Source organism: Bradyrhizobium sp. Ce-3 (assembly GCF_022835695.1).
In the GTDB taxonomy this organism is placed as follows: Bacteria; Pseudomonadota; Alphaproteobacteria; order Rhizobiales; family Xanthobacteraceae; genus Bradyrhizobium.
Map to the genome: position 1 here is coordinate 1 of NZ_BQUV01000003.1, position 55,250 is coordinate 55,250.

The 55,250-nt window shown below is 65.3% G+C and carries 54 protein-coding genes and 1 pseudogene (1 of these 55 running past the window's edge); 31 read left to right on the forward strand and 24 right to left on the reverse strand.

What is annotated here, in order from left to right; translation table 11 throughout:
• Positions 1 to 342: 342 nt before the first annotated feature.
• On the reverse strand, positions 343 to 1,056 hold the full coding sequence (locus BRSPCE3_RS11055; RefSeq protein WP_244065850.1) for a hypothetical protein: 714 nt from the start codon (positions 1,054 to 1,056) through the stop codon (positions 343 to 345).
• Between the two features lie 319 nt (positions 1,057 to 1,375).
• Between BRSPCE3_RS11055 and BRSPCE3_RS11060 the strand changes: the two genes are divergently transcribed.
• Entirely contained in the window at positions 1,376 to 2,923 is a 1,548-nt protein-coding gene (locus tag BRSPCE3_RS11060; RefSeq protein ID WP_244065851.1) for an aspartate ammonia-lyase, read from the forward strand.
• 57 nt (positions 2,924 to 2,980) lie between these two features.
• Here BRSPCE3_RS11060 and BRSPCE3_RS11065 read toward each other — a convergent pair whose 3' ends face one another.
• Entirely contained in the window at positions 2,981 to 4,816 is a 1,836-nt protein-coding gene (locus tag BRSPCE3_RS11065; protein ID WP_244065852.1) for a di-heme-cytochrome C peroxidase, read from the reverse strand.
• Between the two features lie 289 nt (positions 4,817 to 5,105).
• Here BRSPCE3_RS11065 and BRSPCE3_RS11070 point away from each other — a divergent pair, with 289 nt between their 5' ends.
• Both BRSPCE3_RS11070 and BRSPCE3_RS11075 read left to right on the forward strand, forming a co-directional pair.
• A complete protein-coding gene (locus BRSPCE3_RS11070; RefSeq protein ID WP_244065853.1) occupies positions 5,106 to 5,786 on the forward strand; it encodes an alpha/beta family hydrolase in 681 nt (226 codons plus the stop codon).
• A gap of 103 nt (positions 5,787 to 5,889) precedes the next feature.
• The gene (locus BRSPCE3_RS11075) at positions 5,890 to 6,621 is read left to right on the forward strand and encodes an aspartate/glutamate racemase family protein (protein ID WP_244065854.1); all 732 of its coding nucleotides are present in this window, start codon (positions 5,890 to 5,892) and stop codon (positions 6,619 to 6,621) included.
• A gap of 99 nt (positions 6,622 to 6,720) precedes the next feature.
• Here BRSPCE3_RS11075 and BRSPCE3_RS11080 read toward each other — a convergent pair whose 3' ends face one another.
• Both BRSPCE3_RS11080 and BRSPCE3_RS11085 read right to left on the reverse strand, forming a co-directional pair.
• On the reverse strand, positions 6,721 to 7,503 hold the full coding sequence (locus BRSPCE3_RS11080) for an SDR family oxidoreductase (protein WP_244065855.1): 783 nt from the start codon (positions 7,501 to 7,503) through the stop codon (positions 6,721 to 6,723).
• A gap of 39 nt (positions 7,504 to 7,542) precedes the next feature.
• On the reverse strand, positions 7,543 to 8,517 hold the full coding sequence (locus BRSPCE3_RS11085; protein WP_244065856.1) for a ketopantoate reductase family protein: 975 nt from the start codon (positions 8,515 to 8,517) through the stop codon (positions 7,543 to 7,545).
• A 166-nt stretch (positions 8,518 to 8,683) separates the two neighbouring features.
• Between BRSPCE3_RS11085 and BRSPCE3_RS11090 the strand changes: the two genes are divergently transcribed.
• On the forward strand, positions 8,684 to 9,484 hold the full coding sequence (locus BRSPCE3_RS11090; protein ID WP_244065857.1) for an enoyl-CoA hydratase-related protein: 801 nt from the start codon (positions 8,684 to 8,686) through the stop codon (positions 9,482 to 9,484).
• Positions 9,485 to 9,486: 2 nt separating this feature from the next.
• Here BRSPCE3_RS11090 and BRSPCE3_RS11095 read toward each other — a convergent pair whose 3' ends face one another.
• Positions 9,487 to 9,738: a hypothetical protein gene (locus BRSPCE3_RS11095; RefSeq protein WP_244065858.1), complete on the reverse strand. Its 252-nt coding sequence runs from the start codon at positions 9,736 to 9,738 to the stop codon at positions 9,487 to 9,489.
• Between the two features lie 74 nt (positions 9,739 to 9,812).
• On the reverse strand, positions 9,813 to 10,697 hold the full coding sequence (locus BRSPCE3_RS11100) for a LysR family transcriptional regulator (RefSeq protein WP_244065859.1): 885 nt from the start codon (positions 10,695 to 10,697) through the stop codon (positions 9,813 to 9,815).
• 117 nt (positions 10,698 to 10,814) lie between these two features.
• Here BRSPCE3_RS11100 and BRSPCE3_RS11105 point away from each other — a divergent pair, with 117 nt between their 5' ends.
• The 4 genes from BRSPCE3_RS11105 (at position 10,815) to BRSPCE3_RS11120 (ending at position 15,079) form a co-directional block, all read left to right on the forward strand.
• Positions 10,815 to 12,176 carry an FAD-dependent oxidoreductase gene (locus BRSPCE3_RS11105; RefSeq protein ID WP_244065860.1) on the forward strand — a complete coding sequence of 454 codons (1,362 nt, stop codon included), beginning with the start codon at positions 10,815 to 10,817 and terminating at the stop codon, positions 12,174 to 12,176.
• Positions 12,177 to 12,291: 115 nt separating this feature from the next.
• Positions 12,292 to 13,296, forward strand: coding sequence for an ABC transporter substrate-binding protein (locus BRSPCE3_RS11110; RefSeq protein ID WP_244065861.1), 1,005 nt, complete (start codon positions 12,292 to 12,294; stop codon positions 13,294 to 13,296).
• Between the two features lie 189 nt (positions 13,297 to 13,485).
• Entirely contained in the window at positions 13,486 to 14,259 is a 774-nt protein-coding gene (locus BRSPCE3_RS11115; RefSeq protein ID WP_244065862.1) for an ABC transporter ATP-binding protein, read from the forward strand.
• The gene (locus BRSPCE3_RS11120) at positions 14,252 to 15,079 is read left to right on the forward strand and encodes an ABC transporter permease (protein WP_244065863.1); all 828 of its coding nucleotides are present in this window, start codon (positions 14,252 to 14,254) and stop codon (positions 15,077 to 15,079) included. The genes BRSPCE3_RS11115 and BRSPCE3_RS11120 overlap by 8 nt, the downstream gene beginning before the upstream one ends.
• Before the next feature lie 187 nt (positions 15,080 to 15,266).
• Here the strand turns inward: BRSPCE3_RS11120 and gtdA are convergent, their stop codons facing one another.
• A complete protein-coding gene (gene gtdA, locus BRSPCE3_RS11125; RefSeq protein WP_244065864.1) occupies positions 15,267 to 16,307 on the reverse strand; it encodes a gentisate 1,2-dioxygenase in 1,041 nt (346 codons plus the stop codon).
• 106 nt (positions 16,308 to 16,413) lie between these two features.
• On the opposite strand from gtdA, the gene maiA reads away from it, so the two are divergent.
• Genes maiA through BRSPCE3_RS11140 form a run of 3 tightly spaced genes read left to right on the forward strand, consistent with a single transcriptional unit; the run spans position 16,414 to position 18,732 of the window.
• Entirely contained in the window at positions 16,414 to 17,046 is a 633-nt protein-coding gene (gene maiA, locus BRSPCE3_RS11130; RefSeq protein ID WP_244065865.1) for a maleylacetoacetate isomerase, read from the forward strand.
• Positions 17,036 to 17,548, forward strand: a complete 513-nt coding sequence (locus BRSPCE3_RS11135) for a MarR family winged helix-turn-helix transcriptional regulator (protein ID WP_244065866.1) — start codon at positions 17,036 to 17,038, stop codon at positions 17,546 to 17,548. Before maiA ends, BRSPCE3_RS11135 begins: the two co-directional genes overlap by 11 nt.
• Positions 17,548 to 18,732 (forward strand): 3-hydroxybenzoate 6-monooxygenase, encoded by a 1,185-nt coding sequence (locus BRSPCE3_RS11140; protein WP_244065867.1) that lies wholly within the window; start codon positions 17,548 to 17,550, stop codon positions 18,730 to 18,732. The genes BRSPCE3_RS11135 and BRSPCE3_RS11140 overlap by 1 nt, the downstream gene beginning before the upstream one ends.
• 339 nt (positions 18,733 to 19,071) lie before the next feature.
• On the opposite strand, the gene BRSPCE3_RS11145 is transcribed toward BRSPCE3_RS11140, so the two are convergent.
• From BRSPCE3_RS11145 to BRSPCE3_RS11165, 5 genes are all read right to left on the reverse strand, one after another.
• Positions 19,072 to 20,682: a benzoate-CoA ligase family protein gene (locus tag BRSPCE3_RS11145; RefSeq protein WP_244065868.1), complete on the reverse strand. Its 1,611-nt coding sequence runs from the start codon at positions 20,680 to 20,682 to the stop codon at positions 19,072 to 19,074.
• Positions 20,679 to 21,809 (reverse strand): FAD-dependent monooxygenase, encoded by a 1,131-nt coding sequence (locus BRSPCE3_RS11150; protein ID WP_244065869.1) that lies wholly within the window; start codon positions 21,807 to 21,809, stop codon positions 20,679 to 20,681. The genes BRSPCE3_RS11145 and BRSPCE3_RS11150 overlap by 4 nt, the downstream gene beginning before the upstream one ends.
• A gap of 115 nt (positions 21,810 to 21,924) precedes the next feature.
• Positions 21,925 to 22,137, reverse strand: coding sequence for a hypothetical protein (locus BRSPCE3_RS11155; RefSeq protein ID WP_244065870.1), 213 nt, complete (start codon positions 22,135 to 22,137; stop codon positions 21,925 to 21,927).
• A gap of 111 nt (positions 22,138 to 22,248) precedes the next feature.
• A complete protein-coding gene (locus BRSPCE3_RS11160) occupies positions 22,249 to 22,470 on the reverse strand; it encodes a cysteine rich repeat-containing protein (protein WP_244065871.1) in 222 nt (73 codons plus the stop codon).
• A 38-nt stretch (positions 22,471 to 22,508) separates the two neighbouring features.
• Positions 22,509 to 23,282: a hypothetical protein gene (locus tag BRSPCE3_RS11165; protein WP_375709895.1), complete on the reverse strand. Its 774-nt coding sequence runs from the start codon at positions 23,280 to 23,282 to the stop codon at positions 22,509 to 22,511.
• Between the two features lie 249 nt (positions 23,283 to 23,531).
• Between BRSPCE3_RS11165 and BRSPCE3_RS11170 the strand changes: the two genes are divergently transcribed.
• On the forward strand, positions 23,532 to 24,689 hold the full coding sequence (locus BRSPCE3_RS11170; RefSeq protein WP_244065873.1) for an efflux RND transporter periplasmic adaptor subunit: 1,158 nt from the start codon (positions 23,532 to 23,534) through the stop codon (positions 24,687 to 24,689).
• 12 nt (positions 24,690 to 24,701) lie between these two features.
• Positions 24,702 to 27,869 carry an efflux RND transporter permease subunit gene (locus tag BRSPCE3_RS11175; protein WP_244065874.1) on the forward strand — a complete coding sequence of 1,056 codons (3,168 nt, stop codon included), beginning with the start codon at positions 24,702 to 24,704 and terminating at the stop codon, positions 27,867 to 27,869.
• Positions 27,870 to 28,022: 153 nt separating this feature from the next.
• On the opposite strand, the gene BRSPCE3_RS11180 is transcribed toward BRSPCE3_RS11175, so the two are convergent.
• On the reverse strand, positions 28,023 to 29,024 hold the full coding sequence (locus BRSPCE3_RS11180) for an NADP-dependent oxidoreductase (protein WP_244065875.1): 1,002 nt from the start codon (positions 29,022 to 29,024) through the stop codon (positions 28,023 to 28,025).
• A 217-nt stretch (positions 29,025 to 29,241) separates the two neighbouring features.
• Here BRSPCE3_RS11180 and BRSPCE3_RS11185 point away from each other — a divergent pair, with 217 nt between their 5' ends.
• A complete protein-coding gene (locus tag BRSPCE3_RS11185) occupies positions 29,242 to 30,531 on the forward strand; it encodes a dicarboxylate/amino acid:cation symporter (RefSeq protein WP_244065876.1) in 1,290 nt (429 codons plus the stop codon).
• 12 nt (positions 30,532 to 30,543) lie between these two features.
• Positions 30,544 to 31,500: an amino acid ABC transporter substrate-binding protein gene (locus BRSPCE3_RS11190; RefSeq protein WP_244065877.1), complete on the forward strand. Its 957-nt coding sequence runs from the start codon at positions 30,544 to 30,546 to the stop codon at positions 31,498 to 31,500.
• A gap of 122 nt (positions 31,501 to 31,622) precedes the next feature.
• On the opposite strand, the gene BRSPCE3_RS11195 is transcribed toward BRSPCE3_RS11190, so the two are convergent.
• Together BRSPCE3_RS11195 and BRSPCE3_RS11200 are read right to left on the reverse strand one after the other, a co-directional pair.
• On the reverse strand, positions 31,623 to 31,850 hold the full coding sequence (locus BRSPCE3_RS11195) for a hypothetical protein (RefSeq protein ID WP_244065878.1): 228 nt from the start codon (positions 31,848 to 31,850) through the stop codon (positions 31,623 to 31,625).
• A 335-nt stretch (positions 31,851 to 32,185) separates the two neighbouring features.
• Positions 32,186 to 32,446 (reverse strand): hypothetical protein, encoded by a 261-nt coding sequence (locus BRSPCE3_RS11200; protein WP_244065879.1) that lies wholly within the window; start codon positions 32,444 to 32,446, stop codon positions 32,186 to 32,188.
• A gap of 198 nt (positions 32,447 to 32,644) precedes the next feature.
• Here BRSPCE3_RS11200 and BRSPCE3_RS11205 point away from each other — a divergent pair, with 198 nt between their 5' ends.
• On the forward strand, positions 32,645 to 33,013 hold the full coding sequence (locus tag BRSPCE3_RS11205; RefSeq protein ID WP_244065880.1) for a response regulator: 369 nt from the start codon (positions 32,645 to 32,647) through the stop codon (positions 33,011 to 33,013).
• Positions 33,014 to 33,038: 25 nt separating this feature from the next.
• On the forward strand, positions 33,039 to 33,239 hold the full coding sequence (locus BRSPCE3_RS11210) for a hypothetical protein (protein WP_244065881.1): 201 nt from the start codon (positions 33,039 to 33,041) through the stop codon (positions 33,237 to 33,239).
• Between the two features lie 7 nt (positions 33,240 to 33,246).
• On the opposite strand, the gene BRSPCE3_RS11215 is transcribed toward BRSPCE3_RS11210, so the two are convergent.
• Positions 33,247 to 34,206: a RimK family alpha-L-glutamate ligase gene (locus BRSPCE3_RS11215; protein WP_244065882.1), complete on the reverse strand. Its 960-nt coding sequence runs from the start codon at positions 34,204 to 34,206 to the stop codon at positions 33,247 to 33,249.
• Positions 34,207 to 34,505: 299 nt separating this feature from the next.
• On the opposite strand from BRSPCE3_RS11215, the gene BRSPCE3_RS11220 reads away from it, so the two are divergent.
• Positions 34,506 to 35,279: a ferredoxin--NADP reductase gene (locus tag BRSPCE3_RS11220; protein WP_092119813.1), complete on the forward strand. Its 774-nt coding sequence runs from the start codon at positions 34,506 to 34,508 to the stop codon at positions 35,277 to 35,279.
• An 18-nt stretch (positions 35,280 to 35,297) separates the two neighbouring features.
• On the opposite strand, the gene BRSPCE3_RS11225 is transcribed toward BRSPCE3_RS11220, so the two are convergent.
• Positions 35,298 to 35,468 (reverse strand): hypothetical protein, encoded by a 171-nt coding sequence (locus BRSPCE3_RS11225; protein WP_244065883.1) that lies wholly within the window; start codon positions 35,466 to 35,468, stop codon positions 35,298 to 35,300.
• A 69-nt stretch (positions 35,469 to 35,537) separates the two neighbouring features.
• Between BRSPCE3_RS11225 and BRSPCE3_RS11230 the strand changes: the two genes are divergently transcribed.
• Together BRSPCE3_RS11230 and BRSPCE3_RS11235 are read left to right on the forward strand one after the other, a co-directional pair.
• Complete coding sequence (locus BRSPCE3_RS11230) at positions 35,538 to 36,362, forward strand: patatin-like phospholipase family protein (RefSeq protein ID WP_244065884.1); 825 nt, start codon at positions 35,538 to 35,540, stop codon at positions 36,360 to 36,362.
• Positions 36,363 to 36,905: 543 nt separating this feature from the next.
• Positions 36,906 to 38,531, forward strand: a complete 1,626-nt coding sequence (locus BRSPCE3_RS11235; protein ID WP_244065885.1) for an FMN-binding glutamate synthase family protein — start codon at positions 36,906 to 36,908, stop codon at positions 38,529 to 38,531.
• A gap of 17 nt (positions 38,532 to 38,548) precedes the next feature.
• Here the strand turns inward: BRSPCE3_RS11235 and BRSPCE3_RS11240 are convergent, their stop codons facing one another.
• From BRSPCE3_RS11240 to BRSPCE3_RS11260, 5 genes are all read right to left on the reverse strand, one after another.
• Positions 38,549 to 40,009: an FAD-dependent monooxygenase gene (locus tag BRSPCE3_RS11240; protein ID WP_244066519.1), complete on the reverse strand. Its 1,461-nt coding sequence runs from the start codon at positions 40,007 to 40,009 to the stop codon at positions 38,549 to 38,551.
• A gap of 327 nt (positions 40,010 to 40,336) precedes the next feature.
• Positions 40,337 to 42,331, reverse strand: a complete 1,995-nt coding sequence (locus tag BRSPCE3_RS11245; RefSeq protein WP_244065886.1) for a carbohydrate porin — start codon at positions 42,329 to 42,331, stop codon at positions 40,337 to 40,339.
• A 307-nt stretch (positions 42,332 to 42,638) separates the two neighbouring features.
• Positions 42,639 to 42,839 (reverse strand): hypothetical protein, encoded by a 201-nt coding sequence (locus BRSPCE3_RS11250; RefSeq protein ID WP_244065887.1) that lies wholly within the window; start codon positions 42,837 to 42,839, stop codon positions 42,639 to 42,641.
• Positions 42,840 to 42,874: 35 nt separating this feature from the next.
• Positions 42,875 to 44,518, reverse strand: a complete 1,644-nt coding sequence (locus BRSPCE3_RS11255) for an NRAMP family divalent metal transporter (RefSeq protein WP_244065888.1) — start codon at positions 44,516 to 44,518, stop codon at positions 42,875 to 42,877.
• Positions 44,519 to 44,669: 151 nt separating this feature from the next.
• Positions 44,670 to 44,966, reverse strand: coding sequence for a hypothetical protein (locus BRSPCE3_RS11260; protein WP_244065889.1), 297 nt, complete (start codon positions 44,964 to 44,966; stop codon positions 44,670 to 44,672).
• A gap of 336 nt (positions 44,967 to 45,302) precedes the next feature.
• Here BRSPCE3_RS11260 and BRSPCE3_RS11265 point away from each other — a divergent pair, with 336 nt between their 5' ends.
• Positions 45,303 to 45,572 carry a metal-sensing transcriptional repressor gene (locus BRSPCE3_RS11265; protein ID WP_106328070.1) on the forward strand — a complete coding sequence of 90 codons (270 nt, stop codon included), beginning with the start codon at positions 45,303 to 45,305 and terminating at the stop codon, positions 45,570 to 45,572.
• 118 nt (positions 45,573 to 45,690) lie between these two features.
• On the opposite strand, the gene BRSPCE3_RS11270 is transcribed toward BRSPCE3_RS11265, so the two are convergent.
• A complete protein-coding gene (locus tag BRSPCE3_RS11270) occupies positions 45,691 to 45,954 on the reverse strand; it encodes a hypothetical protein (RefSeq protein WP_244065890.1) in 264 nt (87 codons plus the stop codon).
• Positions 45,955 to 46,101: 147 nt separating this feature from the next.
• Entirely contained in the window at positions 46,102 to 46,908 is an 807-nt protein-coding gene (locus tag BRSPCE3_RS11275) for a creatininase family protein (protein ID WP_244065891.1), read from the reverse strand.
• Between the two features lie 145 nt (positions 46,909 to 47,053).
• On the opposite strand from BRSPCE3_RS11275, the gene BRSPCE3_RS11280 reads away from it, so the two are divergent.
• The 10 genes and pseudogenes from BRSPCE3_RS11280 to BRSPCE3_RS11325 form a co-directional block, all read left to right on the forward strand.
• Entirely contained in the window at positions 47,054 to 48,085 is a 1,032-nt protein-coding gene (locus BRSPCE3_RS11280; protein ID WP_244065892.1) for an ABC transporter substrate-binding protein, read from the forward strand.
• A 16-nt stretch (positions 48,086 to 48,101) separates the two neighbouring features.
• On the forward strand, positions 48,102 to 48,905 hold the full coding sequence (locus BRSPCE3_RS11285) for an ABC transporter ATP-binding protein (RefSeq protein ID WP_244065893.1): 804 nt from the start codon (positions 48,102 to 48,104) through the stop codon (positions 48,903 to 48,905).
• Complete coding sequence (locus BRSPCE3_RS11290) at positions 48,902 to 49,690, forward strand: ABC transporter permease (RefSeq protein ID WP_244065894.1); 789 nt, start codon at positions 48,902 to 48,904, stop codon at positions 49,688 to 49,690. The genes BRSPCE3_RS11285 and BRSPCE3_RS11290 overlap by 4 nt, the downstream gene beginning before the upstream one ends.
• Entirely contained in the window at positions 49,690 to 50,673 is a 984-nt protein-coding gene (locus tag BRSPCE3_RS11295; protein WP_244065895.1) for a 2-hydroxyacid dehydrogenase, read from the forward strand. Before BRSPCE3_RS11290 ends, BRSPCE3_RS11295 begins: the two co-directional genes overlap by 1 nt.
• Entirely contained in the window at positions 50,673 to 51,368 is a 696-nt protein-coding gene (locus BRSPCE3_RS11300; RefSeq protein WP_244065896.1) for an AprI/Inh family metalloprotease inhibitor, read from the forward strand. Before BRSPCE3_RS11295 ends, BRSPCE3_RS11300 begins: the two co-directional genes overlap by 1 nt.
• Positions 51,369 to 51,657: 289 nt before the next feature.
• Entirely contained in the window at positions 51,658 to 52,029 is a 372-nt protein-coding gene (locus BRSPCE3_RS11305; RefSeq protein ID WP_244065897.1) for a YciI family protein, read from the forward strand.
• A gap of 18 nt (positions 52,030 to 52,047) precedes the next feature.
• Complete coding sequence (locus BRSPCE3_RS11310; RefSeq protein WP_244065898.1) at positions 52,048 to 52,398, forward strand: YciI family protein; 351 nt, start codon at positions 52,048 to 52,050, stop codon at positions 52,396 to 52,398.
• A gap of 31 nt (positions 52,399 to 52,429) precedes the next feature.
• On the forward strand, positions 52,430 to 53,710 hold the full coding sequence (locus BRSPCE3_RS11315; protein WP_244065899.1) for an RNA polymerase sigma factor: 1,281 nt from the start codon (positions 52,430 to 52,432) through the stop codon (positions 53,708 to 53,710).
• A 67-nt stretch (positions 53,711 to 53,777) separates the two neighbouring features.
• Positions 53,778 to 54,153 (forward strand): annotated as a pseudogene (locus BRSPCE3_RS11320) (hypothetical protein).
• 151 nt (positions 54,154 to 54,304) lie between these two features.
• A protein-coding gene (locus tag BRSPCE3_RS11325) for a putative zinc-binding metallopeptidase (RefSeq protein ID WP_244065900.1) crosses the window boundary here: on the forward strand, positions 54,305 to 55,250 show its 5' portion. It continues 38 nt past the right edge of the window; only the first 946 of its 984 coding nucleotides appear in the window; its start codon is at positions 54,305 to 54,307; its stop codon lies beyond the right edge, outside the window.

Consider the following 55,250-nt stretch of genomic DNA (forward strand, 5'->3'; position numbering starts at 1 on the left):
TCACTCCACGGCATGGACGGCCTCCCGAATCGGACCAATCCAGCCAAGTTGATGTGTCAGCTATGTCTCCGAACACCCGTCAGTGATCTGTCCGGGCTAAACATTTCGCGGGTGATGACACCGAACTTGTCCAAGATCGCGCCCCACACTCGGTGTGTCCCTGCGTAAGCAGGGGACCCATAACCACAAATGCTGATTGTTGAACGAAGCTGGAACGACGAGTCCCGTTCACAACACGGGCCGCGGAGCATGGGTCCCTGCTTTCGCAGGGCCGACGTGCGGAGGGAGCCGCGCGCAATCCGCTCGTCAATCTGATCGCAACGCCGCCGTCTCGCGCCGCAACTACGTCCGAAACTGCCGGCGATAGAGCCCGGGCTCGCGGGCCATGCGGTTGGACAGTTCCTGGGCGCGCGACGTTTCATCCGGCGTCATCGGTGCGGTTTGCGCAATCCAGTTTTCGCGCTTCACCGGGAAGCATTGCGCAACCGGCGTGCCCTTGGGCAGCACGCCGCTGAAATTGGTGTCGTGCCAGCGTGCCGGGAAATGAATCCAGCTGTCGTGAAACAGATCGCAATCGACCATGCCGGTCAGCGTGGTGAACGGCAGGTCGAACCGGTTGACCGGATGGGTGAAGAACAGCGAGTAGCCCGGCGGCGCCTCGATGGTCCACAGATTGACGAACTTGATGACGAAGCGGTCCGCTTCGAACAGCGGCGAGCCGATCACCTGGCTCTCGTCGTGGAAGCCGACCGGCGAGCGCGGGAATTCGAGGACGCCCCCGGACGGCAGGTCGTTGTCCCATGTCATCTCGCCGTTCTCGATCTTGAGATCGCAGACCAGCGGCATCAGGAAGCCTGATGTCATCGCGTCGATGAACGGCGGGCAGCGCTTGACGGTATCTTCCTCGCGATTGCTCATCGCATTGAAGGCCTGCGTCGGCATCGCCTTGAGCCATCCGGGAAGCCCCAATGACGCAGGCACCGGCGGCGGAATCTTGCCTTCGAGCTCCGCCGGGCAGCGGAATTTGATGGCTATCGCTTCGTTGTTGTTGGACACGGCGTTGGCTCTTGGTTCGTTCACTGTCGGCAGCGCGCTTGCGCCTGTTGCGGCTGATCTAGCACGCGATGACGCAGCGGAGGAAGCAGCCGCATCGGTTGTCGGGCACCGCCCAGGATGGAGCTATAAGTTGTTGTTATCGTGACGGATAAGGCAGGCCCTCGATTCCTGCTGCGGCGCGCATGCCGCTCCAGCTTTGACGCGTCTTTTCGTTCGCCGGTGTACAAGACTTTGCCGATAGGCATTGGCTTTCGATGCCGGTCGGGCGCATCATGGCTGGCGTCGCTGACGACGTTTGCGAGAGGTAACGGAGGGATCGATGGCCGAATCGAAAGCTGAGACCGTCAACACTGCAGCCACCGCGCCGCCCTCCGGCGACAGCGGCAACGTCAGCGAGCTCGCGATCGCGACCGTCCGTACCGTGCCGATCGAGCAGGCGCAGTCCCGCACCGAGCACGATCTGCTCGGCGAGGACGACGTGCCGGCCAATGCGCTGTGGGGCATCCACACCAAGCGTGCGGTGATGAACTTTCCGATCACCGGCGTGCCGGTCGGCCATTTCCCGGAATTCGTCCGCGCGCTGGCGCTGGTGAAGCAGGCCGCCGCCCGCGCCAACAAGCGCCTCGGCTATCTCTCGCCGGAAAAGGCCGATGCGATCGACAAGGCCTGCATCCAGGTCGCGACCGACAAGGTCTATGCCGAGTCCTTCGTCGTCGACGCGATCCAGGGCGGCGCCGGGACCTCGACCAACATGAATGCCAACGAGGTGATCGCCAACGTCGCGCTCAAGCTGATGGGCAAGAAGCCCGGCGATTACCACACGCTGCATCCCAACGACGACGTCAACATGGCGCAGTCGACCAACGACGCCTATCCGACCGCGCTGCGGCTCGCGGTGATCTTCGCCACCCAGCCGCTGGTGCGCGCACTGGATGACCTCGCCTATGCCTTCAAGGGCAAGGCGGTGGAGTTTGCCGATGTCCTGAAGATGGGCCGCACCCAGCTGCAGGATGCGGTGCCGATGACGCTCGGCCAGGAGTTCGACGCCTTCCACGCCACCGTGAAGGAAGACGTCGCGCGGCTCAACGAGATTTCCTCGCTGTTCCGCGAGGTCAATCTCGGGGCGACTGCGATCGGCACCGGCATCAACGCCGACCCGCGCTATGCGGCGCTGGCCGTCGAGGAATTGTCGCGGCTGTCCGGCCAGCCGATGGTGCTGGCGTCCAACCTGATCGAGGCGACCTCCGATCTCGGCGCCTTCGTGCTGTTCTCCGGCGTGCTGAAGCGCGTCGCGGTCAAGGTGTCGAAGATCTGCAACGATTTGCGGCTGCTGTCGTCGGGGCCGCGCACCGGCATCGGCGAGATCCGGCTGCCGGCGGTGCAGGCCGGCTCGTCGATCATGCCCGGCAAGGTCAATCCCGTCATCCCCGAAGTGGTCAACCAGGTCGCGTTCCTGGTGATCGGGCACGATCTCACGGTGACGATGTGCGCCGAGGGCGGCCAGCTCCAGCTCAACGCGTTCGAGCCGACCATCGGCTATTGCGTGTTGAGCTCGCTGCGCATGCTGACGGCGGCGATCGATACGCTGACCAAGCGCTGCGTCGACGGCATCGAGGCCGATCGCGAGCGCTGCCGCAGCCTGGTGCAGGGCTCGATCGGCCTGATCACGGCGCTGGCGCCGGCGCTCGGCTATGAAGCCTCATCGCGCGTGGCGCGCCGCGCGTTGAAGGAGAACCGCTCGGTCGCCGACATCGTGCTGGAGGAGAAGCTTTTGACCGAAGAGCAGCTCAACCAGCTGCTCGAGCTCGAAGCCATGACCCGCCCGGCGCGCCGGCAGCCCGTGCCCAAGCTGAAGAAGGAGAGTTGAACGCGCGGAAGCGACGCCGTCCTCCAACGGCTATGACGGAGAACGCTCTGGCGAGCGCTACAGCGTCTTGATGAACTCGATCAGGGCGCGGCGCTCGTCTTCCCTCAGTTCCGGCCCGATCACGCCGAGGCGCTTCTCGTTGGAGAATTCGTGGCCGGAATTGCTGTTGCCGCGCTTGCTGGTGTCGAGCGCGAAGACGTTCTTGAGCTTGTCGTCGGAGACATAGCCGAGATTCTTCGGATCATACTCCCGGTTGCCGAGATAGACGATCGGGGGACGCTCCTTCACCGGCGACAGCAGCGCGTAGATGGTCGGCACCGACCCGTTGTGCAGATAGGGCGGCGTCGCCCAGATGCCGTTGAGCGGCCGGACCTTGTAGGCGAGCGGAGCCTGGATCTCGTTCGGCCGGTAGCCGTTGATGCGCTTGCGATCCTCGGGTGGGGTCTTGTTCTGGTCGTACCAGTAGTCGACGGTCTTCTCGACGAGGTCGCCGAGCGCCGGTCCGAACGCGCCGTCCTTGATCTTCAGGTTGGCCGGCGTCTCGACCGTGCGGCTCGCAAGGCCTTCGGCCTGTGCGCTGTCGGTGCCGATATGGCTGATCGGAATCATCTCGACGTCGAGCAGTAGCTGGCCGGCATCGTTCTTGATCCACCGCTTATCGTCCTCGAATAGCGCGAGGCCTTCGTTCGGCGGCAGCGCACTGCTGTTGATCGCCGGGCCATGGCAGTCCTGACAATGCTTCTTGTAGAGCTCGCCACCCGTCTTCGCGAGCAGCGGGTCGATCTTCGGCAGGATGTTATCAGGCCATTTGGGCGACGCGAGGCCGCCAAAGCCCTTCGTTTTGCTCGGCGGCTCACCGGCGATCATCTGCTCCATCTCGTGCAGCACGTCGATCCGCGCGCTCGATTTGAACAGGCCCTTGGACTCGTCGAGCAGATTGAGCTCGGCGCTGACGCCGAGCGCCTCGCCGGCATTGCGCACCATCGGCTGCATGATCGAGCCGTCATACTGCACCCAGCTGAACCACGGCGCGTTCCAGATCCGCGGGAAATGCACCGGCGCCGAATGCGAGGCGTAGTTGTTCGGATTGTTCAGGTCGATCGAGAACACCTGGTTGCCGATCCGGTTCAGCGCATCGAGCCGCGCATAGCCTTCCTCGACGCTGTTGGCGGCGACCTTGCTCTCCAGCGCATTGATGTTGGCGTATTGCTTCAGCACGAGATCGAGCTGGCCGCGCAGGGCCATGCGCTCGTCGACGCTGGAGTCCTTGCCGAGGATTTCGTCGGCAAAGCGCGCGAAGCGGCCGGGCCAGAACCGGGTCAGCAGCAGCGACAGGCCAACGGTCTTCTGGAATTCGAACAAATTGGTGTTGGCCGGGCCGCCGTCGATCACGATCTCGGTGCCGCGATAGCTGAAGCTTCCGGTGTGGCAGGCGGCGCAGGTGAGCCCGACCCCGTTCATGTCGGCCTTGCTGTGCGGGTTGCGCCAGGGGGCGCCGTTGGCGTCGGCCATCGGGCCGCCCCGCGCGAAGCCGATCGGCAGTGCATCGGGACTGCCCGGAATCACGGTGTCGGGAATAAAGCCGAAACGGCCGAGATAGTTGGTCTCGCTGAGCCGCGGCGCCGCGCTGAACGGCGGCCAGGGCGTCGGCTGCTCAAGCACCATGAACCATTCGAGAGGGATGCCGAAGGTCCGCGTACCCTGGTCGGCGTGGTAGAACCAGCGCAGCCGCTCGGCGCTGACATTCTGATTCAGCCACACGGTCTTTGCCGGCGGTTGGTAGTCGACCGCCTGAATACGGAAGCTCTTGGCCAGCGCATCGATATCGTCTTTGAAGTAGAAGACGCCGGCGACAATCAACAGCCCGATGAAAACGATCGTCTTGCGAGGCATGCCCCGTCCCCCAATTCGCGGTACCCGCGCGTCATATGGCTGAGATGTTAAAAATCGCCGAAAAACGAGCTCGCGTTAAGCGTGTGGTACGCTTTGCGCCATCCTACAGTGGCGGCTCCTGATCTAACAACGGAAATGTTGCGAAGGAAACGTTGCAAGGGAAATGTTGCAAGGGAAATCTCGATTCGCTGTGAGCCAGTCACTTGCGGCGCGGCGGCGGAAGCGGCATTTGCGCGCATCGCGGTCTGCGACTAAACATAACGGCGCAACAATTCTTCGAGATGTCATCTTGAACGCACGAGCTGCACAGCCGCTCACGATTACCGTCTCGGACGACAGCACGGTATCCGCACTGCTGCTGCGCCCGCCGCAGGCCCGTAGCGCCTACGTGTTTGCCCATGGCGCCGGTGCGGGCATGGCGCATCCGTCGATGACGGTGATTGCGGAGGGATTGGCCGAGCGCGGCATCGCGACCTTGCGCTATCAGTTTCCCTACATGGAGAAGGGCAGCAAGCGGCCCGACCCGCCCGCCGTCGCGCAGGCGACGGTCCGTGCCGCGGTGGCGGAAACCGCGCGCCGTTGCGGCGAACTGCCGCTGTTCGCCGGCGGCAAGTCGTTCGGCGGGCGCATGACTTCGCAGGCGCAGGCCAAGGCGCCGCTGGAAGGCGTGCGCGGGCTGGTGTTCCTCGGCTTTCCCTTGCATCCTGCCGGCAAGCCGTCGAGCGAGCGTGCCAAGCATCTTGCTGCGGTCAAGGTCCCGATGCTGTTCCTGCAGGGCACGCGCGACGCGCTGGCGGAACTCGATCTGCTCGAACCCGTGGTGAAGGGGTTGGGCGCGCGGGCGACGCTGCATCTGGCGCAGGAGGCTGATCACTCCTTCCATGTCCTCAAGCGCTCCGGCCGCAATGACCGCGAGGTGATGGCCGAGGTGCTCGATGCCTTCGCAGGCTGGGTTGCGAAGCATTCATAGTTTGTGGCCCGGATGCAGCGAAGCGAAATCGGGGGCAAGCTTCTCCGCCTGTGACACCGTCCCGGATTGCGCTTCGCTGCATCCGGGCTACTAATCTCCACCCATGACAAAGATCCTGATCGTCAATCCCAACACCACCGCATCGATGACTGCAACGATCGCCACCGCCGCGCGGGCCGTTGCAGCATCCGACACCGAGATCGTCGCCGTGACGTCGTCGATGGGGCCGGCCTCGATCGAGGGCTTCTACGACGAGGCATTCGCCGTTCCCGGGCTGATCGAGGCGCTGCTGAAGACGCTCGAAGCCGATGCCGGCATCATCGCCTGTTTCGACGACACCGGGCTCGATGCCGCGCGGTCGGCGGTGCGTTATCCGGTGGTCGGCATCTGCGAAGCGGCGCTGGTCACGGCCGGACAGATCGCCAAGCGGATCGGCATCGTCACCACGCTGCCGCGCTCGATCGTGCCGCTGGAGGAGCTGGTGTGCCGCTACGGCTTTGCCGACCGCGCCAAGGTTACGGCCTGCGATGTCGCAGTGCTCGATCTGGAGAAACCGGGCTCGGGCGCGCGTGAGAAGCTGCAGGCGGAAATCGCGCGAGCACTGGAGAAGGGCGCCGACGCGATCGTGCTCGGCTGCGCGGGGATGGCCGATCTGGCCCATGCGCTGTCGGTGCAATTCGGCGTGCCCGTGGTCGACGGCGTGGCCGCCGCGGTGAAGCAGGCGGAAGCGCTCGCAGCCCTCAAGCTCACGACGTCGCGCCGTGGCGCCTACGCTTCGCCGGTGGCCAAGGCCTATTCCGGGCCTCTGGAGAAATTCGCGCCGCCGTCAACTTGACGCGGGTTTCGTAGCCCGGATGGAGCGAAGCGCAATCCGGGGAGGTCGCGCCACCCTTCGAGAATCCCGGATTGCGCTGCGCTCCATCCGGGCTACGCGTCAGCCTGACGCCGCGCCGCCATAGATCCGGTCGCGCAGGCGGCGCATGCCGGACAGCCAGCGGTCGCGGTTGGCGGCCTTGCGCTGCATGTAGTCCTGCACCTGCGGATGCGACAGAATCAGGAAGCGCTCCTCGGCCATCGCCTCGATCACCATCCGCGCCACTTCGCCCGCCTGCAGCACGCCGTCGACCCGCGCCGCGCTTGGGCCCGGCGTCGTCATCCCGGTCTGCACCGATTGCGGGCAGAGCACGGAGACGCGGATGCCGCGATCGCCATACTGGATGGCGAGATGCTCGGCGAGCGCAACCGCCGCGTTCTTGGTGACGCCGTAAGGCATCGAATTCAGCGAGGCGAGCAGCCCCGCGGCCGATGCGGTGTTGATGAGATAGCCCGAGCCGCGCGCGAGCATGCCGGGCACCAGCACGCGCGCCGCGAACACGTGGCTCATCACATGCACGCGCCAGCTCACGTCCCAGTCGGCATCGGAGGCGGTTTCCTGTCCCTTGCGCGACAGCCCGGCATTGGAGAAGAACACGTCGACCGGGCCATATTTGTCCTCGGCCGCGGCGATCAGCGCCTTGATGTCCTCCTCGAGCCCGACATCGGCAGTGACAGCAAGCCCGTCGATGTCGCCGGCGACGCTGGCGAGCCGGTCGCGCGAGGTCTTGAGATCGGCGACCACCACACCGCGCGCGCCGGCCTCCGCATAGGCCCGTGCCACCGCTTCGCCGATCCCGCTCGCGCCGCCGGTGACGACACAGACCTTGTCCTTGACTTGCATGGTTCGATATCCCTGCTTGTTATCGCCTTGTCCGGATTGTCAGCCCTGATACAGCCCCTTGTCACGCGCCTTCTGGATCGCGAGTGCGGCCATCAGGTCGAGCATCGGGGTGGGAAGGTTGGCCGCGCGGGCAAACGTCGCCGGCGCGCGCACCAGCACATCGATTTCCATGGCGCGGCCGAGCTCGTAATCCTGCAGGATCGACGGCTTGTGGTCCGGTGCCGGCCCCGAGCGGGTGACACGCTTGACCTCGGGAATGGTGTGCGTCGCCACTGCATTGGCTTCGTCGAGCAGGCGCGGGATCACGTCCTGCATCGCAGGATCGTCGCGGACGCCGCGCGCGGTCAGCCCGGTCAGCAGGCAAAGCACCGACATCGACATGTTGGTCAATAGCTTCGACCAGATCGTCTCGCGGATCTCCCGGACGTCCGGCGATTCGATCGCGGCGTCATTCAGTGCCGCGCGCAGGGTGGTGATGCGCTCGCTCTGGCGATCATCGCATTCGCCGATCAGGAGGCGGTTGCGGTCCGGCGACAGGTTCGCCACGATGCCGGGCGCGACCACCTCGTTGGAGGAGAAGATTACGCCGCCGATGATCCGCTCCTTCGGGACGGCGGCACGCAGGTGGCCGCCGGGATCGAGGAAGCCGAGATCGGGGATGGCGGGATGTTGCGACGGCAGGCCGAGACCGTACCACCAGGGAATGCCGTTCTGCGCGAACACGATCGCGGTGTCGCGTTCAAGCAGTGGCGGCAGCCCGGTTGCGAGCGCGCCGATGCCGGTCGCTTTCAGCGTGCTGATGACGACGTCCTGCGGCCCGAGCTCGGCAGGATCGGCGGACGCTCTCACCTTGGCGGTGACGCTGCTGTCGCCGACCTTCAGCGTCAGTCCGCTGGTTCTGACCGCGTCGAGATGCGGCCCGCGCATCACGCAGGACACATCGTGGCCGGCGCGGGCCAGCCGGACCGCGAAGTGGCTGCCGACGGCGCCCGCGCCGAAAATGCAAATACGCATGAGTGGAACTGATCCTTGCAACGTGCCGCGTCAGTTTCCACAAGCGCGGGGCATCGCGCAACCCGTCATGCGCCTGGCGCGGCCGCGCGCGCTCGAAAGTGATGGATCAAGCCATCGCCTCTCGCCATAGTGGCCACAACAGCAATGCCGAACCAGGGAGAACGTCATGTCGGCCAGCCCAGTCCTGTGGAGCCTCGATGCGCGCGGGGTCGCGACCGTCACGTTGAATCGCCCCGAGGTCAACAATGCCTATGATGGCGCGCTGATCGCCGGCGTGCTGGCCGCGATCGACGATCTCTCGACCAAGCCGGTGCGCGTCGTCGTGCTGAACGGCAACGGCAAGCATTTCCAGGCTGGCGCCGACCTGAAATGGATCAACGGCGTGCGGCCGAAATCATCGGAGGAGAACGAGGCGGCGTCGCGCGCCACCTTCGAGGCGGTGCAGCGCCTCAACACGCTGCCGGTGCCGACGGTGGCGCTGGTGCAGGGCGGCTGCTTCGGCGGTGGCACCGGCGTGATCTCGGCCTGCGATATCGTGATCGCGGCCGACAATGCGCTGTTCTCGATCACCGAGGTGCGCTGGGGCCTGACCGCGGCGATCATCATCCCGCAGCTCTGCGATGCGATCGGCGTGCGCCAGGTGCGGCGCTATGCGCTGACCGGTGAGCGTTTCGGCGCCGAGGATGCCCGCCGCATCGGCCTGGTCCATGATGTGGTTCCGCTGGCCGAGCTCGAAAGCGCCGGCGCCAAGGTCGTCGAGCAGCTGCTCGGCAACGCCCCGGAGGCGCTGGCCGAGACCAAGAAGCTCGCGATGGAAAGCTCGTTCGGCGGCATGGCCGTGGACGATGCGGCCTACCAGCGCCTCGTCCATCTGCATTCGGCCAAGCGGCAAACCGCCGAGGCGGCCGAAGGGCTGGCGTCCTTTGCCGAGAAGCGCGCGGGCCGCTGGGGCGGCGGCGCGGCGTAACTTCAACAGCCCGTGCAGATGCCGCGGATGCTGCGATAGACCTCCTCGTCGTCGCGCCGCATCTGCTGCAACTGATCGAACGTCTTCGATTCGTTCGCGCGTGTGATCGGCGGATCGGGCTTGCGTTTGGCCGCCAGCTCCTGCTCCTGGCGATGGTAGCAGGCCTCGCGTTCCGGCTTGGCCTCGATGAAGCGGCAGGTCTCGATCGCCGCCGCGGGCGTCGCGACGATGATGAAGCCAAGCGAAACCGGCATCAGGAGTTTCAAGCGGGCGATCCTTTCGCGTCCTTGTCTCAGGTCGGCAGGCGAGGGGCAAGGCCACCGTCGTATCACAGCGACTGCGCCAGCGACTTTTTCAAGGTCTTCAGCAGCGCCTGCACCGCAGCGGCGTCGATGCGGCGCTCGGGAACGGCGGCCTTCACCCACAGTTCCGGGATCGGAAAGTCTGCCAGCAGCGGCTGCAACGCACGGTCGCGCAGCGCATCCGCGACCAGATAATGCGACAGCAGCGCGATGCCGTTGCCGGCGATCGCGCTTTGCGTCAGCACGCGGCCCTCGTTCGAGGAGAGGATCGGCCGCACCTGGATATTGATGCGGCCGCGCGGTCCCTCGAACGGCCATTCCGGTCCGGTCGGCAGGAAGCTGAGGCAGCGGTGATCGACCAGGTCGCGCGGATGTTTCGGCGTGCCGTGTTTCTTCAGATAGGCCGGCGAGGCGCACACCAGCCGCGGCAACCGGCACAGCGGCTCGTCGACGACGCCGCCGAAGGAATGCGGGAAGGCGCCGATGGCGATGTCGAAACCTTCGGTCACCGGATCGACCGGGCGGTCGATCATCACGATCTCGAGCTTCACGCTGCGGTTCTGCTTCTGGAAGATCGTGAAGGCGTCGGCGAGGCGCGCCACCGTCAGCGAGGTCGGCGCCTTGACGCGCAGATGATCGGACAGGTCGCGCTGCTTCTCGCCCATCCGCGACAGCAGATCGCCGACATCGGCAACCACGCCGCGGGCGCGGTGAACATATTGCTGCCCGGCCTCGGTTAGCCGCAACTGGCGGGTCGAGCGGTGGAACAGCGCGGTGCCGATCCGCTCCTCGAGCTGGGTGACGCGCTTGGCGATAACGGATGTCGCGATGTTGAGCTTGCGCGCCGCAGCCGAGAACCCGCCGGCGTCGGCGGTGGCGAGGAAGGCTTCGAGATTGACCAGCGTATCCATTCGCTCTCCCCGTAGCTTTTCTCGATTCGCGAAAGCTGATCACATATTTTGGTGGATTGTACTGCAATCCGCATCAATTCATAGTTCGCCCAATCAACTTTGTTCAGGGCGGAAATGATGCTGATCAGCACGATCGAAGAACCTGCGCGGCAGGTCCCCCTCTATGGCGAATATGACGTGGTGGTGCTCGGCGGCGGACCGGCCGGCATCGCGGCCGCGGTCGGCGCGGCACGGGCCGGACGGCGGACGCTCTTGATCGAGCGTTACGGTTTCCTCGGTGGCATGGGCACCGCGGCCGGCGTGACCAACTTCTGCGGACTGCATGCCAACATCTTCGGCGAGATGCACCGCGTGGTGCAGGGCATCGCCTCCGACCTGCTGGCGCGGATCGACCGGCTCGGGGGCTTGAACGCACCGCATCTGATCCTCGGCAAGATTTTTGCGCAGGCCTATGACACCGCGGCCTACAAGATCGCCGCCGACGATCTGCTGGCGCATCACAAGGTCGACATCCTGTTCCACGCGCTCGGTGCCGGCGTCGTGATGGACGGCGCGCGCATTCGTGCGCTGATGGTGGAAACCAAGGCCGGGCGCCAGGCGGTCGTGGCCAGCATCTTCATCGATTGCTCCGGTGACGGCGACCTCGCGGTCTGGGCCGGTGCGCCCCATGAGGTCGGCGACAACCAGGGCGGCATGCTCTACCCCTCGATGATGTTCCGCCTCAACGGCATCGATCCGGCGAAGGCCGGCGATGCGTGGCGGACGATTCCGGAGCGGATGGCGCAGGCCGAGGCCGCCGGCACCTATAAATTCCCGCGCAAGTCGGCGATCGTGCGGCCGCAGAAATCGCAGATCGAATGGCGGGTGAATTTTACCCAGGTGACGCGCAGCGATGGCGGCGCGATCTCGGGCATCGATCCTGATGACATGACGCGCGGCGAGATCGAGGGCCGCCGCCAGGCGGTCGAGGCGTTCAGATTCCTGCGCACGGTGCCGGGCTTCGAGAATTCCTACATCGTCGATCTGCCGCCGCAGCTCGGCATCCGCGAGACGCGGCGCGTGATCGGCGGCTACATGCTGTCGGGAGAAGATGTGCTGGGTTGCGCCTCGTTCGCGGACTCGATCGGCGTCAACGGCTGGCCGATGGAAAAGCACGTGCCGGGCGATGTGACCTTCGAATTTCCGCCGATCCCGGAAAGCCGCGGCTACAACGAGTTGCCGTACCGCATGCTGGTGCCCGAGGGCGTCGACAATCTCCTGGTCGCGGGCCGCTGCGCCTCGATGACCCATGAGGGACAATCGGCGGCGCGTGTTTCCGGTGCCTGCTTCGTGATGGGCGAGGCGGCGGGAACCGCGGCGGCGCTGGCGCTGTCGGGCAATACGATTCCGCGCGACATTTCCGTCGAAAAGTTGCAACAACAGCTTGGCAAACAGGGCGCGTTCATCGGCCGCGATCAGGCCGTGCCCGAAGGACTCTAGCGCGTTTTCAAGCGAAGTTGATCCCGGTTCGCGTAACGAAGATGCATCAAGACACGAATCCGGAGCCACCGTTCCGGTGTGATCGGAACGGACAAGGCTTCAAGCGGAGGATGGAATGAAGGGTTGGGCGCGGCTCGCACTCGCGGGTCTCTTGGTCTGGGCCGCGAGCGGTATCGCGCGAGCCGATGACCTGCTGAAGGCGAAGATCGGCGTGTTGCGGCTGTCGTCCTCGGCGCCGGTGTTCATCGCGCAGGACAAGGGCTATTTCCGCGACGCCGGCCTCGATGTCGAGCTGAAGTTCTTCGATGCGGCGCAGCCGATCGCGGTCGCGACCGCCTCGGGCGACGTCGATTTCGGCGTCACCGCGGTCACCGCCGGTCTCTACAACCTCGCGGGCAAGGGCACGCTCAAGGTGATCGGCGGCATGAGCCGCGAGAAGGCCGGTTATCCCCTGATCGGCTATTTCGCCAGCAACAACGCCTATGCGAGCGGCCTCAAGACCCCGAAGGATCTCGCCGGCAAGCGCGTCGCGGTGACCCAGGTCGGCTCCAGCTTTCACTATTCGCTCGGCCTGCTGGCCGACAAATACGGCTTCAAGCTATCAGACGTGAAGATCGTGCCGCTGCAATCGCTGTCGAATGCCGCCGCGGCGCTGAAGGGCGAAACCGTCGATGCCGCGCTGCTGCCGGTCTCGACCGCGCGAACCTTGATCGATGCCAACGGCGCGAAGCTGTTGGGCTGGGTCGGCGACGAGACACCGTGGCAGCTCGGGGCGATCTTCGCGTCGCCGAAGATACTGACCAACCCTGAGCTGGTGAAGAGGCTGCTCACCGCGCTGACCCGCGCCGACCATGAATATCACGACGTGATCCTGACTTCGATCAAGGACGGCGTGGCGCCGATCAACGAGGAGACCAAACCGCTGCTCGAGATCATCGCCAAATACACCAACCTGCCGGTCGCGCAGGTGGTCGGCAACTGCGCCTATATCGATCCGGACGGCAAGCTCGACGTGAAGAATCTCGACAACCAGATCAAATGGCTGCAGGGGCAGGGTTTCGTCGACAAGGGCTTTGACGCGAATGCGATCATCGCCAAGGATTACGTGAAGGCGGATTGATGATGAGCCGCGCGCACTGCTCTATCCCCGTCAGCCCCGCGCAAAGGCTTCGCCTTTGTCGCTGGAGGAGCCGCGAAGCGGCGTCTCGAAGGGTCGACGGCCCGGATGCAGCAGTTCGGCCGTGCATCCTTCGAGACGCGCGCAAGTGCGCGCTCCTCAGGATGACGGGTCAAGGAGTGAGCCGCTAACATGGACCTGATCGCCGACCATATCAGCCATCGCTTCGGTGCACTCGACGTGCTCGACGATGTCTCGTTCCAGGTCTCGGCCGGCGAGATCGTCGCGATCGTCGGTCCGTCCGGCTGCGGCAAGAGCACGCTGCTGTCGATCCTCGGCGGCCTGCTCCGCCCGAGCAAGGGTGTCGCCGAGCTACGCGGCGCGCCGCCGGCGGATAGCCTCAATCCATTGACCTTCGTGTTCCAGGACTTTGCCTTGCTGCCGTGGAATACGGTCGAGGAGAACGTCGCGTTTCCGCTGCTGCACACCGCCTTGGGCGCCGGCGAGCGCCGCACCGTGATCGACGACGCGCTGCGCCGCACCGGCCTGACGGATTTCCGCGCTGCTTACCCAAAGCAGCTCTCCGGCGGCATGCGCCAGCGCGTCGGCATCGCGCGGGCGCTCGCGGTTCGTCCGGCCATCCTGTTGATGGACGAGCCGCTGTCGGCGCTGGATTCGCAAACCCGCGAGCTGCTGATGGAGGACTTCGTCGGCCTGCTCGCCGACGGCGCGATGGGTGCGGTCTATGTCACGCATAATCTCGAGGAAGCGGTGCGGCTCGCCGACCGCGTCGTGGTGCTGTCGCGCCGGCCGGGCCGCATCAGGGAGATCGTGACCATTCCGATGACGCGCGCCGAGCGCGGCACGGCGGAGGCGCGCGGGCGGATGGCCGCCTTGCAAGGCGAATTATGGTCGCTGATCCGGAAAGAGGCGATCGATGCCGAACGCGAGGTCCAGCATGCTTGACCGCTCCCCGCAGCAGGCGAAGGACCAATCGGCGGAAGCAACGCGGCCGGTCGCGTTTCGCGGCGCCGGTTTCACGCCCGGCGGCAGCCGCCATGCCGGCTGGATCGCGCTCGCGCTGGTGATCGCGGTCTGGCAGCTCGCCGGCAGCGCAGGCTGGGTCAATCCGCTGTTTCTGCCGGCGCCGTCGGCGATCGCGGCCGCGATCTATAAGCTCGCGATGTCGGGTGCGCTATGGCAGCATCTGTCGTGGTCGATCATGCGGATCGGCACTGGCTGGATCATCGGCACGGCCGCCGGTGTCATTGTCGGCTTCGCGATCGGGCTGTCGACCATGGCGCGCGGCGTCGGCATCACCTTCATCTCGGCGCTGTTCCCGATTCCGAAGATCGCGCTGCTGCCGCTCTTGATCCTGTGGCTCGGGATCGGCGAGGAGCCGAAGATCGCGACCATCGCGCTCGGGGTGTTCTTCTCGACCGCGATCTCGGTCTATAGCGGCGTCGATGCGGTGCCGCGCAATCTGATCCGGATGGCACAAAGCTTCAACGTGCCGTTCCACGCCATCGTCCGCCGGGTGATCTGGCCGGGCGCGCTGCCCTCGATCCTCGCCGGCTTCCGCATCACCGCATCGGTGGCGCTGCTGCTCGTCGTCAGCGCCGAGATGATCGGCGCGCAATACGGCATCGGCGCCTTCGTGCTGCAGGCCGGCAACCTGATGCAGACCGATCAGCTGCTCGCCGGCGTCGTGATCCTGTCGCTGTTCGGGCTTGTGGTCGGGAAGCTGATCAATCTGCTCGAGGTGAGGCTGTTGCATTGGCGGTGAGGGGCGCACCGCCGGCCACACCCAAGGTGTCGTCCCGGCGAAGGCCGGGACCCATAACCACAGGGCATCGTTGTTAGAAAAAGCTGGGGCCCCAGCGCGTTCAACCGATCAAGAGTGGTGGTTATGGGTCCCGGCCTTCGCCGGGACGACGTAGGGTGGGTGCGGCGCGCCTTGCCCCTACAACCGCTTACGCGTTGCCCCGATCCTCGCGGAACAGATCGAGCTTCTGCTGCACCGGACGATCCGAGAACGAGAACAGCACGGAGTCGGCATCGGCCTCGTGGGTGACCCAGTGCCAGCTCGGCACCACGAACAGATCGCGCGGTCCCCACTCGAAGGTCTGATCGCCGACCCGGGTGCGGCCACGGCCTTCGATCGCGGCGAACACGGTGGCGTCGGTGGCGCGATAGCGGGCGGTCTTGAAACCCTTCGGCAGCAGCTGGATGAAGGTGCCGATGGTCGGCATCGCGAAATCGCCGGTCTCGGGGTTGGAGAATTTCAGCTTCAGGCCGTGACAGGCATCCCATTCATCGCGGGCCCGGGCCTTTTCCAGCGTCTCGCGGGTGTGCTCATAGGGATAGTTGAAGATCGGCGAGGTCTTCGACGACCGCTTCTGGTCGATCGGCAACAGGTTGCGGCCATAGCGCGCGAAGCTGTCGCCGGCCGGCCTGGAGATCTTCTGCTGATCTTCTTTGGCGCCTTCGGCAAACGAGCAGTCGAAGAACTGCACCATCGGGATATCGAGCCCGTCGAGCCAGAACATCGGTTCGCTGGTTTCGTTGGAATGGTCGTGCCAGGTCATCGACGGCGTGATGACGAAATCGCCCGGCGCCATCGCGGTGCGCTCGCCGTCGACGGCGGTATAGGCGCCCTTGCCCTCGAGCACGAAGCGCAGCGCCGACTGGGTGTGGCGATGCGCGGGTGCAACGTCGCCAGGCACCACCATCTGCACGCCGGCAAACAGCGAGGTCGTGATCCTCGACTGGCCGCGCAGGCCGGGGTTCTCCAGCACCAGCACGCGGCGTTCGGCTTCCTTGGCCGTGATCAGTCTGCCCGCCTCGTTCATGTAGTCGCGGATCTGGTCGAACTTCCACAGATGCGGGCGGCAGGCGCTTCGCGGCTCGGGCGTGACCAGATCGCCAAGCACGTTCCACAGCGCGGAGAGATTTTCGCCGTCGATCTTCTTGTAGAACGCCTCGCGCTCCGGGGTCTTCTGCACGGCTTCCATGGCAAGCCTCCCATCGTTCTTGTTGGCGCAATTTAATTGACAGTATACTGACAATATGGCTAGCGTCAACGGAACAAGCCAATCACGAAATGCAAGGGAGGTTCCGATGAAGCTGCATGGCTATTTCCGGAGCAGCGCGTCCTACCGGGTCCGGATCGCCCTCAATCTGAAGGGGCTCACCTCGGAGCATCTGCCGCATCATCTGCGCAAGGGCGAGCAATGCGCGCCGGCCTATCTCGCGATCAATCCGCAGGGGCTGGTACCGACGCTGGAGAGCGATGCCGGCGCGATCCTCACCCAGTCGCTCGCGATCATCGAATGGCTCGACGAGACCAATCCCAATCCGCCACTGCTGCCGAAGGACCCGATGCGGCGCGCCAAGGTGCGGGCGTTCGCGCAGGCGATCGCCTGCGACACCCACCCGGTGCAGAATCTGAAAGTGCTGGCGCGGCTGCGCAAGCTCGGCCTGGCCGAGGAGCAGGTCACGGAATGGGCGGCCTGGGCCAATCGCGAAGGTCTTTCGGCCTGCGAGACCCTGATCGCTGACGAGGCCGGGCCGTTCTGCTTCGGCGATGTGCCGACGCTGGCCGATCTCTGCCTGGTGCCGCAGCTCGCCAATGCGCGGCGCTTCGGCGTCGACGTTTCGGCCTATCCGCGCCTGCTCAAGGCCGAGGCCGCCGCAAAACAAGTCAAGGCGTTCGCCGACGCCGCCCCGGACAAGCAGCCCGATGCCGAATAGCAAGCCAACGCCGGTCACCATGGACGCGGTCTACACCGCGCCCGGCTATCTGTTCCGGCGCATGCAGCAGATCGCGGTCGCGCTGTTCATCGAGGAGTGCAAGGCGTTCGACCTGACGCCGGTGCAATACGCCGCCCTGGTCACGATCTCGACCCACCCCGGCATCGACGCCACGAGGCTGTCGGCGGTGATCGCGTTCGACCGCTCCACGCTCGGCAATGTGATCGAGCGGCTGCAGGCCAAGGAGTTCATCGTGCGCAAGCCGGCGCCCGAGGACAAGCGGGTCAAGCTGCTCTACCTCACCAAGGCCGGCGCCGCGGTGCTCGGCGATATCATGCCTTCGGTTGACAAGGCGCAGGCGCGGATGCTGCAGCCGCTGAGGCCGGCCGATCGCAAGACGCTGCTCTCGCTCCTGACCCAGCTCGTCGACCTCAACAACGAGGCCTCGCGGGTGCCGCTGCGCGCCGAGGATGCGCTCGAACATCTCGGGAGATCGGGCTGATGGTGGACAGCAAGCCGGTCCTGATCGCGGGTGGCGGCATCGGCGGCCTCGCCGTGGCGCTGGGCCTCGCCCAGAAAGGCATCCGCTCGATCCTGCTGGAAAAGGCTTCGGCGCTCGGCGAGATCGGCGCCGGCATCCAGCTTGGGCCGAACGCGTTCCACGCCTTCGACTATCTCGGCGTCGGCGAGGCCGCGCGCAACATGGCGGTCTACATCGATCAGCTGCGGCTGATGGATGCGCTGACCGCCGATGAGATCACCCATATCGACCTCGGCGACTCCTTTCGCGCGCGGTTCGGCAATCCCTATGCCGTGGTGCATCGCGGCGATTTGCATGGCGTGTTCCTGCGCGCCTGCCAGAATCATGAGCTGATCGAGCTGCGCGTGAGCAGCGAAGTCACCGGCTATGAACAGGATGGTTCGTCGGTGACCGCGAAGCTCGCGAACGGCGAGCGCGTCACCGGGCGTCTGCTGATCGGCGCCGATGGGCTGTGGTCGAACATCCGCAAGCAGGTCACGGGCGACGGCCCGCCGCGCGTCTCCGGCCACACCACCTATCGCTCGGTGATCCCGACCGAGCGGATGCCGGAGGATCTGCGCTGGAATGCGGCGACGCTGTGGGCCGGGCCGAAATGCCACATCGTGCATTACCCGCTGTCGGGCTGGAAGGTGTTCAACCTCGTCGTCACCTATCACAATGACGCGCCCGAGCCGGTCGCGGGCAAGCCGGTCTCCGAACAAGAGGTGATGAAGGGCTTTACCCACGTCCACGAGCGGGCGCAGAACATCATCCGCCACGGCACCAACTGGAAGCTTTGGGTGCTGTGCGACCGCGATCCGACCGAACGCTGGATCGACGGCCGCGTGGTGCTGCTCGGCGACGCCGCGCATCCGATGCTGCAGTATTTTGCGCAGGGCGCCTGCCAGGCGATGGAGGACGCGGTCTGCCTGTCGCATATGCTGGCCCATCATGACGACCACGCGGCCGCGCTCGATGCCTATCGCGCACAACGCTTCCCGCGCACCGCGCGGGTGCAGCTGATGTCCCGCGCGATCGGCGAGCACGTCTACCATCCCTCGGGCGACCACGCCCGCATCCGCAACGCGATCATGAGCGCGAAGTCGCAAGACCAGTGGTGCGACGATATCGCGTGGCTGTATGGCGGGACGGGGCTGGGGGCGTAGCTGCGTCGGGCAACGGCAAATTGAGAGAGTACGCCGTGCGGCACCCCTCTCCCTAACCCTCCCCCGCAAGGGGGGAGGGAACGCTGCCGCCGGTGCCTCCCTTACGTTCGTGCAAGCATGTCGAGAACGAAACGGCAGCAGGGAAGAGTGTAGGTGAGGTGAGCACGCGGGTCAGGCTCCCTCCCCCCTTGCGGGGGAGGGTTGGGGAGAGAGGTAAGCCCCGGGCGAGATGGGTGAGGAATAGCCGACCGGTGGTCGACGTACGCGACGCGGTTGCCGCATTCTCCGTCGTCCCGGCCTTCGCCGGGACGACGCTGAATATGTGGGGGCACCTGCGGCTCACATCCGCATCACGGCCTGTCGGTCGATCTTTCCCGTACCCGTCTTCGGCAGCTCGTCGATGAATTTCACTTCGCGCGGATACTTGTACGGCAGCAGCTTCGTCTTGACGTAATCTTGCAGCCGCCGCGCCGCCTCGTCGGTGTCGAAGCCGGCCTTGTTCATCACCACCACGGCGCGCAGCGTCATGCGGCGGTCCGGCAATTCGGCGGCGTAGACGGCGCATTCGCGGACGTCGGGGTGATCGGCGAGGCACAGCTCGACCTCGAGCGGATAGACCCACTGGCCGGAGATCTTGATCAGATCGTCCGCGCGGCCGCGGAAGAAGTGGAAGCCGTCGCTGTCGCGGATGAAGCGGTCGCCGGTGTAGATCCAGCCGTCCTCGCGCACCGTCTCGGCGGTCTTGTCCGGCCGGTTCCAGTACAGCGGCGTCGCGGAATCGCCGCGCACCCACAAAATGCCTTCCTCATTGTCGCCGACCTCGCGGCCGTCGCTGTCGCGCAGCCCGATCTCGTAGCCGGGCACGCGCAGGCCAGCGGCGCCGAGCTTCTTCTTTTCAGCGCGGTTGCTGAGATAGACGTGCAGCACCTCGGTCGAGCCGAGCCCTTCGATGATCTCGAGCCCGGTGAGCTGCTTCCAGCCGTTGAACACATCGGCCGACAGCACCTCGGCGGCCGACATCGCCATCCGCAGCGAAGAGAAATCGGCTTGCCCGGCGCCCTCGGCCTTCGTCAGGGTGATGTAGAGCGTCGGAAGCCCGAAGAACACCGTCGGCCGGTATTGCCCGATCGCCGCGAAGATCGCCGCCGGCTTCGGCTGGCCCGGCAGCAGCAGCGCGGCGGCGCCGACCGAGAAGGGAAACGTGATCGAATTGCCAAAACCGTAGGCGAAGAAGATCTTCGGCACCGAGAAGCAGATGTCGCCAGGCTGAAGCTTCAGCACGTTGCGGGCAAAGGCCTGCTCGCTATAGGCCATGTCGTGCTGCAGATGCACGATGCCCTTGGGGCGGCCGGTCGAGCCCGACGAATACATCCAGAACGCCATTTCGTTTCTGTGCGTGTCGGCTGCGTCGAGCTCGGTTGGAAATGTTTGCAACCAGTCGCCAGCGTTGCGGGTCTCGGCAACCGCGTGATCGCCGGCGGGGCCGTTGACCACGACCAGCGTGCGCAGCGGCGTGGCCTTGCAGGCCTCCGCGTTGAAGCGCGAACAGAACTCGGCATCGGTGACCGCGACCTGCGCGCCGGCATCCGACAGATAGAATTGCAGCAGCTCCGGCGTCGTCAGCGTGTTGATGAGCAGCGGCACGAAGCCGGCACGCACCGCGCCGAAGAATGCCGCGGGGTAGGCCGGGGTGTCGTCGAGGAACAGCAGCACGCGGTCGCCGCGCTTGAGCCCAAGCGAAAGCAATGCGTGGCCCCAGCGTGCGGCATCAGCGCAGAGCTCGCGATAGGTCCGCGTGCCGGCCGGGCCGGTCAGCGCCAGCCGATCGGCATTGCCGTTGCCGAGATTGTCGAACAGGATGCGGCTCGCATTGTAGCGCTCGGGGATAGCAAAGCCGATCTCGCGCGCACCGGGATTGTCCTGCGGTACCTGGTCGGCGATCCCGGTCATGATTGTCCCTTTGCGGCCTCATAGCGGGCCATGAAGGCCGGCGACATCGCGCGCAGCCGCGCGTCGTCGATCCGGCCGGAGCGGGTGATGTAGCTGTAGGCGAAATCCATCAGATCGCGCGTCATGTGTTCAGGGAAGTGCTCGTACCAGTCGGCGCTGGTCCGCGCCGCGGTGACGAGCTTCTTCACGATCGGCTTGCGCTCGCTCTCGTAGCGCTCAAGCGCGGCGGCGATGCCGCTTTCCCTCTCCAACGCCTTGGTCAGCGCGATCGCATCCTCGATCGCCAGCCGCGTGCCCGAGCCGATCGAGAAATGCGCCGAATGCAGCGCGTCGCCGATCAGCACCATGTTGCCGTGCGACCAGCGCTCGTTCCAGATCCACGGAAAATTGCGCCACACCGACTTGTTCGAGATCAGCCGGTGGCCGTCCAGGGTCGCGGCGAACACGTCCTCGCAGATCGCCTGCGATTGCTCGATCGTCTTGTCGGCGAAGCCGTAAGCCGCCCAGGTCGCCGCGTCGCATTCGACCAGGAAGGTGCTCATGTCCCTGGCATAGCGATAGTGATGCGCGTTGAAGCAGCCGCGGTCGGTCGCCACGAAAGTCTGCGACAGCGTCGCGAAGGGTTTGGTGGTGCCATACCAGGCGAATTTGTTGGTCGAATGCGTCACCGACGCGCCGAACGCGGCCTCATCGCCGCGCCGGACCATCGAGTTCAGCCCGTCGGCGGCGACGATCAGGTCGTAACCCCGGAGCTCGTCGACCGATTGAACCACGGTGTCGAAGCGCGGCGTGACGCCGACACTGCGCACGCGTTCTTGCAGGATCGTCAGCAGCGCCAGCCGGCCGATCGAAGAGAACCCGACGCCGTCGATCTCGACGCTCTCGCCGCGCAGGTTGAGGGTGATGTTCTTCCAGCTCTCCATCCGCGGGGTGATGGCGTCGACCGTCTCGGGGTCGTCGGCGCGCAGGAAGTCCAGCGCCTGCTCGGAGAACACCACGCCGAAGCCCCAGGTGGCGCCGGCCGCGTTCTGCTCGAACAGATCGATCTCGGCGTCAGGATGACGCTTCTTCCAGAGATAGGCGAAATAGAGCCCGCCGGGCCCTCCGCCGATCACGGCGATCCGCAACGTCTGCCTCCCAGATTGACAGTGTACTTACAATTTGGGTCCAGACTAATCGCCCTCTGGCGGGAACGCCAGAGGGAAAATGCGTGTGGCGCCTAGCCGGATGGCTGCGGAAAGCTCAGTAGCAGCGGCGGACCTTGACCCCGCCGACCCAGACCCAGCGGCAGCCGGCGACGACCGGCTTGCGGACCACGACGGCGCCGCGCGTGCTCGCGCATCCGGCGCGATAGGGGCCGCGCCCGCATACGACGGCGTTGGCGTCGGAAGACTCAAAGGTCATGGTCGCGGCAAAGGACAGCAGGGCCGCGGCGATCAGCAATATTGAGCGCATGATATTCCCTCTCCCGGAGTGAGGTCTGGTTGGCCTGTGGATGACAAAACAAGGTGCTACGGCTCCGTGTCCGGCAAGCACCGGGCACATGTCGTCTCATCGCTTGCGCGGCTATTTCTTTTCCATTTCTGCCAGCACCTTTTTGCAGGCCGCGCTCAGCTTGTCGCTCTGCTTGGCGAGACAGGCGATGATGCGCCCGCCGCCGGGCTCCACGCTCTTGCAATACTTCTCGTAGTCGCCCATGCAGGCATTGCGTTGCGCTGATGTCAGCTCCTGGGCGTAGACGGCGGTCGAGCCGCAGAGCAGCGCGGCGGTCAGGACAATACGCAGCATTGTTCGCTCCCTTTCCGGTCAGTCGCGTGACAACAGGATTACCGTGCCGCGAACGGCGCCAGCACGTCGCGGCACGCCGGTGACAGCGAGCCGGCATTGGTCGCCAGGCACTGCACGATCCGTCCGCCGCCGGGCTGGACACCGCCGCAGATCGAGCGGACGTCGCCGCCACAGGCCGAGCGCAGCACGAACAGCTCTTCGCGCGGCCGCAGCGGCCGCAACATGATCACCGCCGGCGCGGCCGCTGGTGCCGCTGTTGCCGCGGCGCCCGCCTCCGGCGCGGCGCCGCCGCCCGCAGCGGCGACGGCCTTCTCGCAGGCCGGCGACAGCTTGCCCTTGTTCTTCTCCAGGCATTGTAGCGCCGGTGCACCGCCGGTCGGCACGCCCGCGCAGACCTTGGGATAGTCGGAACGACATGCGCTGCGGATCGCCGAAACTTGCGCGCTGGACGGCGCCCCGGCGGCCTTCGGTGCCGCTGCCTCTGTGGCCGGCTTGGCCGTTGCCGTCGCCGCGGGAGTCGCGTCGGTCTTTGCTGCCGCAGGCGCGGCGGCGGCCGGCGCTTCCACGGCCTTCACGGCGCTGGCGCAGCCCGGCGCGAGGCTCGCCATGTTCTTCTGCAGGCATTGCAGTGACGCTTCGCCGCCCGGCGGCACGCTCGAGCAGTGCGCGATATAATCGCTGCGGCATTGCGACTTGATGGCGTCGCGCTGCGCCTGGCTCGGCGCCTGCGACAAGGCCGGTGCGGTGCTCATGAGTGCCGCAAGCGCAAGCCATGCGGAGAGCTTCGTTGCACGTGTCAACGCATTGATCATCTGAATAAATCCTCTGGTCGCGCCGGATGTCTCCGGCTCAACTGAACTGAGCTCTGAAAAAGTCTTGTTGTAACAACCTCGGCGAGCGACATCATTTTCGCTTTCGAGTTCCGCTGCAAGCGGATTGTTGCTATGGATGGCGCAGGCGGATTTTTTGCTCGCCACGACGTCTTTGAATTAAGTCATTTGAATCGAGGCTCGGAAATGAGGCATGCGCGCGCATCGGCACATTTCAGTCAGAGCGATTTTGTGCGGCTGCGAAATGCACCGCTTGCGCGCATCGCCTTCGCCGCATCCGCCTTTGTCAGTTTAAGTGCCTGCGAGCAAAACAGTTTTGTTGCGCCTCCGCCGCCCAAGCTCGAGGTTGCGCCGCCGGTGCAGCGCGCCATCACGCGCTATCTTGACGCCACCGGCAACACCGCGCCGATCAAGACCGTCGATCTGGTCGCGCGCGTGCAGGGATTTCTGGCGTCGATCAACTACCAGGACGGCACGTTCGTGAAGGAGGGGACCACCCTGTTCACGATCGAGCCGGAAACCTACAAGCTGAAGCTGGAGCAGGCACAGGCCGCGGAGGTCGGTGCACAGGCGACGGTGAAGCAGGCCGAGTCCGATTTCAAGCGGCAGCAGGATCTGGTGCAGCGCCAAGCGGTGTCGCAGGCGACGCTGGAAAACTCGACCTCGACGCGGGACAACGCCCAGGCCAATCTGCAGCAGGCCCAGGTCAACACCAAGATCGCCGCGGTCAATTACGGCTACACCAACGTCGCGGCGCCGTTCGACGGCATCGTCAGCAACCATCTGGTCTCGGTCGGCGAACTGGTCGGCGTGGCGTCGCCCACCCAGCTTGCCACCATCGTGCAGCTCGACCCGATCTACGTGAATTTCAACGTCAGTGAGCAGGATGTGCAGCGGGTCCGCGACGAAGCCCGCCGGCTCGGCATGACGGTCAACGATATCAGGCAGTTGCCGGTCGAGGTCGGCCTGCAGACCGAGACCGGCTATCCGCACAAGGGCAAGCTCGATTACGTCGCGCCGACGGTCAATCAGTCGACCGGAACGCTGCCCGTCCGTGGCTTGATCCCCAATCCGGATCGCGTGCTGCTGCCGGGCTTCTATGTCCGGGTGCGCGTGCCCTTCACCAAGCAGGAGAACGCGCTGCTGGTGCCCGACGTCGCGGTCGGCAGCGACCAGGCCGGCCGCTATGTGCTGGTGGTCAATGCCGACAATGTGGTCGAGCAGCGCAAGGTGACCACCGGCCCGCTCGACGAGGGCCTGCGCGTCATCGAGAGCGGGCTGAAGGCGGATGACCGCGTCGTGACCGCCGGACTGCTGCGCGCGATCCCCGGGCAGAAGGTCGATCCGCAGATCCAGAAGGCCGACGCGGCGCCGGCAGCGGCCAAATAGGACGCACGCGCCATGATCTCGAAATTCTTCATCGAGCGCCCGGTCCTTTCCAACGTCATCGCGATCCTGATGATCCTGTTGGGCGGCGTGGCGCTGTATAATCTCGCGGTCGCACAATATCCTGACGTGGTACCCCCGACGGTGCAGGTGACGACGCGCTATCCCGGCGCCTCGGCCAAGACCGTGGTCGACACCGTGGCGCTGCCGATCGAGCAGCAGGTCAACGGCGTCGAGGACATGCTGTACATGCAGTCCTACAGCGGCGCCGACGGCACCTACACGCTGACGGTGACGTTCAAGATCGGCACCGATCTGAATTTCGCGCAGGTGCTGGTGCAAAACCGCGTCTCCTCGGCGCTGTCGCAGCTGCCGAGCGCGGTGCAGAACCAGGGCGTCACGGTGCAGAAGAAGTCGACCTCGATCCTGCTGTTCGTGACGCTGACCTCGCCGAACAAGACCTATGACAGCCTGTTCCTGTCGAACTACGCCACCATCAATATCCGCGATGAGCTGTCGCGGCTATCAGGTGTCGGCAACGTCACGGTGTTCGGCGCCGGGCAATATTCGATGCGGGTCTGGCTCGATCCGAACAAGCTGCAGGTGCGCGGGCTGGTGCCGCAGGACGTCATCCAGGCGATCCAGCAGCAGAGCCAGCAGGTCACCGCCGGTCAGGTCGGCGCGCCGCCGACGCCGGCCGGGCAGGCGTTCCAGTACACACTGAACGTCAACGGCCGGCTCGACGACAAGAGCCAGTTCGAGGACATCATCGTCAAGACCGGCACGGTCGGCGACGTCACCCGGGTCCGCGACGTCGGCTGGGTCGAGCTCGGCGCCCAGACCTACAGCCAGATCTTCTCGCTGAACCAGAAGCCCGCGACCGGCATCGGCGTATTCCAGTCGCCCGGCGCCAACGCGCTGCAGGTCGAGAGGGCCGTCGAGAAGAAGATGGCGGAGCTCGCCAAGCAATTCCCGCAGGACATCAAATACGACACGCCGTTCGACACCACCAAATTCGTCAATGCCTCCATTGAAGAGGTCTACAAGACGCTGATCGAGGCCGGCCTGCTGGTGCTGGTCGTGATCCTGGTGTTCCTGCAGGACTGGCGGGCGATGCTGGTGCCGGCGACCACCGTGCCGGTGACCATCATCGGCGCATTCGCCGGCATGGCCGCGCTCGGCTTCACCATCAATCTGTCGACGCTGTTTGCGATCGTGCTGGCGATCGGTATCGTGGTCGACGACGCCATCGTGGTGGTCGAGGGCGCGGCGCATAATATCGAGCGCGGCATGAACGGCCACGACGCCGCGATCAAGGCGATGGACGAATTGTTCGCGCCGATCGTCGGCATCACCCTGGTGCTGATCTCGGTGTTCCTGCCGGCCGCCTTCCTGCCCGGGCTGACCGGGCGGATGTACGCCCAATTCGCCCTGGTGATCGCCGCCACCGCGCTGCTCAGCGCGGTCAATGCCGCGACCTTGAAGCCGACGCAGTGCGCGCTGTGGCTGCGCCCGCCGGCGCCGCCCGAGCAGCGCAACTTCTTCTATCGCGGGTTCAACGCGGCCTACGACCGGCTGGAGCGCGGCTACACGCGGGTGGTCAGCGGCATCGCCGGGCATGCCAAGACCTCGGTCGCCGTCGCGCTCGTGATCATCGGCCTCGCCGGCTACGGCCTGTCGCGGGTGCCGACCGGCTTCATTCCGATCGAGGACCAGGGCTATCTGCTCGCGGCGGTGCAGCTGCCCGACGGCGCAGCGCTCGACCGCACCCAGCAGGTGCTCGACAAGGTCACCGAGATCGCCGGCAAGACGCCCGGCGTCGATCAGGTGGTCTCGATCGCCGGCATCTCGGCGCTCGACAATTCCTCGAGCCTCGCCAATGCCGGCGTCGCCTATTTGATCCTGAAGGACTGGAGCGCGCGCGGGCCGGGCGAGGATCTGCGTTCGCTGGTCTACGGGCTCAACGACAAGCTCGCGGTGATCCCTGAGGCGCGCATCCTGGTGATCCCGCCGCCGCCGATCCAGGGCATCGGCAACGCCGCCGGCTTTGCCATGCAGGTCGAGCTGCGCGACGGCAATGCCGATTACGGCAAGCTGCAAGCGGTCACCGGCGCGATCGTCGCCAATGCGCAGACCCAGAGCGCGCTGCAACGGGTGCAGTCGTCGTTCCGCTCGATGGTGCCGCAATTCGACGTCGAGGTCGATCGTGTCAAGACGCAGACCCTGCACGTCACCACCGACCAGATCTTCGCGGCGCTGTCGTCCTATCTCGGCGCCAGCTACGTCAACCAGTTCACCAAGTTCGGCCGCACCTTCCAGGTCTACACCCAGGCCGAGGCGCAATACCGCCTCAGCCTGCGCGACATCGAGAACATGATGGTGCGCAACAGCAACGGCGACATGATCCCGCTCGGCACGGTGGCCAAGATCACGCCCTCGGTCGGGCCGTCGCTGATCAGCCTCTACAACCTCTATCCGTCGGCCACCGTGATCGGGCTGCCGGCGCAGGGCTACTCGTCCGGCCAGTCGATGACGCTGATGGAGGAGATCGCAGCCAAGACGCTGCCGCCGGGCTCGGGCTTCGAGTGGACCGCGATGTCGTACCAGGAGAAGGAGGTCGGCGGCCAGATCTACTATGTGTTCGCGCTGGCGCTGCTGCTGGTCTATCTGGTGCTCGCCGGGCAATATGAGAGCTGGTACGCGCCGATCTCGGTGATCCTCGCCGTGCCGCTGTCGCTGCTCGGCCCGACGCTGGTGCTGCTGAGCCTGCATATCGAGAACAACCTCTACACCCAGATCGGCACCATCCTGTTGATCGCGCTGTCGGCCAAGAACGCGATCCTGATCGTCGAGGTCGCGCTCGAGCACCATGTCCGCGACGGCAAGCCGGTGCTGGAATCGGCGATCGATGCGGCGCGGGCAAGGTTCCGGCCGATCCTGATGACGTCGTTTGCCTTCATCCTCGGCGTGCTGCCGCTGGTGCTGGCGACCGGCGCCGGCGCCAACGCCCGCAAGTCGATCGGCATCACGGTATTCTCCGGCATGATCGCCTCGACCTGCCTCGCCGTGCTGTTCGTGCCGGCGTTCTTCGTCGTGGTGCAGAGTTTCGAGAACTGGCGCAAGGCGAAGAAGGGCAAGGCGGCGCCGCAGGCCGCACCACAGGCGTCAGGCACGCTGCATTGACTCCCTCGCCCCGCTCTTGCGGGGAGAGGGTTGGGGTGAGGGGCTCTCTCCGCCAGGTGGTGCGAGTTGCGAGACCTGTACCCCCTCACCCGGATCGCATCTTGCGACGCGATCCGACCTCTCCCCGCAGGCGGGGAGAGGTAACAGAGACGCCTACACCTTCACCATGCGCTTGCCGCGGTTCTCGCCGGCCAGCAGCCCGATCAGCGCCTGCGGCGTGTTCTCGATCCCGTTGATGACGTCCTCCTGCACCTTGAGCTTGCCGGAGGAGACCCAGGACTGTAGCTCGGCGAGTGCGGCGTCGCGCTGGTCCATGTAGTCCATCACGATGAAGCCCTGCATGACGAGCCGCTTCACCACGATCAGGCCGGGCACGCCGCGCGGGCCGTGTGCGGAAGGGACGCCGTCATATTGCGAGATCGCGCCGCAGCAGGCGATGCGGCCGCGGTTGTTCATCTGCGCCAGGCAGGCCTCCAGGATGTCGCCGCCGACATTGTCGAAATAGACGTCGATGCCATCAGGGGCCGCTGCGCGCAGCGCCTTGTAGGTGGCGCCGTCCTTGTAGTCGACCGCGGCGTCGAAGCCGAGCTCGGAGGTCAGCCAGTGGCACTTGTCCTTGCCGCCGGCGATGCCGACCACCCGGCAGCCCTTGATCTTGGCGATCTGGCCGACGATCGAGCCGACCGAGCCGGCGGCCGCCGACACCACCACGGTCTCGCCCTGCCTGGGCTTGCCGACATGCAGCAGTCCGAAATAGGCGGTCAGCCCGGCGACGCCGTAGACGCTGAGCAGATGCGTCATCGGCTCGAGCTTCGGCATCTTGGCGAGGTGCTTGGCCGGCACGGCGGCATAGTCCTGCCAGCCGGTGTCGCCGAACACGATATCGCCCGGCTTCAGGCCCGGGTCGCTCGACGACACCACCTCGGCGATGCTGCCGCCGGCCATCACGGTGTTGGCCTCCACCGCGGCGCGGTAGGTGGCGCCGTGCATCCAGGCGCGGTTGGCGGCGTCGAGCGAGATGTAGCGCGTCCGCAGCAGCGCCTCGCCGTCCTTCGGCGCGGGGATCGTGCCCTGGGTCAGACGAAAATGCTCCGGGCCGAGCTTGCCGGTCGGCTTTTCAACAAGCAGGATCTGGCGATTGACGGTGTCGTTCATTGGCTGTGTCTCCCCTCACGTTGGCAGTTTCGCATGCAGTTTGACTGCACTGTGCGCAGCTCATTGCACAGATTGTGCGCTGCATGAACGCTAATCCGCGCGCTGGCATTCCACAACGGGAACAGATCGGCAAAGTCCCGCTGGGCGCGAAGCGTGTTGCGTAGCTGCGTAAATCTGCCACACTTGCCCTTCGCCGGGAACTTACGGGGGTAAGAGAATGTCGAACAGGTTTACGCAGTACATCCTGATTGCGATGGTCCTTGGCATCGCAATGGGGACGATCGTCTTCAACTATCTTCCTGACAGCCGTGCCGAGATCGCCGCAGACGTCAACCTGATCGCGATGCTGTTCCTGCGCCTGATCAAGATGATCATCGCGCCGCTGGTGTTCGCCACCCTCGTCGGCGGCATCGCCCATATGGGAAGCGGCGCCAAGCTCGGACGCATCTTCGCCAAGACCATGGGCTGGTTCGTCTCCGCCTCCTTCGTCTCGCTGCTGCTCGGCCTCGTGATGGTCAATTTGTTGCAGCCCGGCGCCAATTTCCCCGGCACGCTGCCTGACAAGGCGCAGTCGACCGGCCTGCCGGTCTCGGCGTTCTCGATCGAAAAATTCCTGACCCACCTGATCCCGACCTCGATCGCGGATGCGATGGCGCAGAACGAGATCCTGCAGATCGTGGTGTTCGCGGTGTTCTTCGCGGTCGCGCTCGGCGCCATGCCCGAGCGCGCCAAGCCGATCATGAGCCTGATCGACGACCTCGCCCACATCATGCTCAAGGTCACCGGCTATGTGATGCTGTTCGCACCGATCGCGGTGTGGGCCGCGATCATGGCGACCGTCTCGAAGAACGGCCTCGGCGTGCTCTGGAAGCTGATCGTGTTCATGGGCGGCTTCTATCTGTCGCTGCTGATCCTGTGGGGCATCCTCGTGATGGTCGGGTTCGTCGTGATCGGGCCGCGCTACAGTCACCTGTTGCGGCTGATCCGTGAGCCATTGATGATCGCGTTCTCGACCGCCTCCTCGGAGGCGGCCTACCCGAAGACGCTGGAGGGGCTGAACAAGTTCGGCGCCTCCTCGCGGATCTCGGCCTTCGTGCTGCCGCTCGGCTATTCCTTCAACCTCGACGGCACGATGATGTACTGCACTTTCGCCAGTATCTTCATCGCGCAGACCTACCACATCGAGATGTCGCTCGGCACGCAGTTCGCGATGCTGGCGACCTTGATGATCACCTCGAAGGGCGTCGCCGGCGTGCCGCGCGCGTCGCTGGTGGTGATCGCCTCGACGCTGTCGCAGTTCGGCATCCCGGAGGCGGGCCTGCTGATGATCATGGGCATCGACACCTTCCTCGACATGGGCCGCAGCGCCACCAACGTGATCGGCAACTCGCTGGCCACCGCCGTGGTCGCCAAGTGGGAGGGCGAGCTGAAGGCCGAGCACGAGCTCGGGCCCGACGACGCCGTGCCGCAGGATGCGGTGCCCGGCGCCGTGATGGCCGGCCATTGACGGGAGGGATGCATGCATCGCGCCCGCTGGAGGCCGATACGGGCTGAGGCGCCTCGGCCGTCGACATGCCTGCTGTCAGCATGCCTGCTGGCGGCAAGCCTGCTCGCCGGAGCGGCCTCGGCACAGCCGGCGGGCGAGGGGCTCAGCCCCACGCTCGCCAACATCAAGGCCACGCACGCGGTGCGGGTCGGCTATCGCGAGAGCTCGCCGCCGTTCTCGTTCCTCGATCACTCCAACCGGCCGATCGGCTACAGCCTCGAGCTGTGCGATGCGATCGTCGACGAGATCGGGGTCGAGGTCGACGACGCCAACCTCAAGATCGACTACGTCAAGGTGACCTCCGACGACCGCATTCCGGCTGTTGTCGACAAGAAGATCGATCTCGAATGCGGATCGACCACGGCGAATGCCGAGCGCGGCAAGCTGGTGGCGTTCTCGCCGCTGATGTTCGTGGCCGGCACCAAGCTGATGGTGCCGAAGGCCTCGGGGGTGACCCAAGTCGCCGGCCTCAAGGGCAAGACGGTGGTGGTGACCAAGGGCACCACCAACGAGCAGGCGATGCACAATGTCGACGCCAAGCAACAGCTCGGCCTCAACATCGTCACCGCGCCCGATCACGAGCAGTCCTACCAGATGCTGGTGGACGGCAAGGCGGATGCGTTCGCGACCGACGACATCCTGCTCTACGGCCTGATCGCGCGGCACAAGTCGCAGGACAAATTCCGCGTCACCGGCGACTATCTGTCCTACGATCCCTACGGCATCATGTACCGCAAGGGCGAGCCGCAGATGAAGGACGTGGTCGAGCGCGCCTTCCGCAAGCTCGCCTCGAACCGCGACATCGTCCCGCTCTACAACAAATGGTTCGTCGCCCGCCTGCCGACCGGCGAGAGGCTCAACGTCGCGCTGTCACCGCAGCTCGAAGATGCCTTCAAGGCGCTCGACGATTCGCCGGGTGGCTCGAACTAGCCTCGAAATTCCGGCCTCTCTCCGTGCGGGAGAGGCCGGATTGCGTTGCAGACGCAAATCCGGGTGAGGGGCTGTTCGCAACCGAAGCGGTTCCGAACTGTCCCGATCAAGCGGGACCTGGTTCAGCGCCAAGAGCGATGCGACAAATCCAGGCACTGCCGGACCCAGTATCCATTCACATGGATCAACTGGCATGTGCTCGGCGGCGGCTCCTTGATGATCGGGTAGCCGTGGATATCGATGTTGGTCGGAGCCGTGACGCCGCGCCAGAACACGGCGTTGGCGGCCGGAGGATTGAAGGCGGCGGCGAATGCCGTGACGGCAAGGAGGCCCAAAAGGAGTTTGCGCATAATCTGTGTCCGGGTCGAGGTAATGCACAGAAGCGTACTCCCTTGAGCGGGATGAGCAAGCCGCCGAACGGATCAAAATGACGGCGCGAATTCCGCCGCAAGCCGCAACGTCGCAGGGGCGCTAGCTGCCGTGGACCGCGATACAGGCGAGGGCAACGATGCCGACCGCCGTCAGAACAACCATGACCTGGAAAAGCGCGCGTCCAAGTATCGCCCCCATCAAAGCTCCATCGATCCGGCGGGATCTTTCTTCGAGTATCCATGCGCCGCGATCTCCGAGCATCATCGGCAGGCAAATTTCAATATCGGGATATGCGAATACGTCGCTTCACCGGCTAATGCCGCTCCGCGACAATTCGGTCGACGACCTGCGATAGCTCCGCTTCCATGTCGGAAATGATGTCGTGCAACAGGCGGGCGCCGAGCGGATCGGTCGTCTCTTGCTCCATCGTCTTGAAGCGCATGACGTTGGCGTGTTGTTCGCGAACCTTATCTTCAACCGGTTGCGGCGACGATTGAAAGTCTGGTGCGCCGGACGCAGCGTCAGGCCGATAGGGTTCGCGAAAATCCTGATCCGAATGTGCGGCGTTCTTCATGCAAATTGCCTCCTGGCTCGACGTCCTTTCCTCAGATCCGAGCCGTTGGGCTCGTCGCATATCGATGACTCCGACACCTCGAAAGTTGTTCCGGTTGGAACTTGCAAAGCTCTGCCGGAACCCGCCGGTCGCTGAATTCGGAACCCGAACCAACGGCGTCTTCAGGCATTAACCGTGGTTGATCGTTCGGAGGAAGCCATGAGCTACGCTAGGGCTTACGCGAGGTCGAATCGTAAAATCGCCGTCGTGGTTGAAGACGACGTCATCCAGCGCGACATGATTGCGCTGTTGCTGGAGCAAGGTCATTTTGACGTGATCCAGTGTGAAGACGCGGAGACGGCCGCGCTGGCCATCATGCGGCGTCACCCGTCGCTGGTCGTCACCGACATCAAGCTCACGGGCAAGATGGATGGGATCGAGCTTGCGTATCTGGCCGTCAATTGCGACCCGGGCGTGCGCGTTCTGGTGATCTCGGGCCGGCCTCCGGCCGCGGTCCTGCCTGACGGCGTCAAATTTTTCGAGAAGCCGGTTTATCCACCCGTCCTGCTGCGAGAGCTGGCGTCGTAATGCCCGCGGATCGGGAGATGGGTTGATGCAGGAGGATCCAGAAATCGATTGGCACCGCAAGCAGATCACGAAGAACCGTGAACTGATCGCGGAATTGCAATCCGGCAACACGGCGGGAGCTGACGTGTTTCCGGAGACGCAAGCCGAGATCGATCGTCTCGCGGCACAGATCGAGCAATCGGAACTGATCGTTGCCGCCTACGAAAAGCAGCGGCCGCGGGAATGATCTGGCCTCAAGCAAGCGCGTCGCGCGGTGGCGCGGCGAACGCCTCGTCCAGCGCTGCCGAATACGCCGCCTCGACCAGTGCGGGATGCCGCCGGCCCAGCGCCTCCATCTTCACGCCGGCATTCACCTCGAGCACCTGCCACGCGCCATCGACGCGCACGACGTCGACGGATGCGAAGCGGATGCCGACGGCCAGCGCCGCCTTGATTGCGAGCGCGATGCAGGCCTCGCGTGCCGGGCCGTCGGTGAGCAGCACGGGATCGGCGCCGGCATCGAGATTGTGCCGCCAGTTCAGCAGACACCGTTCGCCGGCAGGCGGAATGGCGTCGAGCGTGGCCGCATCGAAATCCTCGGCCATGGTCTTGAGTTGCTCTGCCGTCGCGGCCGCTTGCGCCAGCGCGCGCAGCGAATGGACGCCGTCGCCGATCACCGACGGCCGCGTCTTGGCGTAGACGATCAGCGCCCGCGCATCGAGCAGCACGACGCGCACCTCGTCCTTGATTTCGACGAAAGGCGAGATCGCAAGACTTGGATGCGCGGCAAGGACGCGTGCGACCGCGCTCTCCAGCTGCGCTGGCGTCGTCACGCGGAAGACAAGTTCGCCTGATGTGCCTTCGTTCGGCTTGACGACAAGTCCGTGCGGATGCTGGTCGAGCAGACGCCGCATCGCCTCCAGCGAGTCCGATCCCGGGATGTGCCTGCTGAGTTTGGTGCCGAGAAACAGCGTGTGCGGAACGGCCGATACGCCCGCCGATGCCAGCACCTCGGCGCAGGCCGATTTGTCGTTGGCGACCTGGTGCGCGACCGCGCTGTTCAGCCCGATGTCGTAGCCGATCGCGAGCCGCCGTTCGTTGCCCCTGGTCATGATGACCAGCCAGCCGCCGGATCGCACCTCGACCGCAATCGCGTGCGCCAAACAATATTTTTTGATGGTTTCCAGGAAGATTCGCTGGCTGATCAGGACCACGAGATCATTTTCCCTTCGGCCTACGGTTTTCGCAGCAATTAATTGCCAGATCGGCGCTGATCTCAGCAAGGAAATTACGTGCAGCGCCGCGTGTTAACGATGTGGTCAGTGAACCTCTGCGCGAAATTGAACGACTGCCATTCTGAGATCGCAATTGCACGCCAGTTGATCTTGACTATCTCATGCATCGGCGCGATGGAAACGCGAGATCTTCAGTGATTTCGGGCACTTCCGTGTCGTCCGAGGCAGCCTAAAAATCAAACCATTCTAAATCTGGTCAATCGAGAAAACGAAAACCCATGAGCGCGTTCTATCGAGAGAAAGTTCTTTCTGTTCAGCACTGGACCGATACGCTTTTCAGCTTCCGGGCGACCCGCGATTCCGGCTTCCGCTTCCAGAATGGCCAGTTTGCCATGATCGGCCTCGAGGTCGACGGCCGGCCGCTGCTGCGCGCCTATTCGATGGCGAGCGCCAATCACGAGGAAGAGCTCGAGTTCTTCTCGATCAAGGTGCAGGACGGCCCGCTCACCTCCAAGCTGCAGAAGATCCGCGAGGGCGACACCATCCTGGTCGGCCGCAAGGCCACCGGCACGCTGATCACCGACAATCTGATTCCCGGCAAGCGGCTGATGCTGCTGTCGACCGGAACCGGCCTCGCGCCGTTCGCCAGCCTGATCAAGGACCCCGAGGTCTATGATCGCTACGACCAGATCCTGCTGGTGCATGGCTGCCGCCAGGTCTCCGAGCTCGCTTATGGCGAGGAACTGGTCGCCAAGCTGCGCGACGACGAATTGTTCGGGCCGCTGCTGTCCGAGAAGCTCTCCTACTATCCGACCGTGACGCGCGAGCCGTTTCGCAATCGCGGCCGCATCACCGACCTGATCACCTCCAACCAGCTGTTCACCGATCTGCATCAGGGCCCGCTCGACATCGAGACCGACCGCATCATGATGTGCGGCAGCCCGGCGATGCTGGACGAGCTGAAGCAGCTGTTCGAGACCCGCGGCTTCAAGGAAGGCAGCGGCAACACCCCCGGTCACTTCGTGATCGAGAAGGCGTTCGTCGAGCGCTGAGGTTACGCCTTATCACCGTCATTCCGGGGCGATGCGTAGCATCGAGCCCGGAATCCATAACCACCACAATTCGTTTGACGAAGGCTGGGGCCCCATCAGGCTCCAGCCTTTTGCATTTGTGGTTATGGATTCCGGGCCCATCGCTTCGCGATGTCCCGGAATGACGACCGGGACGATGGCATCACCCATTCCCCCGCTGCTATAAATCCCCCAACGCCGCGCCACCTTCCCGAACGCGGCGACCCAGGGAGCCGCACCTTGTCCATCACCGATCCGGATGCACCGAAGACCGCCTTTGTGTTCGCCGGCGGCGGCAGCTTTGGCGCGGTGCAGGTCGGTATGCTGCAGGCGCTGGCCGCGCATGGCGTGGCCGCCGACATGGTGGTCGGCTCCAGCGTCGGCGCACTGAACGGCGCGTTCTATGCCGGCGACCCGACGGTCTCGGGCGTGGCGCGGCTGGCCGAGATCTGGCGCGGCCTGAACCGGCAGGACGTGTTCCCGGTGACCTGGCGGACGCTGGTGAGCTTCCTGTGGCGGCGTGACTTCCTGATCCCGCATGACGGTGTCCGCAGGCTGATCGACGACTACATCCCGTTCCGCAATCTCGAGGATGCGCGGATCCCGATCCACATCGTCACCACCGATATCATCAGCGGCGACAGCGTGGTGCTGTCGGAAGGCTCGACCGCCGAGGCGATCGTCGCATCGACCGCGATCCCCGGCGCGTTCACCCCGGTGCATTACCGCGATCGTTACCTGGCCGACGGCGCGATCTCCAGCAATACGCCGGTGCGTGTCGCCGTGAAGCATGGGGCAAAACGCCTGATCGTGCTGCCGACCGGACATGCCTGCGCCAACCAGGCGCCGCCGATCGGTGCGCTCGCCAATGCGCTGCATGCGCTGACGCTGCTGATCGCGGGCAACTCGTCAACGAGCTCGAGAATATCGGTCCCGGTGTCGAGTATTTCGTGGTGCCGCCGCTCTGCCCGCTGGTCGGCTCGCCCTACGATTTCTCCCGCACCGCGGATCATATCGCGCGCGCCCTCGACACCACCAACGCCTGGCTCGACAGCGACGGCCTGAAGCCGGGCCACATCCCGCACGAATTGCAGCCGCACGACCATTGATGCCGGCGGGGCTTTCTTCCCTTGTCACTCTTCCGCTTGGGGAGAGTAATCGCGCTGTCATCGCCCGGCCTGTGCGCAATTGCGCACATGGACCGGGCGATCCAGTACGCCGCGGCTTCTCGGCTCGAGCACTGCGGCCTCTGGAATACAGGATCACCCGCTTTCGCGGGTGATGACAGCGCAAGAGGCGCCTGCACGATTTCGGAATAATGGAAAAGTACCGCTGAGTTGCCCGACGTGTCAAGCCGCCCTGCCGAACGCCGGAAGTCGCCGGCTACTGTGCATGGGGTTGTTTTCGATATTTTGGCCGTGCGCCCCTCGCCCCGCTTCGTTGCAGTGCAAAAGGCAGGACCGTTTCGATTTGACCGACGCCGCACCCGCCCATCCGGGCGGTTGTCACATCTGTGACTGCTCGGCCGTATAACCGTAGTGCACTTGTTCCGCGAGTTGGATTAGGCTCACCGCCGACAGGGTGTTTTCAGGCAGACCGGAGGATTCCATGGATACGATGCTGCTTCCGTTCTCGCCGCGCTTCATCGTGCTGACGATCTGCGCCGTCGTCACCACGCTCCTGCTGCTGGTCGGAATTTTCGACCACAAGGTGTTCAAGCTCGTCCTGATCCCGCTGGTGATCTTCGGCGCGCTGACCCTGCTCGGCATCCGCGACCTCACCCAGAAGAACCACGCGGTGCTGCGCAACTACCCGATCTCGGCGCATGTCCGCTTCCTGCTCGAGGAAATCCGCCCCGAGATGCGGCAGTATTTCTTCGAGAGCGAGAAGGACGGCATGCCGTTCTCCCGCGACACCCGCGCCGTGGTCTATCAGCGCGCCAAGATGGTGCTCGACAAGCGGCCGTTCGGCACCCAGGAGGACGTCTACCGCGAGGGCTATGAGTGGATGCACCACTCGGTGGCGCCGAAGCCGAAGGCCGACCAGAAATTCCGCATCACCATCGGCGGCCCCGACTGCACCAGGCCGTATTCGGCCTCGGTGTTCAACATCTCGGCGATGAGCTTTGGTGCGCTGAGCCCGAACGCGGTGCGGGCGCTCAATGCCGGCGCCAAGAAGGGCGGCTTCGCCCACGACACCGGCGAGGGCGGCGTCAGCCCCTATCACCGCGAGAAGGGCGGCGACATCATCTGGGAGGTCGGCTCCGGCTATTTCGGCTGCCGCAACCGCGACGGCACATTCAATCCGGAGCTGTTCGCCAGCGTCGCGGGCGACGACCAGATCAAGATGGTCGAGCTCAAGATCAGCCAGGGCGCCAAGCCCGGCCATGGCGGCGTGCTGCCGGCGGCGAAGGTCTCCGAGGAGATCTCCAAGATCCGGGGCGTGCCGATGGGCGAGGACTGTATCTCGCCGGCCTATCACAAGGCGTTTTCGACGCCGATCCAGATGATGGAATTCGTCGCGAACATGCGAAAGCTGTCCGGCGGCAAGCCGGCCGGTTTCAAGATGTGCATCGGCCATCCCTGGGAGTTCCTCGCGATCTGCAAGGCGATGCACGAGAGCGGGATCTACCCCGACTTCATCGTGGTCGACGGCAATGAAGGCGGCACCGGCGCCGCGCCGCTCGAATTCATGGATCATTTAGGCATGCCGATGCGCGAGGGCGTCAATTTCGTCCACAATGCGCTGATCGGCATCGGCGCGCGCGACCGCATCAAGATCGGTGCCTCCGGCAAGATCGCGACCGCCTTCGACATGGCGCGCGCGATGGCGATCGGGGCCGATTGGTGCAATTCGGCGCGCGGCTTCATGTTCGCGCTCGGCTGCATCCAGTCCCTGAGCTGCCACACCGATCGCTGCCCGACCGGCGTCACCTCGCAGGATCCGATCCGCAACCGCGCGCTCTACGTGCCCGACAAGATCGAGCGCGTGTACAATTACCACCACTCGACGCTGCACGCGCTGAGCGAGCTGCTGGCGGCGGCCGGCCTCGAGCACACCAAGGAGCTGCGTCCGATCCACTTCTCGCAGCGCTCTTCGACCACCGAGGTCTCTTCCTTCGCCGAGCTCTATCCGACGCTGCGTCCCGGCGAGCTGTTCGACGGAACGCAGGATCGCCGCTTCCGCGAAGCCTGGGCGATGGCGCGGGCGGACTCGTTCCAGCCGGCGGGGTAGGGGCTACGCTTTGTTCGTCAAGCTGACGGCGCACCGAACCATCTGGTCAGCGCCTCGGTGAGCCCCGCCTGCGTTTGCTCGCCCACCCACGCCACGTAGCCGTCGGGCCGGACCAGCACCGCGGCCGGCGCCGGAACCGTTCCGAGCACCGGAAGCTCCCACGCGCCGTTGCATGTCGCGTCGATCCGCTGAATCCGGTCGGGCCAGCCAGTGCTGTCGACGGCACCGCGGGCCCCAAAATTGATCAGCAATGGCCGGGCGTCGCGCAGCAAGGCGAAGACCCGAACCTCGCCGTCAGGCAAGACCAGATCGAGATCCGGCATGCGGCGTCCGAGCAGCGGATGGCCGTCGCCGAGGTCGTAGCGAATGTCGAGCCCCGACATCGTCCCGGCGAGCCGCGTGCGCGGCTCGTCCAGGCTGAGCAGTTCGGACACGAACGCGTCCAGCGCCTTGCTGCGGTCGTCGGTGCGGCGAAGCGCGACCTGCGCCATGGTATTGCGCAGCACGCGGGCGGCGATCGGATGGCGCTCGGCGTGATAACTGTCGAGCAGGCCATCGGGTGAAATGCCCGTCACCACCTGGGCCAGCTTCCACCCCAGGTTCACGGCATCCTGCACGCCGATATTGAGGCCCTGTCCGCCCATCGGCGCATGCACATGCGCGGCGTCGCCGGCGAGCAGGATGCGTCGATCGCGGTAGGCGGCGGCCTGACGCGCCATGTCGGTAAATCGTGAAATCCAGGTCGGATTGTTGATCCCGAAATCAGTTCCGTAGATGCCGATCAGCGCCGCGCGGACGTCGCTCAGGCTGGGCTCGGCGGTCTGCAATTGCCGCTCGGTCAGCACCAGGCGCAAGCCGCGCCCATCCTCGATCTTGCCGATCCCGTGGATGCCGGCGCTATCATGGCGGAAGCCGAGGGGCGGCTCCTCCGCCATCTGCGCCTCCGCGATCAGCCAGCTCACGGTCGGATCCCAGCCGGGGAATTCGATGCCGGCCGTCTTGCGGATCAGGCTGCGTCCGCCGTCGCAGCCAACGAGATATTGCGCGCGCAGCGATGACCCGTCCGAGAGCGCGATATCGACGCCTTCGTCGTGCTGATCAAAGCCGGTCACCTCACGCTGACGGTAGACCGGCACGCCGAACTCGCCGACCCATCCGGCCAGGATGCGCTCGATATGGTTCTGCCACAGTGCGAGCGTGTAATTATGCCGGGTCGGAAAGTCGCTGAGGTCGAGCGGGATCGGGTGAACGTGCACGACCGGATGGCGGTTTCCCTCGGCGATGAACCGGTCCGCGATGCCGCGCTGGTCGAACACCTCGAGCGTTCGTGCAAGCAGGCCGCCCGCGCGCGAGCCAATCACGTCCTGGCTGGCGCGCCGCTCGACAATCGCAACATCGACGCCCGCCAGCGCCAACTCGCCCGCCAGCATCAGCCCGGTCGGACCTCCGCCCGCAATCACCACAGCATGTTCCCGCATCCCGCACTCCTCCGTTCGATTGGGCGCGCGTTCTACGGGATGACCCCGGGCTTGCGGCAAGCCCGGGGGGTCTACATATATCTAAGTGGGGAGAGGGCGTTCGGCCTCAGTTGGCCGTGCCGTGACCACCATCCAAGCCGTCATTGCGAGGAGCGAAGCGACGAAGCAATCCATGCTTCGGCGCGCGCGAAGCGATGGATTGCTTCGCTGCGCTCGCAATGACAGTGAGGCTTCGTAGCCCGGATGCAGCGAAGCGTAATCCGGGATTCTTCCTGCGCGGATGGAGTGCCCCGGATTTCGCTGCGCTCCATCCGGGCTACGTGAACCCTAGAACTCGCCGTGGATGCGGCCGGAGAAGATGTGCACCGGGCCCCGGTCGGCGTTGTAGGCGGGGTTGGTGATGAACTGATAGTCCGCGGTGAGCGTCAGGTTCTTGTTCACCTGATAGGCGTAGTAGGTCTCGAAGATCCGCTCCGGGCTGTAGTTCAACGCGCCGTCGCCGATCAGGAGGCCGAGGCCGCCGGCGGCGAGGTAGTCGCGGTGCGCGGCCGACAGCCCGTTGACCGCGCCGCCGATGCCGATCGTGTCGTTCGCCCGTCCCCACGAGCTGCCCTTGATCGACAGGCCACCCGAAACGCTGCGATCGACATCAGTGAACGACAGGATCTCGTTCCGGCCGTCGTTCCAGCTGAGGCGGCCGAACAGGCCGACATCGGTTGCGATCTGCTGCTCGCCGTTCAGATAGAAGCCGTACTTGGTGTTGTCCTTGCGGATGCCGGCCATCACGTCGTTGATGTCGAGCGCGGGGTTGGCGTCCTCGATCGCCAGTGCCTGGCGATAATTGCCGGTGTTGCCGCGGTTGCCGAACACGCCGAGGCGCAGCTTGCCGGGTTGATCGAAGATCGAGTAGCGGCCTTCGAATTCCACCACCGCGCCGCCGGTGTTGGCATTGGAGACCAGCACGTCGCTGTTCGGCGCGTTGGGCACCTGGAACACGCCGGCGCGCACTGCCCAGTCCTTGCGGTTGAGCTCGACCACGGCACCGCGGGTGTAGCCGGGCAGGTCGGCCGGGAAGTCGTAGGCGGCGGAGGCCCACATCGCCCAGTTCATGAAGTCGGCGCGCGGGTCCTTGGCGTAGGAATTGCCGTCGAAGAAATCGCCCACCGCAAAGCGGCCGACCACGATCGTGAGGCGGTCGATGTCGCGCTTGCCTGCGATCTGGTTGGGACCGTCGGGGACGTCTTCCTGCTCGCCGCCGAAACCGAAGGTCTGCTTGAGAAAGTAGCGCTGTGGCCGGATCTTCGGAAATTCGGCGCCGGCCTTCTGCGCTTCGCCGTTCGAGAAGCCGGCGAGGCCGAGCGTGCCGTTGAGGCCGAAGCCCTGCGCGGTCTCGGGATTGAAGTAGAGTTCGCCGCCTTCCCAGAGCCGCACGCCGAGAAACGCCGTCGTGGTCCAGGTCTGTTGCACCTGACTCACGCCTGGCAGGCTGTTGGTGCCGGAATAGGGCGCGCGGAACGACGGATAGCCCTGACCGAGCAGCGTGGTCTGGCCGTGCACGCTCCAGTCGCTGCTATCAGGCAGTGCGGTCCGCGTCGGCGTCGCCGACCAGGGTGAATCGCCGAGCTGGTAGTTCAGGCCGAATTTCAGCAGATGAATGCGCGGGTCGATGCTGACGCCGGGCATGCCGAAATCGTTGAGGCCGAGCGTGCGGCGCGACAGGTCGATGTAGTCGTATTCGAGTTTCGCGGTCCAATTGCCGCTGATCGCGAATTCGGCGCCGGCGCCGACGGTCCAGCCGGTCTGGTATTGGCCGGGCTCGGAGATCACACTGCCGCTGGCATCATTGACCCTGACCTCGGTGTGCCCCCAGGCGAAACCGCCGGTCACGTAAGGCATCCAAGTGCCGAAGCTGTAGCCGGCGCGGCCGCGCACGGTGCCGACATAGTCGATCGAGGCGTTGAAGGGACCCGGCGGACGCCGCACCGGGTCGGTCGGGCCGGTGAAGGTCGCATCCGCCTCGACGCCGAGCACGAAGCGGTTGGCGAATTCCTTGTTGTAGCCGGCCTGGAAGCCGCCGATGCCGCCGGTGATGGTGGGCGGAAAGAACACGCCCTGTTCCAGGATCGGATTGGTGCCGGGACCGAGGTTGCCGTCGCCATAGCCGACATGGGCGCCGACATAGAAACCGGTCCAGCTGTAGACCGCCTTGGCGGCCGGGGACTTGAGGGGCAGGTCGGCCGCGGCCGCCGACGTGCCGAATGTGGCCGCACCGAGCGCTGCGCCGGCGGCGATCCGAACCCGGAAGAGACGGACGCAGGTCATGACGCGGCTTTCCGCGAGCGCTTGGCGGGTTCGCCCGGCATTGCAGATTTGGCGGCTGCTTGCCACCCGAGATTTGAAGTCATCGCCCGCCGTCCCCGGTCCGATCCGTGTCGTTCCATCCAAAGCCAGGTCAGCACGTAGCATCCTCTGTTGCTTATTGCAAATAATTCGCAATAGCATCTGAGGCGCCCCGGATACCTCTTCGATTTGCACGCCATTATGACAGTCACGTAACGGCGCGCGGCAGCACGTCCTGTGAGCTGCGAAGCGCCACGCAGCTGTGGCAAATCGGTCGGGATCCGGCCGTTCAATCGATGCCGTCATTGTCCTCGTCCCTTGTCTTGATGAATGCCGGCTGCGCTGCCCTGCCGAGCAAGACCCTGGCGCCGGCCCGTTCGACACATCGCGCCATGGACAGCCCCGTCCGCAGCCGGGCGCCTGAAATCATCCGCCGCTGATGGAGCGCGGCCGCGCTGCGCAGGATGGCGCCGGCCAGCCTGAACAACACGATCGCGCTCCATCGCCGGCCGCGGCCGAGTGCGGTCACGCCCCGACCGTCGCGAGCTGCACGATCCGCAGCAGCACGAGCCCGGCGGCAACGACCAGATAGCCGCGCAGCACGATCATCCAGATCCGGCTCAGCGGGCTGAGCCGCGCCGGCGGCAGCCGGTCGAGCGGCGGCATGCGCCAGCTGTCGCGGTCGAACAGCGGTGGCTTGCGCTTGAAGCGGAACGACGCATTGCGGCGCGACGACATCTCGTACAGTTTGACCAGCGCGGTCACCGCGAGCGCCAGCATGCTGCCGCCGACCAGGATGCCGATGATCCATTGCTCGCTGAGGTCGGGGAACAGGACGGCGGCGGTCAGGATCACCGACAGCATCACCAGCGCCGCCACCGCCGCGCCCGTGAACAGGTTCAGCCTGGTCGAATTGACCCAGGGACCAAGGATGTGGCGGTCGTTGCACAGCAGGAGCAGGAACACGGTCGCACTCGGCAGCAGCACGCCGGCCAGCGTCTGCACCGCGTTGGTGAGCAGTCCGAGCGGCGTGCCCGGCGTCAGCACCAGCACCGCGGCGAGCACGATCAGTCCGCAATAGACGCTGTAGAAGCCCTTCGCGTCCCACGGCTTGCGGTGCAGGGAGTGCTTGACCGCGAACACGTCGCCGATCGCGTAAGCCGTTGCGAGCGAAACTGCCGCCGCGCCAATGATGCAGGCATCGAGCAGCGCCAGGGCGAACAAGATCGCGGGCAGCCGCCCGGCATATTTCTCCAGGCCCACCGCGGTGCCGAGCGCGTCGGTGTAATTGCCGAATTCGGGCTTCCCTGCGAACACCGCGGCACAGAACGAGATCATTGCAACCGCACCGACCACCACCAGCACGATGCCGATGCACAGGTCGATCCGCTCATAGCGGATGAAGCGCGGCGTGATCCGCTTGTCGACGATGTAGCTCTGCTGGAAGAACAATTGCCACGGCGCCACGGTGGTGCCGACGATGGCGACGATCAGGAGCATTACCTCGCTCAGCTTGGCGTCTTGCGGCATCTTCGGCACGAAGAAATCCGCCGCGATCTGCCCGACCGGCGGGTGCACCATCAGGATCACCGGCACCAGCAGCAGGCTGCCTGCGACCAGCACGATGCCGAAGCGCTCGAAGCGGCGGAAGTCGCCGGTCGAGACCGCGAGCATCACGATCGCAGCCGATGCCAGCACGCCCCAGAACTGCGAGACGCCAAGGAATTGCAGCGCCAGCGTGATGCCGATGAATTCGGTGACGATGGTCAGCGCGTTCAGCACCAGCAGATCGATCACGCTGAAGGCGCCCCAGAACTTGCCGAAGCGCTCGAAGATCAGCCGCGCATGGCCGACGCCGGTGACGGCGCCGAGCCGCACCACCATCTCCTGGTTGACGTAGAGCACCGGGATCAAGAGCAGCAGCGTCCACAGCAGCGTGGTGCCGTAGTTCTGTCCGGCCTGGGTGTAGGTGCCGAACGCACCGGCGTCGTTGTCGCCGACCATCACGATCAGCCCGGGGCCGACAATCGCCAGCAACGTCTTCAGCCGGGCCAGCAGGGTCGCGCGCGGCGCAATGTCGTCGCGGGCGATGCTGCCGAGCGCGCCATGGATGTCGCCGGCATGCGCGCTGTCGAGAATGGCGGTCTGGGTGGTGTTGCTTTCGGTCATTTCGCGTCTCCTCGCCGCCTTTCGGGCACGGCGGGAGGGACGCAGGCGTCGTCAGGCGCGCACGTCTCCGCTACCGTGAGCAGCGGCATTTCCAGATGTGATGCAGTTCAAGAGTCCCGTTGCCGCGCCGCGATGGCGCGCAACGGGACGACTAGGTCCTTCGTCCATATCGGCCTCCCAGGCGTACGGCCGCGGCGTGACGCGCGCTCGCGCGCAGGCCGAAACGCCGGCCCGCGTGCGGCTGCTGATCAGAGTCGCCGCCGGTCTCCTCGACGGTCCACCGGCATTCCAGGCGGCCGTCGATCAGGATCCAATGACAGGCCGGGGTTGGACGCCGGCGATCCGCCGGGCGGCGAAAGCCCGGCAGGTTGTCATTGGAATGAATGGCCGCTCGCGGCGAGATACGCCGCGGCTCGAACGGCCGGAATTTTGCGAGCTTTTCGAACATCGCTCACCTCCACTTCCGCTGTCGCGCGGCAGGCCGGTGAGGAGCAGGCGGTTACGTCAGGCGCGACCACCCATCCACGCAGGCGAGAACTGCGCGATCAGTCTTGCTGTGTTGCGGCGTCAAGTGTCCCGTTGCCGGTCTACTGTCGCCTGAGTTGCTACTGCCCATGTGCCTTCTGTGTTGGCTCGTGGTCGAGTGTGTGTCCGGGGCAAACCCCGCTGCGGAACGAGTGCTCCGACAATCGGGCACTACGCCCGCCGCAATGGCCTGTCAAGCCGATTTTCCTATCCTCCGGGGAGGATCATGGCTATCCTCCCCGGAGGATAGGAGAACCGAATGTCCGACGACCATCCGCACGCCGCGATCGCCCGGCGTCTGAAGCGCGCCAACGGCCATCTCGAGACCATCGTCGAGATGATCGAGCAGGGCCGGCCCTGCGCGCAGATCGCCCAGCAATTGCAGGCGGTGGAGAGCGCGATCGAAAGCGCCAAGAAGGCGCTGATCCACGATCACATCGGCCACAGCCTGGAAGAGACGCTGAAGGCCTCCGGCCCGAAGGGCCGCGGCGTGCTGCGCGACTTCCGGCTGATCGCCAAATATCTGTGATCGCCGCGCTCAAGAATTGACCCGCCCGGGGGGATCACCGGACGGGTCGTGTACGACACGGGGTGGATGAGGACCCGCGCCGAACGCAGGATCCGCAGCCTTTAAGGAAACCCGTCGATCAGTAGCAGGAGCGTACGCGCCCGATGTAGTTGCCGTAGGCGTCGAACTGGCGAACCCAGGCGCAGCGGCGATAGCCGTTGTAGTAGTAGCCGTCATTGGCCGCGATCGCGCTGCCGACGATGGCGGCGCCGACGAGACCCGCACCAACGCCCCAGCCCCAGCCATACGGCCTGGCTTCGGCCTGCGACGTGGTGGACGCGATGGTGCCGGTCACGGCGAGCGCGGTGAGGGCGAGGGCGGCAAACTTGGTCTTGATCGACATGGAATACTCCATCCTGTGTGAGCGCGGCGCCGGTGTGGTCCGCATGCCCGTTGGACGGAGGCTTCCCGGTTCCGGTTCGAACGCGGTGCCGGAAATATGGTTTCGTGAATTGTTTCGTCGGCCTCTCGCGGGACGATGCAATTCCGGTCAGCTGCCGCGAAACGCGCCCGGATCGAACCTGTCGACGTCGGCGAGCAGCTCGCAGAACGCGCGCGCACCGTGCTCGATCAGCTTCTCGCCCTTCTCGGCCGAGGCCTTGGTCGCATCGCCGATCGCACCGCTCGGATGGAGGTCCTGCGCCTGCCAGGCGAACGGCGCCGGCCGTTGCGTCGACAGATGGCGGTGATCCTTCTCGATCTGCACGCTTGCCGGCTTGAAGTCCGCGATCGCGTCCTTGCGCACGTGTTGCGGATATTTCGCCAGCATGATCGAGGTCTCGACCGCGCCGCCATGGATGCCGTGGCGCAGTTCGTCAGCGTCGAACAGCCCGTCCGGCGCTCCGAAGCGCGACCAGCTCGTGGTCACCGCCAGCATCTTGTGCTGCGCGCGCAGGTCCTGCGCGACGAGCTGCATGGCGGTGGAATTGCCGCCATGGCTCGTCACCATCACGAGCTTCCTGATGCCGGCGCGCGCCACGCTCTCGCCGAGCGCCATCCAGCTGTTCAGCGCCACCTTGGTCGGCAGCGTCAGCGTGCCCGGAAAGTCGATATGCTCGGTGGAGATGCCGACCGGCTGTAATGGCAGGAACGTGGCCGGGATGGCCGCCGGCAGCAGCTCGCGCACCCGCGCCAGATAGGCCTCGCCGATCATGACGTCGGTTCCCAGCGGAAGATGCGGCCCGTGCTGCTCGGTCGCGGCGAGCGGCAGCACCGCGATCCAGCGCGCCGCCGCCCCCTTGGCGAGGTCGGGCCAGTGGATGGCGGTCCAGTCACGGGGCGGGAGCTGAGAAGTCATCGGGCCGGTTGTCTCAATACAAGCGTTTCATTGGATGGATTTGCGGGCTAGTTTGTCTAACATCATTCGGGGCGTTCGCGTCTCCGGGCGCGGTCCACGTGTCCCGCCTTCCATCATGGGCCAAAATATCAGACGGAGTCCAACCATGATCCGGGCCTTTTTGCCGCGAGCGTTAACCACGAGCCTGCTGGCCGCTGCCTTCGGCCTCGCCGTGGCCCTTGTCCCGGCACGGGCGCAGACTCTGGACAGGGTTTCGTTCGGCACCAACTGGGTCGCCGAGGGCGAGCATGGCGGGTTCTTCCAGGCGCTGGCCGACGGCACCTACAAGAAATACGGCCTCGACGTCACCATCGTGCCCGGCGGTCCCAACGAGAACAACCGCATGCTGCTGATCGCGGGCAAGCTCGACTTCTTCATGAGCGCGAACTCGCTGCAGACCTTCGATGCCGTCACCAACAACGTGCCGCTGGTCGCAGTCGCCGCGATGTTCCAGAAGGACCCGCAGGTCTTCCTCACCCACCCCGAGGCCAAGGTTGCCAAGATCGAGGATCTGAAGCCGCTGACCCTGCTGATCTCGAAAGAGGGCATCACCAGCTACTTCCAGTGGCTGAAGTCGGAATACGGCTTCGACGAGAACAAGGTGAAGCCCTACACCTTCAACCCGCAGCCCTTCATCGTGAACAAGCAGACCGCGATGCAGGGCTATGTCACCTCGGAGCCCTTTGCGGTGGAGAAGGCGGCCGGCTTCAAGCCGAACGTCCTGTTGATTGCCGATTACGGTTTCAACTCCTACTCGACGCTGATCGAGACCCGCCGCGACCTGGTCGACAAGAAGCCCGACCTGGTGCAGCGCTTCGTCGATGCCTCGATCGTCGGCTGGTACACCTATGTCTACGGCGACAACTCGGCCGGCAATGCGATGATCAAGAAGCTGAACCCCGACATGAACGACGAGCTGCTGGCCTATTGTGTCGCCAAGATGCGCGAGCACGGCATCGTCGATTCCGGCGATTCCATCAAGAACGGCATCGGCGCCATGACCGACGAGCGGATGGCAAGCTTCTTCGACAAGATGGTGCGCGCCGGCGTGGTCAAGAGCACCATCGACTATCGCCAGGGCTACACGCTGCGCTTCGTCAACAAGGCAGTCGGCGCCGAGCTGCGGCCGAAGAACTGACCGGTGCGGATGCGCGATGGCGGAGCCTGCCTTGTCTGGATCTGATGCCGGATCGGCCGTGCGCCTGCGCGGCGTCAGCAAGACCTATGACAGCGGCGTGACGGCGCTCGGGCCGCTCGATCTCGATGTCAGGCGCGGCGAGTTCGTCTCGCTGCTCGGCCCCTCCGGCTGCGGCAAATCCACTGCGCTGCGGCTGATTGCCGGCCTCGCCACGCCGAGCGCCGGCACCGTCGAGCTTACCCATCACGGCGCCGCGGGCCGCGGCAGCCATCCGATCGGCTTCGTGTTTCAGGAGCCGACCCTGATGCCGTGGGCCACGGTGCGCGAGAATGTCCGTCTGCCGCTGAAGCTCGCCCGGCTGCCTGCGACCGACGCCGATGCGCGCATCGAGGCCGCACTGGACCAGGTCGGGCTTGCGGAGTTCGCGACCGCCTATCCGCGCGAATTGTCCGGCGGCATGAAGATGCGGGTGTCGCTGGCACGCGCGCTGGTCACCGATCCAGATATCCTGTTGATGGACGAGCCGTTCGCGGCGCTCGACGAGATCACGCGCTTTCGCCTCAACAACGACCTGCTGTCGCTGTGGCGCAACTTGCACAAGACCGTCATCTTCGTGACGCACTCGGTGTTCGAGTCGGTCTATCTCTCCGAGCGCGTGATCGTGATGACGGCGCGCCCGGGTCGGATCGGCGCCGAGTTTCGCATCACCTCGCCGGAGCCGCGCGGCGAGGAGTTCCGCACCTCGGCCGAATATGCCGCGTTCTGCCGCGAGGTCTCGGGCGCGCTGGCGCCGTCCTATGCTGGGCAGGCCGGCGCATGAAGTCTCCGCGGGATCTCGTGCGCTTTCTGTTGCCGGTTGCGGTGCTTGCCGCGGGCCTCGTGCTCTGGGAAGCGATCGTCCGCGCCTATGGCATCCAGCCCTATGTGCTGCCGAGCCCGCTTCTGGTGCTGAAGACACTGGTTGCCGACTGGCCGGTGCTGTTGCAATCGCTCGGGGTCACGCTGTTGACGACGCTCGAAGGCTTCGTTGCCGCCGCGGTCGGCGGCGTCGTGCTGGCGCTGTTGTTCAACCAGTCGAAATGGCTGGAATATTCGCTGTTTCCCTATGCCGTGGTGCTGCAGGTGACGCCCGTGATCGCGATCGCGCCGCTGCTCTTGATCTATCTGCAGCAGCAAACCGCCGTGATCGTCTGCGCCTGGATCGTGGCGTTCTTTCCGGTGCTGTCGAACACCACGCTTGGTCTCAGCTCGGTCGATCGCAACCTCGCCGGATTGTTTCAACTTTATGGCGCCTCGAAGCTGCAGACATTGCTGTTCCTGAAGCTGCCCGCCGCGCTGCCCTACATCCTCGGCGGCCTGCGCATTGCTGGCGGGCTGTCGCTGATCGGCGCCGTGGTCGCGGAGATCGCGGCCGGCAGCGCCGGCGCCGGCTCGGGCCTTGCCTTCCGGATCGCTGAATCAGGCTACCGGCTGAATATTCCCCGCATGTTCGCAGCACTTCTGCTGCTATCGCTCGCCGGGATTGTCATCTATGGGGTGCTGGCGCTAGTTTCGCACCTCTTGTTGCGCCGTTGGCATGAAAGCGCGTTAGGAAAGGACAATTGATGGCCCCGATTTCTTCCGAAAAGATCGATCTCCTGATCTATGGACCGATCCGGCCAATCCTCGAAAACGGCTTTTCCGACCAGTATGTGCTGCACCGGGCCGAGAGCCGCGGCGACCTCGAGCGCCTGACGCCCGATACCATGGCCAAGATCCGCGGCATCGCCGTCACCTATCACACGATGGCGACCGACAAGACGGCGATGGCGATGTTTCCCAAGCTCGAGATCGTCGGCAGCTTCGGCGTCGGCTACGACCATGTCGATTCCGCCTACGCGCGCGATCACAATATCGTGGTCACCCACACGCCCGACGTGCTGACCGAGGAAGTCGCCGACGTCGCGATGGGCCTGTTGATCTCGACGCTGCGCGAATTCGTCAAGGCCGACCGCTATGTGCGCTCCGGCCTGTGGCAGACCCAGAATTATCCGCTCAGCGTCGGCTCGCTGCGCGACCGCAAGATCGGCATCGTCGGCATGGGCCGGATCGGCCAGGCGATCGGGCGGCGGCTCGAGGCCTCGCGGGTGCCGGTGTCCTATCACTCGCGCAATCCGTCCAAGGACGTCGCCTACAAGCACTATCCTGATCTGATCGAGATGGCGAAGGCGGTTGACACGCTGATTGTCATCGTGCCGGGCGGCGCCTCGACCGCGAAGATGATCAACGCCGACGTCTTGAAGGCGCTCGGCCCGCGCGGCGTGCTGATCAATGTCGCGCGCGGCTCCGTGGTCGACGAGCCGGCGCTGGTCGCGGCGCTGAAATCCGGCACCATCCTGGCCGCCGGCCTCGACGTGTTCGCGGCCGAGCCGAATGTGCCGGACGAATTGAAGGCGATGCAGAACGTCGTGCTGCTGCCGCATATCGGTTCGGCTTCGGTGGTGACGCGCAACGCGATGGACCAGCTCGTGGTCGACAACATCAAGAACTGGTTCGCCGGCAAGCCGCCGCTGACGCCGGTTGCCGAAACGCCCGTCAAGGATCGCTGATGTCCTTGTCCCGCTGCAACGTCGTCCTGCTTGTGCTGCTGGCCGCATGCGGTCCGGCAGTCGCGCAGGACGTCAAGACGTTGCAGAAGGACATGATCGGGCAGTGGGAGCTCGCCACCACCGAGCGCAGCAAGACCTGCGTCGTGACGCTGAAGAGCGACGCGACGCCGCAAGGCTTCAAGCTCGAGCTCGAGCCGGCCTGCGCCGCCGCGCTGCCCTTCACCAAGGACGTCGCGGGCTGGAGCATCAAGGGCCTCGGCGACATCGTGCGGCTGCACAACGCCGCCGGCGAGGCGGTGATCGATTTCACCGAGGTCGAGACCGGCATCTTCGAAGGCATGCGCACCAACGAGGGCGTCTACATCCTGCAGAATCTCGCGGCCGCCCGCTCGCTCGCGAAGTCGATGGACCAGATGATCGGCGACTGGTCGATGGTTCGCGGCAACGGCCAGGTGATCTGTGCCCTGGTGCTGACCAACACCGAGGCCGGCAACGACAATTTCCAGGTGTTCGTCAAAGGCAAATGCGACCCGGCGGTCGCGGCCTTCAACCCGACGCTGTGGCGGCTCGATCACGGCCAGATGATCCTGATGTCGCCCAAGGGCGAGACCTGGCAGTTCGAGGCCGACGACAACGCCCAGTGGCGCCGCGTCCCCGACAGCGCCGACCCGCTGATCATGCTGCGGGAGCAATAGGGGCAGCGCGCGTCTGAACCTCCCCTTGAAAAAGGGAGGTCGCTTTGCTCGTAGAGCAAAGCGGGTGGGGATCGGCTCTATCCGCTTGCAGCTGTGTCTGCGGCTGACCCCCATCCCGACCTTCCCCCTTTCAGGGGGAAGGAGAAGGGCACCGAGTCCAGGTGTTCTCTTTCGCCCAGAAATAATTCCCTCCCCCATGTCGATCCTGCCCGCCACGGATCGTCGTTCCCCATAGCGAGCCGATTTCACCGTGATTTTCCCGCGGCTTGCCGCAAACAGGAGCAGTTTCATGCGCTTTATGTCGATCGTCACCTCGTCCCAGCCGCAGCAGCAGCCGACTCCGGAACTGCTGGAGGCCATGCACAGGCTTGCCGACCGCGAGATCAAGGCCGGCCGCATGATCGACAATGCCGGCCTGATGCCGCTCACCACCGGCGCGCAGGTTCGGGTTGCCGACGGCAAGCTCAGCGTCGTCGACGGCCCGTTCATCGAGGCCAAGGAAGTGATCGGCGGCTACGCCATCTCCGAGTTGCGCAGCAAGGAGGAAGCCGTCGCGCTCGCGGTCGAGTTCATGCAGCTGCACAAGGACCACATGCCGGGCTGGGAGGGCACCTGCGAGGTCCGCGCCTTCGCCGGCTTTGCCGGCCAGTGTCCCGAGTAGGCGAGAGGAGGACGCCCGATGCGCTTCATGTACGTCCTGGTGGCCGAGAAGCCGATGCTGCCCAATCCTGCGCTGAGGGAGGCGATCGGCAAGCTCGCCGAACGCGAGGTCGCGGCCGGCCGCATGCTCGATACCGGCGCGCTGTTGCCGCGCACCGCGGGCGCGGAGGTGAAGATCAAGGACCGCAAGCTCACCGTCACCGACGGCCCCTTCATGGAGGCCAAGGAGGTGGTCGGCGGCTATGCCGTGTTCGAGCTGAAGGACAAGGAGGAGGCGGTGGCGCGCGCCGTCGAGTTCATGCAGCTTCATCTCGACCATATGCCGGATTGGGAACTGTCATGCGAGGTTCGTCCCTTCATGGACTGTTGACCGTCGCCTCGGTCGCCTGCCGGTGGCCGCCGTGACCGACGACGTCAAGCGCACCATCCTCGGTGTCTGGCGCATCGAGCAGCCGCGGCTGATCACCAGCCTGTCGCGGATGCTGCGCGATGTGCCGCTCGCCGAGGATCTGACCCAGGAGGCCCTGATCGCCGCGCTCGAGCACTGGCCGCTCACCGGCGTGCCGGAAAAGCCCGGCGCCTGGCTGATGGCAACCGCCAAGCGGCGGGCGCTCGATCAGATCAGGCGCAACCGTATGCTGACCGAAAAGCACGGCATGCTGGCGCATGATCTGGCGCGGGAGCAGGACACCATGCCCGATTTCGATTCCGCGCTCGACGACGATATCGGCGACGAATTGCTGCGGCTGATCTTCACCGCCTGCCATCCGCTTCTGTCGCGCGAGGCGCGCGCCGCGCTGGCGCTGCGGATGATCTGCGGCCTCACCACCGAGGAGATCGCGCGCGCCTTCCTGCAAGCGGAGGCGACCATCGCCCAGCGCATCGTGCGCGCCAAGCGCACGCTGTCGGAATCCGGCCTCGCCTATGAGACGCCGCGCGGCGGGGAGCTGTCCGAGCGGCTCGCCTCGGTGCTCGAGGTCGTCTATTTGATCTTCAACGAGGGCTATACCGCAGCAAGCGGCGACGAATGGCTGCGGCCGCAGCTCTGCAACGAGGCGCTGCGCATGGGGCGCGTGCTGAGCTCGATCGCGCCATCGGAACCGGAGGTGCACGGGCTGCTGGCGCTGATGGAGTTCAACGCCTCGCGGATGGCGGCGCGCACCGATGCGGCCGGCGAGCCGATCCTGCTGATGGAGCAGAACCGGGCGCTGTGGGACCGCCTGCAGATCCGCCGCGGCCAGCTCGCGCTGGCGCGCGCCCGCGAGCTCGGCGGCGCCGGCGGCTTCTATGTGCTGCAGGCCGCGATCGCCGCCTGCCACGCCGAGGCTGGTACGCCCGAGGTGACCGACTGGGGCCGCATCGCCGCGCTCTACGGCGATCTCGCCGAGCTGCTGGATTCGCCGGTGATCGAGCTCAACCGCGCGGTTGCGATCGGCATGGCCGAGGGGCCGCAGGCGGCGCTTGCGATCGTCGATGGTCTCGCGGATGAACCGGCGCTGCAGTCCTATCATCTGCTGCCAAGCGTGCGCGGCGATCTGTTGCACCGGCTGAGCCGGTTCGCCGAGGCGCACGCTGCGTTCGAGGCCGCCGCCGCATTGGCCGGCAATGCGCGCGAGCGCGAGTTTCTCAAGCGGCGTGCTGCGGTCGCGGCGCGCGCTGCGCAGGAACAGGGCCGTCACTGACGGCTCCGCGAATTCGACTCAAATCTCTGGCAGGTTCGGCCCAAGATGTACTGAATTGGGAGCGACCATGACAAAGCCATCCGTGCTGGCGATCGGGCTCGACCCCACCTTCGTCGATCTGTCCGTCATGCCGCAGTTCACGCCCGAACTCGTCCGCAGCTATATCGACGCGCAGATCGAAGGCCTGCGGATGCTGGGCTACGACGTCGAGAGCTGCCTGATCGATACAGGCGAGACGGCGGAAGCGGTGACGGCGGCGGCCCTCAACGCGCCGCTATGATTGCGTCGTGATCGGCGCCGGGCTGCGCGAACCGGCGGAGCGGCTGCTGCTGTTCGAGACGATCCTCAATTTGGTGCACCGGCTCGCCCCCGGTGCCCCGGTCTGCTTCAACACCACCCCGGCCGACACCGCTGCCGCCGTGCAGCGTTGGGTCAGGCCTTAGCCTGCCACCCGGGCCGACGGGCTGCGAAGGGGCGGCGCGTGTTGCCAGCCCCAACCGATCTATGACAACATTCAACGTTCTGAATTGTCATGGTTTTTGGACCCCTATGCCGCGCCGGAAATTTGCCTGGGAAGAGCTGTCGGATGAGCAATTGCTCGAGCAACGTCTCAGCAGTCTGCGGGTTGGAGTTGAGGACACCTGGCTCGCGGATTGCGTCGCCACCCTGCATGAGGAGATGGAGGAGCGCGGCCTCAGGCTACGGCCGCACACCTGGATATCGAGCGAATGGTTCAGCCCGGCGGATGTGCCTGGTATCGCGATTCCCTTCTATCTCGCCCATCCCCGGCTGATGAAGCTCGAGAAGAAGATGATGCTCGACGTCGAGGGTGGCACCTGGTCCGAGTGCATGGCGATTCTCCGTCATGAGGCCGGCCACGCCGTGCAGCACGGCTATCAGCTGCAGCGTCGCCGGCGCTGGCAGCAGCTGTTCGGTCCGTCGTCGAAGCATTATCCGCGCTACTACCGGCCCAATCCGGCCAGCCGGAATTATGTCCAGCATCTCCGGTTGTGGTACGCGCAGAGCCATCCGGACGAGGATTTCGCCGAGACCTTTGCGGTGTGGCTGCGGCCGCGGTCGAACTGGCGGACGCGCTATGCCGGCTGGCCGGCGCTGCGGAAGCTCGAATATGTCGACGAGCTGATGGGCGAGATTGCCGGCAAGCGGCCGCCGCTGATGACGCGCGAACGCGTCGACCCGCTGCATACGCTGAAGCAGACGCTCGGCGAGCATTACAAGAAGAAGCAGGCGTTCTACGCCTTCACGCCGCCGAAGACTTACGACCGCGATCTGTCCAAGCTGTTCTCGGCCGATCCGCGCCATCACCGGCATCCGCCGGCGGCGTCCTTCATCAGGCGGCACCGCGCCCAGGTCAGGCAGCTGGTCGCGCGCTGGACCGGTGAGAACCAATTGACGCTCGATGCCGTGCTTGACAACATGATCTCGCGCTGCCGCGAGCTCAATCTGCGTGCTGTCGGCCCCGAGCAGAAGCTCGTGACCAACTTCATCATTCTGCTGACCGCCAAGACCATGCACGCGC

Bases quoted from the DNA above. Each gene is read 5' to 3' on its own strand.
- BRSPCE3_RS11265 (WP_106328070.1), top strand. From the start codon at position 45,303: ATGTCCGACGACCATCCGCACGCCGCGATCGCCCGGCGTCTGAAGCGC.
- BRSPCE3_RS11090 (WP_244065857.1), top strand. From the start codon at position 8,684: ATGTCGGCCAGCCCAGTCCTGTGGAGCCTCGATGCGCGCGGGGTCGCG.
- BRSPCE3_RS11165 (WP_375709895.1), bottom strand. From the start codon at position 23,282: ATGATCAATGCGTTGACACGTGCAACGAAGCTCTCCGCATGGCTTGCG.
- BRSPCE3_RS11285 (WP_244065893.1), top strand. From the start codon at position 48,102: ATGGCGGAGCCTGCCTTGTCTGGATCTGATGCCGGATCGGCCGTGCGC.
- BRSPCE3_RS11210 (WP_244065881.1), top strand. From the start codon at position 33,039: ATGCAGGAGGATCCAGAAATCGATTGGCACCGCAAGCAGATCACGAAG.
- BRSPCE3_RS11175 (WP_244065874.1), top strand. From the start codon at position 24,702: ATGATCTCGAAATTCTTCATCGAGCGCCCGGTCCTTTCCAACGTCATC.
- BRSPCE3_RS11235 (WP_244065885.1), top strand. From the start codon at position 36,906: ATGGATACGATGCTGCTTCCGTTCTCGCCGCGCTTCATCGTGCTGACG.
- BRSPCE3_RS11240 (WP_244066519.1), bottom strand. From the start codon at position 40,009: ATGCGGGAACATGCTGTGGTGATTGCGGGCGGAGGTCCGACCGGGCTG.
- BRSPCE3_RS11105 (WP_244065860.1), top strand. From the start codon at position 10,815: ATGCTGATCAGCACGATCGAAGAACCTGCGCGGCAGGTCCCCCTCTAT.
- BRSPCE3_RS11275 (WP_244065891.1), bottom strand. From the start codon at position 46,908: ATGACTTCTCAGCTCCCGCCCCGTGACTGGACCGCCATCCACTGGCCC.
- BRSPCE3_RS11260 (WP_244065889.1), bottom strand. From the start codon at position 44,966: ATGTTCGAAAAGCTCGCAAAATTCCGGCCGTTCGAGCCGCGGCGTATC.
- BRSPCE3_RS11225 (WP_244065883.1), bottom strand. From the start codon at position 35,468: ATGGGTGATGCCATCGTCCCGGTCGTCATTCCGGGACATCGCGAAGCG.
- BRSPCE3_RS11290 (WP_244065894.1), top strand. From the start codon at position 48,902: ATGAAGTCTCCGCGGGATCTCGTGCGCTTTCTGTTGCCGGTTGCGGTG.
- BRSPCE3_RS11140 (WP_244065867.1), top strand. From the start codon at position 17,548: ATGGTGGACAGCAAGCCGGTCCTGATCGCGGGTGGCGGCATCGGCGGC.
- BRSPCE3_RS11310 (WP_244065898.1), top strand. From the start codon at position 52,048: ATGCGCTTCATGTACGTCCTGGTGGCCGAGAAGCCGATGCTGCCCAAT.
- BRSPCE3_RS11270 (WP_244065890.1), bottom strand. From the start codon at position 45,954: ATGTCGATCAAGACCAAGTTTGCCGCCCTCGCCCTCACCGCGCTCGCC.
- BRSPCE3_RS11065 (WP_244065852.1), bottom strand. From the start codon at position 4,816: ATGCCTCGCAAGACGATCGTTTTCATCGGGCTGTTGATTGTCGCCGGC.
- BRSPCE3_RS11135 (WP_244065866.1), top strand. From the start codon at position 17,036: ATGCCGAATAGCAAGCCAACGCCGGTCACCATGGACGCGGTCTACACC.
- BRSPCE3_RS11255 (WP_244065888.1), bottom strand. From the start codon at position 44,518: ATGACCGAAAGCAACACCACCCAGACCGCCATTCTCGACAGCGCGCAT.
- BRSPCE3_RS11115 (WP_244065862.1), top strand. From the start codon at position 13,486: ATGGACCTGATCGCCGACCATATCAGCCATCGCTTCGGTGCACTCGAC.
- BRSPCE3_RS11305 (WP_244065897.1), top strand. From the start codon at position 51,658: ATGCGCTTTATGTCGATCGTCACCTCGTCCCAGCCGCAGCAGCAGCCG.
- BRSPCE3_RS11075 (WP_244065854.1), top strand. From the start codon at position 5,890: ATGACAAAGATCCTGATCGTCAATCCCAACACCACCGCATCGATGACT.
- BRSPCE3_RS11300 (WP_244065896.1), top strand. From the start codon at position 50,673: ATGTCCTTGTCCCGCTGCAACGTCGTCCTGCTTGTGCTGCTGGCCGCA.
- BRSPCE3_RS11085 (WP_244065856.1), bottom strand. From the start codon at position 8,517: ATGCGTATTTGCATTTTCGGCGCGGGCGCCGTCGGCAGCCACTTCGCG.
- BRSPCE3_RS11190 (WP_244065877.1), top strand. From the start codon at position 30,544: ATGCATCGCGCCCGCTGGAGGCCGATACGGGCTGAGGCGCCTCGGCCG.
- BRSPCE3_RS11110 (WP_244065861.1), top strand. From the start codon at position 12,292: ATGAAGGGTTGGGCGCGGCTCGCACTCGCGGGTCTCTTGGTCTGGGCC.
- BRSPCE3_RS11155 (WP_244065870.1), bottom strand. From the start codon at position 22,137: ATGCGCTCAATATTGCTGATCGCCGCGGCCCTGCTGTCCTTTGCCGCG.
- BRSPCE3_RS11080 (WP_244065855.1), bottom strand. From the start codon at position 7,503: ATGCAAGTCAAGGACAAGGTCTGTGTCGTCACCGGCGGCGCGAGCGGG.
- maiA (WP_244065865.1), top strand. From the start codon at position 16,414: ATGAAGCTGCATGGCTATTTCCGGAGCAGCGCGTCCTACCGGGTCCGG.
- BRSPCE3_RS11095 (WP_244065858.1), bottom strand. From the start codon at position 9,738: ATGCCGGTTTCGCTTGGCTTCATCATCGTCGCGACGCCCGCGGCGGCG.
- BRSPCE3_RS11205 (WP_244065880.1), top strand. From the start codon at position 32,645: ATGAGCTACGCTAGGGCTTACGCGAGGTCGAATCGTAAAATCGCCGTC.
- BRSPCE3_RS11120 (WP_244065863.1), top strand. From the start codon at position 14,252: ATGCTTGACCGCTCCCCGCAGCAGGCGAAGGACCAATCGGCGGAAGCA.
- BRSPCE3_RS11200 (WP_244065879.1), bottom strand. From the start codon at position 32,446: ATGAAGAACGCCGCACATTCGGATCAGGATTTTCGCGAACCCTATCGG.
- BRSPCE3_RS11280 (WP_244065892.1), top strand. From the start codon at position 47,054: ATGATCCGGGCCTTTTTGCCGCGAGCGTTAACCACGAGCCTGCTGGCC.
- BRSPCE3_RS11185 (WP_244065876.1), top strand. From the start codon at position 29,242: ATGTCGAACAGGTTTACGCAGTACATCCTGATTGCGATGGTCCTTGGC.
- gtdA (WP_244065864.1), bottom strand. From the start codon at position 16,307: ATGGAAGCCGTGCAGAAGACCCCGGAGCGCGAGGCGTTCTACAAGAAG.
- BRSPCE3_RS11160 (WP_244065871.1), bottom strand. From the start codon at position 22,470: ATGCTGCGTATTGTCCTGACCGCCGCGCTGCTCTGCGGCTCGACCGCC.
- BRSPCE3_RS11145 (WP_244065868.1), bottom strand. From the start codon at position 20,682: ATGACCGGGATCGCCGACCAGGTACCGCAGGACAATCCCGGTGCGCGC.
- BRSPCE3_RS11245 (WP_244065886.1), bottom strand. From the start codon at position 42,331: ATGACCTGCGTCCGTCTCTTCCGGGTTCGGATCGCCGCCGGCGCAGCG.
- BRSPCE3_RS11220 (WP_092119813.1), top strand. From the start codon at position 34,506: ATGAGCGCGTTCTATCGAGAGAAAGTTCTTTCTGTTCAGCACTGGACC.
- BRSPCE3_RS11100 (WP_244065859.1), bottom strand. From the start codon at position 10,697: ATGGATACGCTGGTCAATCTCGAAGCCTTCCTCGCCACCGCCGACGCC.
- BRSPCE3_RS11060 (WP_244065851.1), top strand. From the start codon at position 1,376: ATGGCCGAATCGAAAGCTGAGACCGTCAACACTGCAGCCACCGCGCCG.
- BRSPCE3_RS11295 (WP_244065895.1), top strand. From the start codon at position 49,690: ATGGCCCCGATTTCTTCCGAAAAGATCGATCTCCTGATCTATGGACCG.
- BRSPCE3_RS11180 (WP_244065875.1), bottom strand. From the start codon at position 29,024: ATGAACGACACCGTCAATCGCCAGATCCTGCTTGTTGAAAAGCCGACC.
- BRSPCE3_RS11195 (WP_244065878.1), bottom strand. From the start codon at position 31,850: ATGCGCAAACTCCTTTTGGGCCTCCTTGCCGTCACGGCATTCGCCGCC.